Here is a 57,671-nt window from a genome sequence, read left to right as displayed (position 1 = left end):
TCCTGTCGCGTATCCTCTATGGCGCACGTATTTCGCTCACCATCGGCCTTCTCGGCGTCATGACGAGTTTCGTTCTCGGCATTGTGATCGGTGGCCTTGCCGGATACTGGGGCGGCTGGTTTGATCTCGTCGTGCAGCGGGTGATCGAGGTGCTGCAGTCCATCCCGAGCATTCCGCTCTGGCTGGCACTTGCCGCGATCCTGCCGGTCGACTGGAGCCCGCTTCTCATCTATCTCGGCATTACCTTTATCCTCGGTCTCCTCGACTGGACGGGGCTTGCGCGCGCGGTGCGCTCCAAGCTTCTGGCGCTGCGGGAAGAGGATTATGTGCTGGCAGCGCAGATGATGGGAGCGGGAAGCACGCGTGTCATCTCGCGCCACCTGATCCCCGGCTTCATGTCACATCTGATCGCCAGCGCGACGCTCACCATCCCCAGCATGATACTTGGGGAAACCACGCTGAGTTTCCTCGGGCTCGGGCTTCGCCCGCCCATTACCAGCTGGGGTGTTCTGCTCACGGAAGCGAGAACGGTCAGTGTTCTGGCGCTCTATCCGTGGCTGCTCTTTCCCGTCATCCCGGTCATTTTCGTGATCCTTGCCTTCAATTTCCTGGGCGATGGCCTTAGGGATGCTGCCGACCCATATAAATAGCAACCGAACGGATTGCGCGGGGAGGCGTTGTCCGGCAACTGAACTCGACGGAGAAGACTGAGCATGCCAAGACGCCTTGGGAACGCTCGTATCCTGATGTACAGCCACGATACGTTCGGGCTTGGCCATTTGAGACGCTGCCGCACGATTGCCCATTCACTGGTTGAGGACTATCGTGGCCTCAACGTTCTGATCATTTCCGGCGCCACGATCGCCGGCGCTTTCGATTATCGCGCCCGCGTGGATTTCGTGAAAATCCCCAGCGTCATCAAGCTGCGGAACGGCGAATACACCTCCATGGACCAGCACATCGACCTGCACGAGACCATGAAGATGCGCCAGTCGATCATCCGCCATACGGCCGAAACCTTCGAACCTGATATCTTCATCATCGACAAGGAGCCGCTTGGCCTGCGCAGTGAGGTGGAGGATACGCTCGCATATCTGAAGACCCGCGGCACGACGCTGGTGCTTGGCCTGCGCGACGTGATGGATGCACCGCATCTTCTGGAGGCCGAATGGAAACGCAATGATGTGCTGCGCAAGATCGGAAATCTCTATGATGATGTCTGGGTCTATGGCCCCCCGGATTTCTACGATCCGCTGACCGGCATCGACATTCCGCATTCGGTGCGCTCCAAGATGAATTTTGTCGGTTTCCTGCAGCGCAAGGCGTCGCTTGAGCCGAGCACCTCCCAGGCCGGCCGCGAGGATTACCTGCTGGTGACCACCGGTGGCGGCGGCGATGGCGCCGATCTGGTGCGCGACGTGATTGCCGCTTACGAGGCAGACCCGACGCTCACCCACAAGGCGGTGATCGTGCTGGGGCCTTATATGTCAGGCGAGCAGCGCTTGCGCTTCAAGGAGGCGTGTGAAGGCAACCCGCTTCTCGAAATCATCGAGTTCGATAACCGCATGGAAGACCGCATTGCCGGTGCCAAGGCCGTGATTGCCATGGGCGGTTACAATACCTATTGCGAAATCCTGTCCTTCGACAAACCGGCGCTGATCGTTCCCCGCACGCAGCCGCGCGAGGAACAGTTGATCCGCGCGACACGGGCAAGCGAACTCGGCCTGGTCAGCATGGTCTCAGGGGAAGAGTCCGTTGATCCCGTCAAGTTCGCCGCGGCCATCAAGGATGTGTTGCAGCGTGATCCGCCATCGGTCAGCGCCCCCGGCATGCATATGGAAGGCCTGCCCAATATTTCGCGCATCGTGGCGGACTGGTTCAAGCGCAAGGGCTCCTATCATCTGTCGCTCGCGCAGGGCTGAAATCACATGAAAAAGATCCTCGTCCTGCTGAAAGGCTATCCCCGCCTGTCGGAAACCTTTATCGCGCAGGAATTGCTGGGGCTGGAGCGGGCGGGATTTGACCTCGAACTGGTCGCCATGCGTCGCCCGACCGACAAGAAGCGGCACCCGGTACACGATGAGATCCGCGCAAAGGTCTGGTATCTGCCGGAATATTTGCACGAAGAACCGTGGCGCGTGCTGAAGGCCATCGCAAAGGTTGCCCGTCGGCCGGGATTTGTCCCGGCAACGCGGGCTTTCCTGAAGGATCTCGCGCGCGATGTCTCGCGCAACCGCTTTCGCCGCTTCGGACAGGCGGCCGTGCTGGTGGCGGAATGGCCTGAAGATGCCGAATGGCTGCATGTGCATTTCATCCACACGCCCGCCTCCGTCGCGCGCTATGCCAGCATGATCGGCACCATTCCCTGGACGGTCTCGGCCCATGCCAAGGATATCTGGACCTCGCCCGACTGGGAGCTTGAGGAAAAGCTCGGGGCTGCCGATTGGGCCGTTACCTGCACCCGTGTCGGTTTTGACCAGTTGACCATGCTGTCGCGCGGAAAAAACAACGTGCATCTGAGCTATCATGGCCTGGATCTCGATCGTTTTCCGCATTTTGACGCAGAGCGTCCGGCCCGCAACGGTTCCGATCCTCAAGCCCCCGTTCGTTTGTTGAGTGTTGGCCGCGCCGTGCCGAAAAAGGGCTATGACGTGCTGTTGCAGGCGCTGGCAAAGCTGCCGGCCGACCTTGCCTGGCATTTCACCCATATCGGCGGCGGCGATGAACTGGCGCGGTTGAAGCCACTGGCGGAAAACCTTGGGCTTGCCGGGCGGATCACCTGGAAGGGCGCGCTCGACCAGCGCGACGTACTGCAACATTACCGCGACAGCGACCTTTTTACGCTCGCCTGCCGGATTACCGCCGATGGCGACCGCGACGGGCTGCCCAATGTCATGGTGGAGGCGGCAAGCCAGGGCCTGGCGGTTGTATCCACCACCGTTTCAGGTATTACCGAACTCTTCGAGGATGGAGAAAACAGCCTGCTCGTTGCGCCGGATGCTCCGGATGCGCTGTCCGCAGCGCTTGCGCGGATGATCGGCGATCCGCAGCTGCGCTTTACCCTTGCGCAAAAGGCCGAGCACAAGGTGCGCACGCAGTTTGACCATCACAACAGCATCCGCGATCTGGAGCGGCTGTTTGCAGCAAGCTGGACAAGGAGCGCCTGACGTGACGGAAGCAATCATCGAGACGGTAAAAGCGCCCCGGAAAATTTTCTTCTACGTCCAGCACTTGCTGGGCATCGGCCATCTGGTGCGCGCCAGCCGCATTGCCGAGGCGCTTCATGCGGCCGGCATGGATGTGACGCTGGTGACGGGCGGCAATGCCATCGAAGGGTTTCCGGGCCAGAATGTCCGCCATGTGCAACTGCCCGCCGTTCTCTCCTCCAGCACCGGCTTTTCCGGCCTGATCGATGAAAACGGCCGTCGCGTCGATGACCGGTTCGAGGCACGGCGCACAGCACTCCTTATCGAAGCCTTCCATGAGGCAGCCCCCAATGCCGTGCTGATCGAGGCTTTTCCTTTTGGCCGTCGCCAGATGCGGTTTGAGCTTCTGCCCCTGCTGGAGGCGATCCGGCAGGTCTCTCCGCGCCCGCTTCTTTATAGTTCGGTACGCGATATCCTGCAGGAAAACCGTAAGGCCGGCCGCGACCGCGAAACCGCCGATCTGGTGGCAAACCATTTCGACGGCGTGCTGATGCATGGCGATCCGCAATTCGTCCGGCTGGAAGACACGTTTCCGCTGGCGAGCGACATTGCCGGAAAGGTGCATTACACCGGCCTCGTGGCGCCAGTCACGCCAGCGCCCTCTGCGGATCGTTTCGACGTGGTTGTGTCTGCGGGCGGCGGTGCAGTGGGGGCAGCGCTTGTCGAGGCAGCGCTTGATGCCCGCGATATCCTTGCCGATGACAAAAGCTGGTGCCTGATTGCCGGCCCCAATATGCCGGCCGAACAGTTCGATCGCCTCTCGGCGCGGGCGGGCGAAAACGTGGCGCTGGTGCGTTTCCGCACCGATTTCCCGAGCCTTCTCATGAATGCCGAACTGTCGATTTCACAGGCTGGTTACAATACGGTCTGCGATCTCTTACGAGCCCCTTGTGCCTGCGTACTCGTGCCCTTTGCCTCCGGCGGCGAAACCGAACAGACAGTGCGCGCGCAAAAGCTTGCCGACCGCGGTTTTGCCGAGGTGGTCGGGGAAACGCAACTGTCTGGAGAAACGCTGGCGGCCGCCATCGACAAGGTTCGCCAACGCCCGTTGCGGCCGCAAATGTCGATCCTGATGAACGGCGCGCAAACCACCGCTGCCATCATCGAGCGGGAGCTGGAAGAACGCGAGCCGGCGCGCGCCTGATCCGCCGGTCATTCGGATGGCTTGGACAAACGCAAGGAACTGTCAGAAAAATCCCTGACAGCTGTTTCATTTTGCTCCAAACTGGCTGACACTCCAACGGATTCGTTCTATCAACTGACCGCAAGATGCTTTGCGAGGGCGCCCGATGAACAAGAACAGCAGCGCTGATGTCTTTAATCTTGCGCCCATTGCTATGTGGATCGAAGATTTCAGCGGCGTCGCGGCGCAGTTCGACGTGTGGCGGGGCCAAGGCGTAACGGATATCCGCAGCTATCTGCGTGAAGACCTGTCGCGGGTGGCGCTGTGTGCCTCGAAGATCCGCGTTCTCGAGGTCAACCGCAAGACGCTGGACCTGTTCGAGGCGGACAGCCAGGCGCATCTGGTCGCCAATATCGATCGCGTCTTCCGGGACGACATGCTGGAAAGCCATATCAACGAGCTTTCCGCCCTGTTTGACGGCCGTACGGAATTTCTGGGCAGCGCCGTCAATTATACGCTCTCCGGCCGGCGGCTGGACATTCAGCTGCGTGGCACTGTCATGCCGGGCCACGAGCATAACCTCGACCGGATTCTCCTGACAACGGAGGATGTCACCGAGCGCGAAGATGCCCGCCGACGCGAGCTTTCGAACCGACAGTATGCGGAAGGGATCTTCCAGCATTCGCCGGTGTCCCTCTGGGTGGAGGATTTCAGCCGCATCCGGGTGATGCTTTCGGATCTGCGCGAGCAGGGGATTGTCGATTTCCGCGTGTTTACCGACGTACATCCGGAATTCGTCCGTCAGTGCATGAGCGAAATCCGCGTCATCGATGTCAATCAGGCAACGCTGGACCTGTTCTGCGCCCCGGACCGCCAGACGCTTTTGCAGCGTCTGGGCGATATTTTCCGCGACGAGATGGAAAAGCATTTTCGCGAACAGCTGGTGGAATTGTGGAACAACCACCTTTTTCATCAACGCGAAGTGGTCAACTATTCGCTCGACGGGTCCGAACGTTACGTTCTGATGCAGTTTTCCGTGCTGCCGGGCCACGAGAACGACTGGTCTCTGGTTCAGGTGGCGCTCACCGACATCACGGCGCGCAAGAAGGCGGAAGCCTATCTGGAATATCTCGGAAAATACGACGTATTGACCAAGCTGCACAATCGCGCCTTTTATGTCGATGAACTGAACCGCATGGAGCGCAAGCCGCTGCGGCCGGTGTCTGTCCTCGTCGTTGATCTCAACGGCTTGAAGGAAACCAATGACACGCTGGGCCATGACGCGGGTGATGCCCTGCTGCGGCGGATCGGTGAGGTGCTGAACGGTGCCGTCACGCGGCCGAACCACGCCGCCCGCATCGGCGGCGACGAGTTTGCAATCCTGATGCCGGGCGCCGACCGGATTGCGGCAACCGCCATGGCCGACACCATCCAGGAACTGTTGAAGATCAACAACCAGTTCTACTCGAACGCGCCGCTCAGCATTGCGCTTGGTATCGCAACCAGCGAGCAGGGCGAAAAGATCGAGTCAGTGGTGCGGCGGGCAGATGCCGTGATGTACCAGCAGAAGCGTACGTTCCAGTCCGCAAGGCAGCGGCGCGCGACAGACGAGATGGACAGCGATCATCATCCGGGCGAGCGGGTCTCTACGCTTCGCCAGCCGGCCGCCGAATAAGTCGCATCCCGCTGCAGCGATGGGAACATCAAGGGTGCTGCCGCTGTTACGCGCTGCATGACCACCCTTGCCGATGAATTTGCCCATCAAACCTATCTGCCGCTCAGCGTGATTGCGCTGCGCCTGACCATCGCGCTTGTCTGCGGCGCAATCGTCGGGTTTGAGCGGGAGTGGCATCAGCATGCGGCGGGCCTGCGCACGCATATCCTGATATGCCTGTCATCGGCGACCGTTGCCATTGCCGCAATCGAGATGACGCATCTGCCGATATTTAACTCCGACCATACGCGTCTTGACCCCCTTCGCCTGATCGAAAGCCTGACGAGCGGCGTTGCCTTTCTTGCCGCCGGCAGCATCGTTTTTGCCCGCGGCGCGGTGCGCGGGTTGACGACGGGCGCCGGCATGTGGCTTGCCGGCGCAATCGGCCTTGCCGCTGGCCTCGGCTTCTGGCAGCTGGCGGGCATCACCACGGGTTTTGCCATGCTCGTGCTCTGGCTGCTGCACAGCCTTTCGACATGGTTGAGCAGGCGTGACACACGAACATCCGGCAGCGACGGCGATCCGCGCTGAGCTGCGCCAGCAGTGCCAGCGTTTGGCCGAAAGCCCATGAATGATGCACGCGCAGGCATCCGAACATGGCAGGGAGGGGGCGCCTTGCGCTGCGTGCATAGGTGACGTGAGGCATTGCGACTGTTCGTTGGCCGCGGCCGGGTCTATATAGAGGACATCAAACGACGCCGGAGCCAAATACGGTTGCTGACGTCAAACGGAACCTCAGGAAAGGGGATCATCATGAACGTAGCACGCTCTTTCAACAATTGGCGCAAGTATCGTCAGACGGTTACTGAACTCGGCCGCATGAGCAATCGCGAGCTGAACGACCTGGGCATTGCCCGCGGCGAAATCCGCGATGTGGCCCGCTCTTCGGTCGGCTTCTAAGCCCGTCACGTGCCTTCGATTGTCGATCAGACGCCCGCCATTGCCGCGGGCGTTTTTGCGTTTGGGGCCCGGATGCCGTGCCTCGAAATGTAGGGTTACAAGCATCCCGTTTTTTGCATAGCTGCACTGCAACATAATGCCTATGAAATCCGCGAATTGGGCGTATGATCATTTTCATCGAAGCAATGCACCTCCTCCCGCAGAGCTTCGTGTGTCAGACGACCCACTCCTCCTCCCAAGGGGCGTCTGCAGAGCGGCGGCACTCCTCCTCCCGGTCGCCGTTCAGTTCTTTTCGAAAAGCCTGCCGCACCTCCTCCCGCGGCAGGCTTTTTGTTTTTCAGCCGGTCACACCGGCGATGCCGGCATCGCGCCTGCGCTTATCCTTTCATCCCAGCAAAACATCCGCAATCGAGGCAGGCCAGCGGGTCGAGGCTGCGTGCAACCGCCGCAATCGCGCAATAGGCCGATGCCACGGCGCCTTCCTGCCATCCGGGCCAGTAGCTCCAGGTATCGCCGGCGCAGAAAAAGCGGCCTGACCGTTCGAATGTGGTGATCTGCCGGTAGATATTGGGCGATGTCGTTGCCGTATCCGAGGCCCAGCCGCCCACCTGGTTCGGCATATATTGCCAGGCAATCGACAAGCCCCGGTAAACCTCGTCTTTCGCGTTCGGATGCAGCAGGCCAAGGCCGTTGCGCGCCGAGGTGATACGATCAACATTGTTCTGTCGCGCATAATTCACCGCCGGCGTGCCGCGATTGTAGGCGCCGGTCAAAATGCCGGTATGCGCGGTAAAGTCCTCCGACGGATACCAGATCTGGCCGATAATGTCGGTGGTCCAGGAAATGCCGCCGTAGATCTCGTCTTCGGTTTCCCAGAAGCGGGTCTTGCCCTGCCATCCGACCTTGATCGCCGGGGTCCAGAGGTTGGGCGTCGGATCGTCGTCGCCCCATTCACCCTTGACGGAAAATGCATCGAGCCCGTTGAGGAAGGCCTGCGGCAGACCTTCCTTGATCAGCAGGCGGTTGAGAAGAGACGGCGCTGCCGTGGAGATGCAGAAATCGAACTCGTGTCGCTGGATGCCGGCCTCGCCTGCGGCGTTGGCCGGGTTGACGCGCAGCGTCACGCCGCCGCTGCCGGGACGAATGCTGATGACAGGTGTGTTCAGCAGAACGAGGTTGCCGACCTTGGGGCTGGTGCCGGCGGCGGTCTGCAGGCTTTCGTTCCAGATTGCCGTGGCCGGCACATCCTGCAGCAGCAATTGCTGCCAGATCCGGTCCATGCCCCCGATCGGCTGCATCAGCGACGGCTGCCAGTCGATGTTGAAGCCGTTGAACAGAAATGATCCCGGCGACAGTTCCGGATTGGCGTCTGCATCGCCGATGAAGCCGGAGGCCAGGATCTTGTCGAGCGGCACGCTGTCACGCAATGTGCCGCCATCCCGCCAGCCCCCGGGCAGATGTGTATAACCCAGCCGCGAATTCGGCTGAATGGCGCCGCTGGCGTCGAGATTGCCGAACAGCCGGTACAGGTTGTCCAGCGCCTTTGCCTCGTCAGTGCCGGTGCTGCCCTTGAGCTTGATGCCCTCGCGGGCCACCTGGAACATCATCTCAGCCATTTCAGCATAAAGACTATAGGTCACCTGCGCAAAGGTGATGGGTGCCCCGTTTTCAAAGGTCTGGCTTTGGATGAGGTTGGACATGGACTGGAAGAAATACGGCTCCAGCGCCACGCCGATCTCCTGGCAGAGCGCAATGAGATTGACGTGGTTGGAGGGGATGCGCCCCGGTCCGGCATTCAAGAACAGCTCGACCGGATCCCGATCCGTATCGGGCTTCCAGTCGTCATCCATGAACTCGCAGATCTGAAGATCGGGGGCAGGGCTTGTCGCCACCTCCTGGTAACGATCGGCATACATCGCCGGAAACTGCTCGGTGCCGAGGTATTTCTTGAACCACCATTTTCGATAGTCCTGGTTGGAGGGGCGTGCGGTGAGGCTGCGTCCGCCATAACGGCTGTCGGCCTCGAACACCACGACCTTGAAGCCGGCATTGGCAAGCCGGTAAGCCGAGGTAAGGCCCGCCACGCCGGCGCCAACGATGGCGACGCTTTTTCCCCGGCCGAAATCGGCGGGAAGATCCGGCTGCGTGGTTCTGTAGGCGGCCTGCGCCTGGCCGAGATTGGAGAGAAGCGGTGGCGCAAACGCGGCGCCGGCAAGGGCTGTCATGCCGCGCAATATGGTGCGGCGTGTCCATGTAGATCTCATCCCAGTTTTCCTCCCGAGGCATGGTGAAAGATCGTGAAGCGGAACAATGCGGCTTTATGGCCCGGCTGATGCAGGGATAGGTCTTTGCAAATAAAGCAGGCAGATGCGGTGCAGCACAGTGGCCCACGGGCTGCGTGGGCAATGGTGGGCGGGCCAGACGAGACGTCATTTTATGCTGACGCTGTTCTTCTTTTAGCTGTGTCGTCGCTGACAAATATACTTAAGGTTGCTTTCTGTGCGTTGTCAACCTCAGATATTGTGATCACGCCTATCCGGCGCTTGCTTACGCTTCGGCCTGAAAACCCCGCACCCTGTGCGGCAGGACCACGGCAGCCTTATCGACCGGCGGGCGGCCGATGCACTGGTAACCCCGTCGCCTTCGGCTATAGGCGAAATGCGTTTGTCCGGCGGCATGGGTGGTGGCCAGAACACGGTAACCGTTGATGAATTCGTCTGTCACCAGCAGATCCTCGCCCCACACCCAGCCGCCATAGGCGGTGCCCTTGTCGGAGCGCAGCACCAGTTCGAAAAAATGCCCGCCGCCACTTTCGCCCATACGAAACACAAGGTCGAAATTGTCCTGATCCGCATCCTCGAACTGCCCTTGCGCAAGTCTGGCATAAGCAACCTTTGCTTCAGTCAAGGCACCGATTGCGTAAAATGGATAACCTTTGAACCACATGAACTCGGTGATCACGTAACCGACGTCATCCGCCCGTTGGTAGGGCTCTGTATATGAAGAAAATTGCAAGTAAGAAGAATTGAATGTCATGCGGTTCATCATTTCTATTTGACCGGCAGAATGGTATCCGGACGGGTTCCTCTGCTATTTAACTTCAAGAGAATCATGCACAAACAGCGTCACACCAGCGTCAAACGTTTGGCATCCTGTCTTGTGATGCCGCGTTCAGCGACGGATACTGGCAAAGAGGTGGGATCGTGAGCGGCGACCAAGGGAAACCATCCATCCGGCTGTTTGGCGCCCCCCGATGGGAAGGGGACGGCCCGGCATTTTTCCCGGCCAAGGGGTTCGTTCTCGTGGCCGCCCTTCTGCTTTCGCCCAACCAGTTTCTCACCCGTCAGGCGGCGGCCTCCCTTCTGTGGGAGGATGCCGACCAGAAGCGGGCGCTGGGAAACCTGCGGCAACTGCTGTCGCGGCTGCAACCGCTCGCAACGGAAGAGGGCGCCTTCGTCAACGCCACGGCTGCCGGTCTTGGTGCCGGTGCGCTGGCGCAAAGGTCTGATCTGGCCGTGTTCCTCTCTGCGCTGACATTGGAGGATGCCGGCCAGCGCCTGCAGACGCTTTTGAGCGTGGGCGGAGACCTGCTGGCAGGGCTTGAGGAAAACCAGGAGCAGTTTTACCTCTGGCTGATCTCCGAGCGGCAACGGTTAAAAGACCTTTTCTTTTCCGCCTTCGGCCAGACCCTTGAAGATCTCACGCGCTTTGCGATGACGAAGACCACTGAGATCGCAGCGCTTGCCGATGTGGCGCTGAGGCTGGAGCCGGAGCGGGAGGAGACGTATCGCGCCCTGATGGCCGCTTATGCGCGTGCCGGCGATATCGCCGCAAGCGACCGGATGTTCGAGACGCTCACCCGGCAATTGCTGCTGGACGGGCGAACTCCCGATCCGGCAACCCTTGCGCTGCACAGACGCAACAGAAGTTATGCCGCACCCGCTCGCGACGAGCCGCCGGCATCCGAGCCGGCCGAGGTGGCCAAGGCAGCAAAAAAACCGCGCGTCGCCTTCCTGCCGCCGGTCATCCTGGCACCGGGTGGCCTGTCCGTTCCCATCGCCTCGGCCTTTGTCGAGGATGTCGCAAACAGCCTGGTGCGCTACCGCACGTTTACCGTGCTTGCGCCGCACAGCAGCTTTGCCTCGGCAGGTGATGCGTCGGGCAAGCTTTACCAGTCCCTGCGCGCCGATTACCGCGTGCGTTCCACCCTCATCGAGCCGACGCGCCTGTCCTTTGCGCTGGTGGAGGAGGAAACAGCCGAGGTGGTATGGGCGCTGGAAGTGGCGCTGGATGCCGAGCAGGTGCATGCGGCCTTCCGGCTGCTGTCGAAACAGATTGCCGCAGCACTTGCCGAACAGATCGAAAGGCTGCAGATCGAAACCTTCCGCGCGCAAGATCCCACCGCCTATCAGCGCCTTCTGGCCGGCCAGCACCTTTTGCGCGGCAAATGCGACCTGCCGTCCTTGAGACGGGCACGGGCAGAATTCCGCAAGGCGCTGGAACTCGACCGCAAAATGGCAGCAGCGCGCGCCCGCATTGCCCAGACGCTGCAGCTGGAATGGCTGATGCTCGGCGGCGGCGATCCGCATCTTCTGCACCGGGCAAAGGCCGAGGCCGAGGCGTCGCTCGACATCGACCCGGCGTCCGGCATGGGCCACTGGATGTGCGCCGTGGTTGCGCTTTACCGGCGCGATTTCGACACGTCCGCCCAGCGCTTTTTCGAGGCCGAGGCGCTCGCCCCCAATTCCGCCGACCTGCTTTTGCAGCACGCTGATGCGCTCGCCCATTTCGGCCAGCCGGATGCCGCCTGGACCCGTTTCCAGCAGGCCATAGACCTCAACCCGCTCGCCCCCGACATCTACTGGTGGGCGGGTGCTTGCATCGCATTTAAAAGGGAGGATTACACAACTTCAGTGGAACTTTGCAGTCACATGGCAAATGATGAGCCCGCATTGCGTGTGCTGACCGCAAGCCATGCGCTTAGCGGCAATATCAATGCTGCGAGAACATATGGGCGACGCCTTCAGGAAATGTACCCGGGCCAGACAGCCAGAGACATTAGCGGCGTTTCTCCAGACAAGAACTCTCAGGACAACACGATTTTATACAACGCCCTGCGCTTGGCAGGCATCAATTAGGAGATACCATGAATAATTCTCAGCTTTACATCATCGGAAAAAAGGGTGCGGGCGTCTTGTTTGTAAGGACGTTTCCACTGCGTGTCGCTCAGGTATCGCACGAGACAATCGTCGCTTATGAAGCAGAGCATCCCGGTGTCGACGGATACGCAAAAGTGGCAGCTTCGGCTAAGGCAATGCTGATTGGACAGGATGGCCAGCCTGAAACCAATCTGGACCAGCCACAGATCCAAGGTATTGAGACCTTGATTGCGGGCGGCGCGGTTGTCTCTGAAGCAGATTTCACTTTCGTCGGCGATATCACGGACGCCGGTTGGGATTGCAATCGTTTCGTTCTGATGCCAATCGAAAGCGCACTCACGGCAGTTGGCCCGAGCGGTGCAACCACTGGCGACCTGTTCGACGCCATCCTGTCCGACACGCCAAACACCACGCCGTGAACAATGCAGCATGAGCGGACCAATCCCGCAGGCCTTTCCACCCCCTGCGGCGCGTCCGATCCGGCTGACAGGCTTTTGGACGATCCCGAACTGCTGAGGCGGTTCGGGATTACCCGCGTCGGGGATGTGACGGATCTGGATGTGATCGGGGTGCCGGTGTGGTTTGCCGTCCGGCCGAATTCCCGTGGCCTTTCGGTGGCGCAGGGCAAGGGCTTGAGCGTGCGCCAAGCCAAACTATCGGCGGTGATGGAGGCGATCGAAGGGGCGGTGGGCGAGGAAACCGGGCGGCATGTGCGCGAGCAGGGAACGCCCGATGCGCTTGTCGCGCGCGGCCTTTGCCCGGTGCCGCTGGAGCGCATGGCCCGCGTCAATCCCGATCATTTCGATGCGAACCGTGAACGCGCCTGGGTCAAGGGATTTTCTGCACGCGATAATCGGGCAGTCTATGCGCCCTATGAACTGGTCGGCATGGATTTTCGCGCCGATTTTCCTTGGGACCGCAAGGCATTCCAGATGACCTCGCAGGGCATGGCGGCCGGCTTTGATGAAGACCGCGTGGTGCTGCATGCGTTGCTGGAACTGGTCGAGCACGATGCCTGCGTGCTGATCGATACGTTCGAGACCCGTGCGCTTGGCCTGCGCGCCATTACCATTGCGCCGGGGCGGCTGCCGGAACTGGATGCGCTTCTGGCGCGCCTTGCAGCCTTGGGCCTTCCGGTGCGCTTCTTCGACCTGACCGGCGCAACCGGCGTGCCGGTCATTCTGGCCGGCATCGAGCGGCCGCTGATGTCTGACACTGGGCCCGGCCACCGCCACGCCGCCGGCATTGCCTGCCGGCTCGATCCGCTGGAGGCCGCGCTTTCGGCACTTCTCGAAGCCATCCAGTCGCGCCTCACCGATATCAGCGGCGCCCGCGACGATCTTTCGCCGGATCGCTACCGGCCGGATTTTTCCACCCGCTCCGGTGCTCCGGCGGTTCCCGGCGACGTCCCGCAAGCGCTTGATCTTGCGGCAAGCGGCGGGGCCACAGACGGCCATGGGCCGGTGTGGCGGCAGCTGGCGCAGCACCTGTTTCAGGTCGGAGTGCGCGATATCTATGTCTTTCCGCTGGGAACCGGCGTGCCCGGCATTTTTGTGGCAAGGGTGCTCGCAGATGGTCTTTCGACCGGCAATCCCGGCCTCAACCAGCTTTCCCTCAACACGCTGAGCGGGTTCTTGAAATCGTGACGCCAGATAGCCCCCCAGACAGCCCAACAGACTGCTCCACGGTGATATTTGCCGGGCCATCGGTGCATGGGCTCGATCTCTCCGGTTTGACAGGCATCACCTTCAAAGGCCCTGCTGCCTGCGGCGAACTTCTGGCGGCCGTTCAAGGTGGTGCGCAGGTGATCGGCCTGATCGACGGCCTCTACGGCGATTGCGCCGCCGTCTGGCACAAGGAAATCCTGTTTGCCCTCTCCAAAGGCGTGGCCGTTATCGGGGCAGCCAGCATGGGAGCCTTGCGCGCTGCCGAATGCGAAGCCTTCGGCATGGTGGGGATGGGCCAAGTGTTTGCCGATTATCGCGATGGCCGGCGTGTCAGCGATGCCGATGTGGCGCTGTCCCATGCGCCCGCCGATCTCGCCTACCGGCCGCTGACGCTCGCACTTGTTGATGCCGAGGCAACCATCGATGATCTCAAGGAAAACCTTGGCAAGCACGAGCATGCGCGGCTGCTAGCCGCCGCCCGCCGCCTGCATTTTTCGAGACGCACATGGCGGGCCATCGCGCGCGAAGGCGGCTTTGAGGGTGCGATGGCAGATCGTCTGGCCGCTGGCGTTCGCTCCGTCAAACAGGCGGATGCCCGTATCCTCATCAAAACCCTTCAGGCAGGATCGGTCGCTGCCCCCTCCGCCGGCGCCTGGCGGTTTCAGGATACGCTGTTCTTCCGCAGCCTTCTTTCACGCCAAAACGCCCGGAGCCGTGCCTGATGCAAAACGCACAGCCGGCCCGCCTTGTTGCCGATTGCGGCGGGCTGATTAAAAAAGTCGCGCTCTCCATCCCCTCGGCCTTTTTCAGCGAAGAGACATTTGATCGCTGGAGCCGGCCGCTGCTGCCGATCGGAAACCTTGTCTGCGCGCTGCCGGCCGAAATTGCAATTTTCATGCTGGTGGATCGCACACGGATCGCGGACGCGGAGGGATGGCTCTCCACACTTTCCCCGGCATCTCCCGTCACGCTGGTGACGCTCGACGTGCCCGAAGGCGCGCGGCAAAGTCCCTGGATTCAGGACCTTTTTCATATACGCGAAGGCGAGGGGAGCGTACAGCGGGGATCGGAAATCCTCAGCCGCCCCAATGCTGCCATCGGCCCGGCGCTGGCCAGGTGTCTCGGCTGGCAGGCGCAGACGGCGATGGCCGATCTCGATGGAGGCAACCAGCTGGTAGGGGCCGATTTCCGGTTGGTCGGCGCCTCCAGCCTCGCGCGAAACCGTTTTTCGAACCCGACGCCGGACAGTAATGCGCCGGCGGGATTTGGCCTTCTGGAGACGCTGGACGACCGACCGGTCCACGTCTTTGGCTACCGCGCGCCCGGTGGCGAGCGGCTGCACCAGCATGGTTTTCACGTCGATCAGTTCGTCTCCGTCACGGGGCTTTATCGCAACGGGTGCCCGCTTTTGCTGGTGGCGGAGCCTTGCCTGACCGATGGCCTCGAAAGCCGGCTGGTCGATCAGGCCCGCCAGCAGCTTGATGCCTCCGTCGCGTTCCTGGAGAGCCAGGGGTTTTCCGTGATCCGCAATCCGGTTCCCTTCGTCGTCACGCCCGATAGCGGCAAGAGGCTGGCGCGGCTTTACAACAATGTCGTTCTGGAAAACGCCGTGCGGCCGGGCCGGACAAAACCGCTCGTCTGGCTTGCGCAGTTTGGCGATGTGGAGGATGTTACCGGCTTCGACGCGGCCAACTGCCTGATCTGGCAGAACCTCGGTTTCGAGGTCATCGGTGTTCCCGGCTGGAGCCACCTTGCCAGCCGCAACGGTGCCTTGCGCTGCGCGTCAAAAGTTCTGCAACGGCGCTGAAACGCCCCATCATCGCCCTTCTGCGGCCACCACGCCTACGGTGTGACGCCCGCGTGACGCGGACCATGTTCATCTCTTCTCGAAGCAGCGGATCACGCCTCCAGGATCTGCGGCTTCAAAGGGGTGGCACCGCCCCCATGTTCGCCCTGCCGGAAGCCACAGGCTTGCCCGTCAGGCGCCACGGGAGCGGCAGGTCGGGGAAGGGCATGGCGGAAGTGATTGAGTCTAGGGATCTACAGGCAGAACCAAATCGCCGGGAACTTCGCACGGTTCTCGATGCGGCGCCGGTTGCCCTGTTCTGGGCCTCGCTGAAGGATTTTAACGTCCGTTCCGCCAATCATGCCTTTACCGACAGGTTCGGAACCCTGGATGGCTGCTTCACCTCTGTGGAGCAATGGCTGGACGCAGCCTGCTGCCATCCGGAACAACGCCATCGTGCGCGGATCCTCTGGCAAAACCTGCGTAACGGTAACAGCCTTGGCAATGCGGCAAGCTCCGGCATCGAGCTTGATCTGCGCTGCGCCGATGGCACGATCGTCACCACGCTCCACCGTGGCACGGTCGACCGTTACGAGGGCATCGCGATTGCCACGTTCGAGGACATCTCCCAGTGCAAGGCTGTGGAGCATGCGCTTCGACGTATCGCGCTGGAGGATCCGCTGACCGAACTTTCAAACCGCCGGGCGTTGACCGACCGTTGGCAATTCGAACTGCGCTGGCACGAAAGCCATCCGTCCGCCTCGATGGCGGTGCTGATCATCGATCTCGACCGCTTCAAGTCGGTCAACGACGAGTTCGGCCATGATGCCGGCGACGCGGTGCTGAAGACGGTTGCTGCGCGCCTGCGGGCGGCGGTTCCGCCAACCGGAACGATCTGTCGGCTCGGCGGGGATGAGTTTGCGGTGCTGTTGCCGGGTCTTTCCGCGCCTGAAGAGGCAGAGCAGGTCTCGCGCCGGATCTGTGCTGCGCTCTCGCGGCCGTTCATGTGGGAGGCGAAGGAACTGTCGGTGGGCGCAAGTCTCGGTATCAGCTGCTATCCGCAGGATGCTGCCGATCTGCAGACGCTGATGCGTTATGCCGATCAGGCGCTTTACCGGCGCAAGAAAACCGGCCATGGCGGCTGGGCCAGGTTCTGCCACGCCTTTGCCGCCGAAGATGGACAGGCCTGAGGCAAAACGCACTCCGGCCCCGTGGCCGCAAATGTCAGGCGCTTTTCGACTGCGGCAGCATGACAAGGCTTGGGCTTGGCCGTCCGAAGAGGTAACCCTGCAGGTACTCGATGCCAAGCTCTTCCAGCTGAGCTGCCTGCCGGCTTGTCTCGACACCTTCCGCCACGATGGCAATGCCGAGCTTGCGGGCGATGAGTGCCGTGCCCTCGATGATCGCCCGTCCATGACTGTCGAGCGCCTGGACGAAGGACCTGTCGATCTTCAGCGCCTGCACCGGCATCTCATGCAAGCGTGACAGGGAGGAATAACCGGTGCCGAAATCGTCGATATGGATCTCCACGCCATAAAGATGCAGTTCCTGCAGCACCGCCCTGATAAGCGGCTGGCTGCGCGTATCGAAAATGGATTCCGTCACCTCCAGCACAAGATCTGCCGGATGCGCCTGGTGACGCTCCAGACTGGAGCGCACGATGTCGAAGAAGCCGGGTGCGATCAACTGGCGCAGCGACACGTTGACCGCCAGCCGTGAATGACCACCGGGACCGCTGCTGCGCATGATTTCCCGCAGCGCCGCATCCAGCACAAAGGCGCCGATTGCAACGATTTCCCCGGTATCCTCGGCAATCGGAATGAACTCGTCGGGGCCAACAGGGCCGAAATCCGGGCTGTTCCAGCGCAACAGAGCCTCATGGCAATGCACGGCGTGCGATCCGGCCAGCACCACCGGCTGGAACACCACCGACAGTTCGCCCTTGGCCACAGCGTGCTTCAGCGCCTGAACGAGGGCGAGGTTGCGTTCCTGCTCGGCCAGCAGCTTTTCGCGATAGACCTCGGTGATTCCGCGCCCCTTGCGCTTGGCATCGCCGGCGGCAAGGTCGGCGCGGTGGATCGCGCCCTTGACGCTCAGGCGGTCATTGCAGGTGACGGCAATGCCGGCGCTGAAGCCCACCTGCAGCGGACGCCCTGCAACGGCAATGGGTTCCTCCACGGCAAAGCGCATGCGGTTTGCGAGTGCCGCGGACCAGTTTGCCGCGCCCTCAGACGGCGTGGGAACGATGGCGACAAATTCGTCTCCGCCCCACCTGCCGAGCGCGCCGTGTTTGCCGAGGGCGGCGCTCAGCCGTCTTGCCACCTCTACCAGCACGATATCGCCCACCGTATGGCCAAGGCCGTCATTGATCTGCTTGAAGCGGTCGAGATCAATGAAGATGGCGGCAAAACCGGTGGTCGAGGTCACCAGTTCCTCTTGTTCGGCGCACCATTGCATCAGGCCGCTGCGGTTAAGAACCCGCGTCAGGGGATCCTGAGCTGCCTGCTCCCTCAGCTGCACCGTGCGCTGGCGCACGCGCGCTTCCAGCGTCGCGTTCAGGTTTTCCAGCAGGTTGCGCTCGGCCTCCAGCTTCGTGACGAGGTCGTTGTTGCGATATTGCAGCTCATAACTCTGGCGCAGCACCTGATGGTTGTTGCGATGGGCAATCAGCATCACGATGGTGAAAACGACGCCAAGCCCGGCCATCAGGTATTGTGGCGGGTCTGTAAGAACAAGCGCCACCGACCCCTGCAGCAGCATCACCGAGATATAGAGGCGTCCGATCACCAGTTGCGGGGCAAGAATGCCGGTCGCCCCCGCCGCCAGCGCCGAAATGATCACCAGCGCCGCGTGCCGGCCCTCGCCATCGCCATCCAGCACGGCCGTTACCGTCATGATGCCCCAGAGGGTGGCAGCCAGCAGCAAGCCGGTCGCGTAAAGGACGACGTGGGGCCGCAACCGTTCCTGCGTGATGTCGGGCTCGGCCCGCAGGCGCCGCATGACCCAGACCGAATGAGCAAGCCGCGCAAGCGACAGCACCAGAAGCGTCGCAAGCCAGGTGACCAGAAACCCGTTGTTTCCATAGCCGGACGACCAGATGATCAGGACGAAACCGAAGCCGGCAGCGAAGTTGACGCTGATATTGGCAAAGTTGTTGCGGAAAGCCAGACGTACAAGGCTAACATAGAGCCATCTCTTGAGAGATCTGGCATCTTCGGCCTTGTCCAACTGCTGGGTTTTCGCAAACTGTATGCTCATTGCGTTCGCTTTTCTCTCTGTCCCCTCAAGTCCCTGCCTTCATAGATCATCGATGACACGATACTTTTCCACGCGTTGCGCTGTGCGCAATCGCAATGCAGTATCCTGTCTATCTATATAAGCAAAATACGAAATAGAGAGTAAGCGGATAAAATCACATTTGCATCATATTCTAAAGTTCATCCTCGTCTTGTTTCAAACGGCGGGCAAGGCGCGGCCTCCATCACGAGGTGCCACGCGCAAGCGGCAACCCGGAGGACGTGACACATCCGGCTTTCGCCCGGCGGTGAGCCTGCCTTGATTGACGGATGCGGATAAGCGCTGCGGGGTTAGCGGATGCGGATGCCGCTTGCGTCGAAAAACAGGAGGTCCTGGCTGCTAAAGGCCAGCTGGAGTTTTTCGCCATCAGGCACGGAGACGGCATGCGCAAGTTTTGCGGTGACAAGCTCGCCGCTGCCGCGGGCGTGAACCAGAGTCTCACCGCCAAGATATTCAATCATCTCGATGTCGAGAGACAGCGTGCAGTCGCCACCCGTGCGGAACGCTTCCGGGCGAAGGCCGACGGTGACGGGCGTTCCCGGGGGCGGCGCGGTCTCCAGCCCTGTCATCGGCAGGATCGCGTTGAAATCATCAAGCCGCACTGCCGGCTGCCCCTCACCGGAGACTGTCACAGCGGGCAAGAAGTTCATTTTCGGCGAGCCGATGAAGCCGGCCACGAAACGGTTCTGCGGATCGCTGTAAAGCTCTCTCGGCGTTCCCACCTGTTCCACGATGCCGGCGCGCAGCACGACGATCTTGTCGGCAAGCGTCATCGCCTCCACCTGGTCATGCGTCACGTAGATCATCGTGGTGCCAAGCTTCTTGTGCAGCTTGGCGATTTCCATGCGCATGTGAACGCGCAGTTCCGCATCGAGATTGGAGAGCGGTTCATCGAACAGGAACACTTTGGGATGACGCACGATGGCCCGGCCGATGGCAACGCGCTGGCGCTGGCCGCCTGAGAGTTGCCCGGGTTTGCGATCCAGAAGCGGTTCCAGTTCAAGAATCCGCGCCGCTTCCATGACCTGCTTTTCGATATCGGCTTTGGCGACGCCTGCAAAACGCAGCGCAAAGCCCATGTTCTGGCGCACTGTCAGGTGCGGGTAAAGCGCGTAGGATTGAAACACCATGGCGATGCCGCGCCTTGATGGATCGGTATCGTTCATCCGCTCGTCACCGATGATCAGATCGCCGCCGCTGATATCTTCCAGCCCGGCGATCATGCGCAGAAGCGTCGATTTTCCGCACCCGGAAGGGCCGACGAAGACCGTGAACTCGCCCGGTTGGATGTCGAGATCGACACCCTTGATGACCTCCAGCGACCCGTAGGATTTGCGGATGCCCTGCAGCGATAGCGCGCTCATGCGGTCTTCCTCTTTTTCACACGGCTGATAGCGCAAGGGTGCGCGTCTCGAACCGCGCCGATGACACGGTGACTTCGATCGGCCCGACCTCTCCGGTCGATTCCAGCCAGAAGCCGGTGGCACCACCCGTCAGGACCGGATTGGACGGGCCGAGCAGCTTTGCCGGTCCGGTCACCGTCACGGTTACCGGCTCATCGAGGAAGGGAAGCAGATTGCCGGTCTGGTCGAGCGCCCGCACGATCACCCGCACCTGATCCTTGGTGGCGGCCGGCAGGGTGTCGTCATCGGCAACCACTTGGAGGTGTGTCGGCAGCGGCCCGCCGGACAATTTCACTCTCGCGACGGGTTCGCCGTTGCGATAGCCGATCACTTCGCCATCCAGCCATGCCATGCCCCAGCTGCCCAGTTCCTCGGCTGAAAAATGCCGGCGGTCGATGACGACGGGTGGATGCGGCAGGTGCGGATAGCTTTCACGATCCGGCCCGACGCGCTTGCGCAGGTGGCTGCCATAAACGAACTCCACCTCGTCGCAATTGGTGAGCACGATCAGCGGCATGATGCCGCCGATATTGCGCTCGCCGCGCGCCCAGAACGTCACCGGCTTCAGGATGATCTCTTCTTCCGGTTCGCACTGGCTGGCATAGGCGTAGGCGGCAAACTTCGGCTCGCGGAACATGTCCATCACGCCATGGTGGCAGATGCGGTCGCCGGAGCCAAAATCCTTGTGGGTGTTGTAGTCGAAGGCGCACCAGCCGATGGCACCCGAGATGGACGCGTCGCCATACATGGCGTTCAGCACCTGCAGGTGGCGCGTCACGTGTTCGGCCTGGCGGGCCTCCTGGTCATGGCGCTTGGTCGGATACATGTGGCCGTTGAACTCGGTCACCATGTAGGGAACCTTGGTCGGCAGGCCGGTGCAGGTCTGCTGGTCGCGCAGCGGGGTGCGGGCATGATTGGCGCCCGGCATTTCCTCGCTGCCGAGGTAGAAGTCGTTCATCGTATAGACGTCTTCGAGGAACTCGCTTTCGGTGATGAAGCGCACGCCGCCGGTCTGGCGGGTCGGGTCAGTCTCACGCGCCACGCGGTTCGTCTCGGCGTAGAAATCGTGATTGTCCTGGGATTCGTTGATGCGCACGCCCCAGAGAATGATCGAGGGATGGTTCCAGTCGCGGGTGATCATGCGCTCGACATTGCGCACGGATTCCGCCTGCCATTCCTTGTCGCCGATATGCTGCCAGCCGGGGATTTCCTCAAACACCAGAAGGCCGATGCGGTCGCAATGATCGAGGAACCAGGGCGACTGCGGGTAGTGCGAGGTGCGCACCAGATTGCACTTCAGGTCGTTCTTGACGATTTCCGCATCGCGCTCCTGCGCCCGCTTGCCCATGGCATAACCGGTATAGGGAAAGGCCTGATGGCGGTTGAGGCCGCGGATCTTCAAAACCTTGCCGTTGAGCTTGAACCCTTCGACGGTGAATTCGGCGGTGCGGAAACCGAAGGTCGCGGTCTGGCTGTCGCTGCCGGCGCCGCTCTCCAGCGTCACCTCCGCCCGGTAAAGGGCCGGATGATCCGGCTCCCAGAGCGACAGGCCGTCAAGGCCGGCAAAGGTGAAGGTGTGGCGATGATCTGCCACATCCGCCGTCTGGGTGGCGATCACCCGGTCACCGTCCTTCAGCGCCACCTTGAGCTGGCCACCGAGCGCGACTTCTGCCGGATTGGCGAGATCGACGCGCACGGTGACGCCCTTCTTGTCTGAAAGCGTGTCCTGCGTCTCCACTTTGATAGAACCGACCGAGACCGGCGTCGTCACCTTTAGCCAGGCATCGCGGTAGATGCCGGCATAGGTGAGGTAATCGATGCGCCCGCCGAAGGGCGGAATGCCGGGGTTTTCGCTGCCATCGATGCGCACGGTGATCAGGTTGTCGCCGGCCTTCAGGCGGCCGGTCAGCCGGGCCTCAAAGGGTGTGTAACCATCCTTGTGGGCAATCACGGCTTCGCCGTTCAGAAAAACCTCAGCGTCTGCCATGGCGCCATCAAAGACGATGGAGACTTCGCGGCCCTCGAACTCCGGCTGGAAGGCAAGGATCTTCTGGTAGGTGAACGGACGCTGGTAACTGGTCTCATCAAAATAGTTGAACGGCAGGTCGAGCGCATTGTGCGGCAGGCGAACCGTCTCGCCCTTGGCAGACACGGTCTTCGAGGCCTCCTCGAAACCTTGGCTGAAAATCCAGTTATCGTTGAAAAGATGGGTCATGCGCATCGAAACAATCCTATTTGACGGAACCAAGCATGCCCTGGACGAACTGGCGCTGCATGGCAAAAAACACGAAAAGGGTGGGGAGCGTGGCGAGGACGGTGCCGACCATCACGACGCCGTAATCGGGGTAGTAGGCGGAGGCGAGGGAGGAGACGACGAGGGTAATTGTCTTCGTCCCGTTGGATTGCAGCACGATCAGCGGCCAGAGATAGTTGTTCCAGCTGGTCATGAAAACGATGACGAAGGCTGCCGCATAGGTGGAGCGCATCACCGGCACGTAGATGAAAAGAAAGATCTGCCATTCCTTCAGCCCGTCGATCTTGGCGGCATCGCGCAATTCCGTCGGAAAGGCTTTCGAGGCCTGGCGGAAATAGAAGATGATGAAGACCGAGGCGAGCGTCGGCAGCACGATGGCAAGATGCGTATCGATGAGGCCGGCCTTGGCCATCATCATGAACAGCGGGATCATGATGGCGGCAAACGGCACCATCAGCGTCAGGAGAATGACGGTATAGATCCGGTCGCGCAGTTTCGAGCGGAACATCTCGAAACCGTATCCGGCAATCGACGAGACGATAATGGTGACGGCGGTGCCGAGGATGGCGATCTTGGCCGAGTTCCAGAGCACCAGCGGCACATCCACCTGCGCCACGAAGGCGCGGATATTGTCAAAGAGCGCCGATCCGGGTGTCACCTTGCCGGTGTTGATATCGGCGGTGATGTTGGTCGCGCCAATCAGCATCCAGAAGAAGGGAAAGACGGAGAGAAAGGCGGCCAGCAACAGCAGGCCATAACGAATTGCGCTGAAAAGCCGCGCGGTGTGGCGGTCGCTGAAGACGCTTCTGCTCATCGGCGTTCCCTCACCGCATAAAATTGCAGGAAGGAGAGCAGCGCCACCAGCACCACGATCACATAGGAAATCGTTGCGGCATAACCGAAATTCGGCATGAAACGGAAGGTGAGGTTGTAGATGTAGAGCGACAGCGTCAGCGTCGCATTCGAGGGGCCGCCGGTGCCCTCCGTCAGGCTGTAGACCTCATCGAACAATTGCAGCGTGCCGATGGTGGAGGTGATGGTGGTAAACAGGATCACCGGCTTCAGCATCGGAACCGTGACGTAAAAGAACCGCCCCCAGGCGGGGACACCATCGATGCGCGCCGCCTCATCGATGGAGCGGTCGATGTTCTGCAAGGCCGCGAGATAGAAGATCATGTTGTAACCGGTCCAGCGCCAGGTGATGGCGGTGATGACCACGACCTTTGCCCAGAACGGGTCCGTCAGCCAGTTGAGCGGCTGATCCATCAGGCCAAGGCCGATCAGCGTGCGATTGACGATGCCATCGACCGAAAACATGCTCTTGAACAGGATGGAATAGGCGACCAGCGAGGAGACGCAGGGCAAAAAGATCGCCGTGCGCAGCAGGCCGGAAAATCTGAGCTTCGGATTGTTGAGCGCATTGGCGATGACAAGCGCCAGCACGATCATGATCGGCACCTGGATGATGAAGAAGGTGAAGGTGTTGGTCAGCGCCTTCCAGAAAATCGGATCATTGTAGATCCGCACCAGATTGCCGAAGCCCGCAAACTTCATCATCATGCCGCGGCCGGAATAGACCGAGAGCGTCAGCGAGCTGATGATCGGGTAAATCAGAAAAATGCCGATCAGAAGAAGCGCCGGCGCGATGAACAGCCAGCCGTTGACATCGTAATACCGCTTCAGACCGCCGCGCCTGTTCTGTGCCATGACGTTTGCCACCCGGGCCTCACACTTCCGCTCTGCCGTTCTGCCTTGCCTTCCACCTCCAGCCATGCGGCAGGTTTGCCGCACGACCGGGGAGGAGCCGGCGAATGTCGCCGGCAGGAAACGCGTTCGGGCTGGTGTTACTGGATCTGCGTCTGGGCCTGCGCCTCGATATCCTTCAGCACCTCATCTGCCGGTTTTCCGGCAATCAGCGCCTGCATGTTGGCGGTCACGGCGTTGTCGAGTTCATTGGTGAAGATGCCGTAGGTGACGGGCGGAACCTTGGCCAGCCAGTCGGAGAAACGCTGCCAGACCTGTTCACCACCGAAAAACGCATCCGCCTGCTGGTAGACCGCACCGGACCGGGCGGCGGTCAGAGAGCCGACAGCGCCGCGATCGGCGAGGATCTTCTGGTAGAACTCGATATCCTTGCCGTAGATTTCGGCCAGGAAACTGATGGCTTCATCCTTTTCCTTCGAGCTTTCGATGACATACCAGCTCGAACCGCCAAGGTTGGAGGCGTTCGTTGAACCGGCCATGTCGAGCCGCGGCGTGGGTGCCACACCCCACTTGCCGGCCTGCGCGGTCTGCGCCTTGATGGTGCCCGTGATCCACACGCCGGTGACAACAGAGGCGACGTCGCCTGAGGTGAAGGCGTTGACATAATCATTCCAGCCGGTGGCGGGCTTCACGATGCCGGCCTTCACCATCTTTGCCTGGGCTTCCAGAGCCCCTTTCAGCGCGGCGTTGCCGGTGACATCAAGCTCACCATCAGCGTTGAAATACCATTTGCCGGCCGACTGCATCATGATGCGCGTCATGCCGCCATTGTTAAGCTCCTGCGTCGTCATCTTCTTGCCGGTCTTGGCCTCCACGGACTTGCCGATCTCGATGTAGCGATCCCAGGTGATGTTCTCGAGATCGGCGGGCTTGAAACCTGCCTGCTCCAGATAATCGCGGCGATAGAAAAGCCCGGTGACGCCGCTGTCGAACGGCATGCCGTAGGTTTCCCCCTCCAGCGTCATCAGCTCCACCTTGTAGGGTGCAAAACCGGAATAATCGACCTTGCCGGTCATAGGCGCAAAGGCGCCGGGGAAGGATTGCAGAAACTTCTGCGCGCCGTAATCCTCGATCAGCACGATATCGGGCAGGGCGTTCGTGGTGCCGGAGGCAAGTCCCGTCTGCAGCTTCTGCTCCACATCGGCCTTGGCGAAATCGACGATGTTGAACGTCGTTTCCGGATGCGCCTTGGTATAACGCGCGCCGGCTTCGCGCATCACGGCAACGTTGAAATTGGGGTCCCAGCACCAGATGGTGATTTCACCGGCGAAAGCCGGCGCCGCCGCAAGCAGGGTTGCGCCCGCCAGTGCCGCGCGCAGGGCAAATGTCTTCAATGGCAATGTGTCCATGTTCTCCTCCCAGAAAACACCAAGCTACGGCGATCCTCCGCCTGCCATGGAACTAAGCGGAAAAGATTTCCGATGGCAAGGAAAGTTTTACTAAATATTTTTTGCAGGTGCGAAGGCGCGCACCTGACCGTTCCGCCGGGGATTTTTCAAAACCCGGTGCGTCGGAAAACAAAGCGATCCGTGGGGGGAGGTCAGGGGAGCGGCTTGCGGCAGCTCTCACGCCAGATCATTTCGGTCGGCAGGTTGACGTGTTTGGCATATTCCCGGCCGTGGATCCGCTCGACCAGAAGGTCGACCGCCGTTTCGCCGATCGATTCGCTCAGGATGCGAACGGTCGATAGCGGTGGGTTCAGAAACTGCGCCACTGGAATGTCGTTGTAGGAGACGACGGCAATGTCCTGCGGGATGGAAAGCCCGGCCTCCCGGATGGCCCGGTAGGCCCCGATGGCAAGGTTGTCATTGGCCGTTATCAGCGCATCCGGTGGCGCGCCGCGGGCCAGAATTTCGCTTGCCTGTTCATATCCCACCTCAAGCCGCAGGTTCTGGCCGGCGCCCTCATGCTCGCCCAGCGCCATCAACTGCTCGTCGAAGGTGCCCCGTTCGCGGTGCCAGTTGATATAGGCGCTGCAGCGCCGCTCGCCGAACCGCCGTCCGTCTGAGCTGACCGGATCCTGCGCGCCAATGAAGGCAATGCGACGATAACCGCAGGCGTGAAGCCCGTCGAGGATCTTGCGGGTGGCAATGCCAAGGTCGCTGCACACATAATCGAGATCCTCCTGCTTGGGCACGAAATCAGCAAACACCAGGTGCCGGCAGTGCTCCAGCAGCCATTCGATTTCCGCCCGTGCGTGTTTGCCGACCACGATCACGCCGGACACGCTCTGCAGGAGTGCGGCGGCTGCCACGGTTTCGGAGTGAAAAACCTTCACCGCCTCGATGCGGTATTCCCGACACCGGTTCTCGATGCCAAGCCGCACGCCGATGTAATAGGGGTCGATCAGTTCTTCTGACGGCTCGAGGAAATGCACGATGGCAAGCCGGGGAATGGCAAGAAGGCGGTTGGGCAGCTGTAGAGGCCCCGCCTGCGTGCGGTTTCGGTTGCGTGGTGTGGCATAGTTCAGCGCCTCGGCCGTCTCGATGACCGCCTGCCGCTTGGCAGCCGAGATCGAAAGAGAGGGATCGTAATTGAGGACGCGTGACACCGTGGCGGGCGAGACACCGGCAGCCTTGGCAATTTCCTTGATGGTGACCATGTCATTTTTCCGGAACCGCAGGGTGCGGCCCCGCTTTCAGGCGGTGTTTAGTAAAAGTTTCCTACCTAGCTCATAGCTCATAAACTGTCGCAACCGGAAGCCCCGGCCTGACGATTTCATCCGGGCCAGCGAGCCCGCGCGTGCAACAGCCGGCGACAAAACCCGGAGTGGAAACCGTGTGGGCGTGAAGCGATGGGCGCCCGGCGGCATGCGCTCCCGGCGCCGGATCCTGCGCAAAGGGCATTTCTTCGAATGAATGACCCTGAACTGCCGGAATTGCGCAGTGAATTTTGCTGCACTGCCACAAACGGCGCAATTTTATTTCATGATCGCCGCACATTTTTTTCAGTTTGGAAAGCCGGCAAAAAATAATACTGTTTCCCCAGCCCTTGCAGCGTAAGCAGTCTTTACAAGGTGGGGCTTATGGATATGAGGGAAGCCGTGTTGTCCAATAAGCTGCCGGCATCGCTTGCTGCTTTTATTCGAGAACATGGCTGAACAGGTCATATGGTGAGCCACCGCGTGGGAAGAATAACAAGATAAACGGGCTGCGCGATTTCAAATCCAGACAACCGGCACATGCGGCAATCCGCGTCGATGCCGATGGGAGACTTCAATGAACTTTAAATTTGGCTTTGCTGCGGCCTTGCTCGCAGCCTCCTTCCTCTCCACCGCCGCCAGCGCAAAGACGTTCGTCTATTGCTCGGAAGGCTCGCCGGAAGGTTTTGACCCCGGCCTCTACACGGCCGGCACGACCTTCGATGCCTCCGCGCATCCGGTCTACAACCGTCTGCTCGAATTCAAGCCGGGCACGACGCAGCCGGAAGCTGCTCTCGCCGAGAGCTGGGACATCTCGTCTGACGGCACGGTCTACACGTTCAAACTGCGCCCGAACGTCAAGTTCCAGACCACCGAATTCTTCACGCCGTCGCGCACGCTGAACGCTGACGACGTCGTGTTCTCCATCGCGCGCCAGATCGACGAGAAGAACGCCTGGAACAAGTACATTTCCGGCGGCACCTGGGAATATGCCGATGGCATGGGCTTCCCCAAGCTGATCAAGTCCGTCGAGAAGGTCGATGACCTCACGGTCAAGATCACGCTCAACCGTCCGGAAGCACCGTTCCTTGCCAACCTTGCCATGCCGTTCGCATCGATCCTGTCCAAGGAATATGCCGACAGCCTCGATAAGGCCGGCAAGAAGGAACAGCTGAACCAGATGCCGGTTGGCACCGGTCCGTTCACCTTCGTCGCATACCAGCAGGATGCCGTCATCCGCTTCAAGAAGAACGCCGATTACTGGGGCACCGCGCCCAAGATCGACGATCTGGTCTTTGCCATCACCACGGATGCTGCCGTTCGTTACCAGAAGCTGAAGGCCGGCGAATGCCACCTGATGCCGTTCCCGAACGCTGCCGACGTCTCCTCGATGAAGGCCGACCCGAACCTGAAGGTCATGGAGCAGGAAGGCCTCAACATCGCCTACCTCGCCTACAACACCACGCAGGCGCCGTTCGACAAGCCGGAAGTGCGCATCGCGCTGAACAAGGCGATCAACAAGAAGGCGATCGTCGAATCCGTCTTCCAGGGCATGGCAGCCCCGGCAACCAACCCGATCCCGCCGACCATGTGGTCCTATAACAAGGAAACCAAGGACGACACCTACGATCTGGACGCTGCCAAGAAGATGCTGGCAGACGCCGGCGTCAAGGATCTGTCGATGAAGATCTGGGCGATGCCGGTTTCGCGTCCCTACATGCTGAACGCGCGTCGTGCGGCCGAAATCATGCAGGACGACTTTGCCAAGATCGGCGTCAAGGTCGAGATCGTCTCCTACGAATGGGCCGAATACCTGCAGCGTTCGAAGGACAAGAACCGTGACGGTGCCGCCATCCTCGGCTGGACCGGCGACAACGGCGACCCGGACAACTTCCTCGACACGCTGCTGGGTTGCGATGCCGTTGGTGGCAACAACCGCGCGCAGTGGTGCAACAAGGAGTTCGACGAACTGGTGAAGAAGGCAAAGGTCACCTCTGACCAGGCCGAGCGCACCAAGCTCTACGAACAGGCACAGGTCGTGTTCAAGAAAGAGGCTCCCTGGGCAACCATCGACCACTCGCTCGCCGTCGTTCCGATGGCAAAGGGTGTGACCGGCTTTACCCAGAGCCCGCTCGGCGACTTCACCTTCGAAGCGGTCGATATTGCTGAATAATTCGCTTTTTGAGCGAAGAACTGGCCGCGGAGTGTTCTCACTCCGCGGCCTTTGCTCAAGGTCGGCGCTGCGGGAAAGGCGTTCGATCGGGGATGGCGTTTTGACGGTGCAAAGCTGCAAAGCGACCAGGCCCTTATATTTTCAAGAATAAGAACAGGTCCATCCATGTTTGGCTTTCTTCTGCGGCGTATCGCCGTGCTGATCCCGACCTTTGTCGGGGTTTCCATCATCGCGTTTGCCTTCATCCGCCTGCTTCCGGGCGATCCGGTGGCGCTTCTGTCAGGCGAACGGGTGATGTCGCCGGAACGGCACGCGCAGATCAGCGCGCAGCTCGGCCTCGACCGGCCGATGGTGATCCAGTATCTCGATTATTTGCACGGCGTCGTGACCGGTGATTTCGGCACTTCGATCGTCTCCAAGTCTCCCATTCTCAAGCAGTTCCTGGCGCTGTTCCCGGCGACGGTCGAGCTGTCCTTCTGCGCCATCCTGATTGCTGTCGCCCTTGGCATTCCCGCCGGCATCATCGCTGCCATCAAGCGGGGATCTGCCATCGACCAGTCGATGATGGGTGTGGCGCTTGTCGGTTATTCCATGCCGATCTTCTGGTGGGGCCTGCTGCTGATCATCCTGTTTTCCGGCATCCTGCAATGGACACCGGTCTCGGGGCGCATCTCGCTGATGTTCTATTTCCCGCCGGTGACCGGCTTCATGCTGATCGATTCGCTGCTGTCGGGCCAGAAGGGGGCGTTTTCGTCCGCCGTCAGCCACCTCATTCTGCCCTCCGTCGTGCTCGCCACCATTCCGCTGGCGGTCATTGCGCGCCAGACACGTTCCGCCATGCTGGAAGTGCTGTCGGAGGATTATATTCGCACCGCACGCGCCAAGGGCCTGTCGCCGTTTCGCGTCGTCAGCCTGCATGCGCTGCGCAATGCGATGATCCCCGTCATCACCACGATCGGTCTGCAGATCGGTGTGATGCTGGCCGGCGCCATCCTCACCGAAACCATCTTCTCGTGGCCGGGCATCGGCAAATGGATGGTCGATAGCGTGTTCCGCCGTGATTACCCGGTGATCCAGGGCGGTCTTCTTCTGATTGCCGGCATCATCATGGTGGTCAACCTGATCGTCGATCTGCTCTACGGGCTGATCAATCCGCGCATCCGCCACTAAGAAGGAGAAAATCCCATGGCAGACACTGCAAAAACCCAGCCGGTGACCAGCGCGGCGCTCCGCCGCCAGATGCTTGCCGAATTCTGGTTCTACTTTTCCGAAAACCGCGGCGCCGTCATCGGCCTCTTCGTTTTCCTCGCCCTTGTCATCGTCGCCGTCCTTGCGCCGGTCATTGCCCCGCATTCGCCCTTCCAGCAGTATCGCGAATTCGTGCTTCTGCCGCCGGCCTGGCTTTCCGGCGGCAATACCAGCTTCCTGCTCGGCACCGATCCGGTTGGACGCGACATTCTCTCGCGCCTCATCTATGGCGCACAGTATTCGCTGTTCATCGGCCTTTTCGTTACCACGCTGTCGCTGACCGGCGGCATTCTCGTCGGCCTGATCGCCGGTTATTACCGCGGCTGGGTCGATACCGTCATCATGCGCCTGATGGATATCATCCTGGCGTTTCCGTCGCTGCTTCTGGCGCTGGTTCTGGTGGCCATCCTCGGCCCCAGCCTAACGAACGGCATGATTGCCATCGCGCTGACGCTGCAGCCACATTTCGTGCGCCTGACGCGTGCCGCGGTGATGGCGGAGAAGTCACGCGATTACGTTACGGCAGCCCGTCTGGCCGGTGCCGGCCCGTTCCGCCTGATGTTTCGCACCATTCTACCGAACTGCACGGCCCCGCTCATCGTGCAGGCGACACTCTCCTTCTCCAACGCCATCCTGGATGCCGCCGCACTTGGCTTTCTCGGCATGGGCGCGCAGCCGCCGGCCCCCGAATGGGGCACGATGCTCGCCGAAGCCCGCGAATTCATCCTGCGCGCCTGGTGGGTGGTGACCTTCCCCGGTCTTGCCATCCTCATCACCGTGCTGGCGATCAACCTGATCGGCGACGGCTTGCGTGACGCGCTCGATCCCAAGATGAAGAGGTCCTGATCATGGCACTTCTCGAAATCGAAAACCTCACCGTCGAGTTTGAGACGGCAACCGGCTGGTTCAAGGCAGTCGACGGTGTATCGCTGTCGGTCGATGCTGGCGAGGTGCTTGCTATCGTCGGCGAAAGCGGCTCGGGCAAGTCCGTCTCGATGCTGGCCGTCATGGGGCTTCTGCCCTGGACGGCAAAAATTACCTCCGACAAGATGCTGTTTCAGGGGCGTGACATCCGCAATATTCCAGACACCGAACGGCGCAAGCTGATCGGCAAGGATATGGCGATGATCTTCCAGGAGCCAGTCGCAAGCCTCAATCCGTGCTTCACTGTCGGCTTCCAGATCGAGGAAGTGCTGCGCATCCACATGGGGCTTGGAGCGAAAGAACGCCGCGCCCGCGCGATGGAACTGTTCACGCTGGTCGGCCTGCCGAACCCGGCCGAGCGCCTCAACCACTTCCCGCACCAGATGTCCGGCGGCCAGTGCCAGCGCGTGATGATCGCCATGGCAATTGCCTGCAACCCGAAACTGCTGATCGCCGACGAGCCGACGACCGCACTCGACGTCACCATCCAGAAGCAGATCCTCGATCTCCTGATGGGGCTGCAGGCCGAGCATGGCATGGGCCTCATCATGATCACCCATGACATGGGCGTGGTGGCCGAGACCGCCGACCGGGTGATCGTGCAATACAAGGGCCGCAAGATGGAGGAGGCCGACGTGCTCTCGCTCTTCGAAGCGCCGAAAAATGCCTATACCCGCGCGCTTCTCTCGGCCCTGCCGGAAAACGCCACCGGCAAGCGTCTGAGCACGGTGTCCGATTTCATGGCCACCGCCGATCTTACGCAAAATGCCGGAGGAGATGCACGATGACCGCCGCCACCAATTCCGTGCCGATGCTGGAAATCCGCAACATTCGTCAGGATTACCATGTGCCGCAGGGCCTGTTCAAACCGGAGAAGGTTGTCCATGCGGTGAAGGGCGTCTCCTTCAAGCTGGACACCGGCAAGACGCTCGCCATTGTCGGCGAAAGCGGTTGCGGCAAGTCGACGCTTGCCCGCATCCTCACCTTCATCGATGAGCCGACGGCTGGTGAATTGCTGATCGAGGGCAAGACCGTCGATACGCGCCCCGGCCACCTGACGGCCGAGATGCGCCGCAAGGTGCAGATCGTCTTCCAGAACCCCTATGGCTCGCTCAACCCGCGCCAGAAGATCGGTGACGTGCTGGGCGAACCGCTCGCCATCAACACAAAGATGTCGGCGGCTGAGCGGCGCGAGCGTGCAACCGAAATGCTGGTGAAGGTGGGCCTCGCGCCTGAACACTACAATCGCTACCCGCACATGTTCTCCGGCGGCCAGCGCCAGCGCATCGCGATTGCCCGCGCGCTGATGATGAACCCGAAGCTTCTCGTGCTGGACGAGCCGGTCTCGGCGCTCGATCTTTCGGTGCAGGCGCAGGTGCTGAACCTGCTTGCCGACCTGCAGGAAGAATTCGGCCTGACCTATGTGTTCATCAGCCATGATCTGTCCGTCGTGCGCTACATCGCTGACGAGGTGATGGTGATGTATTACGGCGAAGCGGTGGAATACGGCACGCGTGATGAGGTGTTCAGCGCTCCGAGCCATGCCTATACGCGCACGCTGTTTGCCGCCACCCCGCGCGCCGACGTCGAATCCATCCGCGCCCGCGTCGAAAAGAAGCGCGCCGCCCGCTGACCCTGTCGCAACGTCACCCGGCAATCCGCAGAGAATGCCGGGTGATCTTTCGCCCCATCACGACAGGTCGTGCAGATCCTTGCCGAGCGGATCGGTGACGGAAAAATCCGAAAAGTGGACGGCAAGGCCGGCGCGCTCCGGCGTGCAGCACATCGGCCCAACGCTGTAAAACTCAGCCTCCGGAAATGGGCAGAGGCGCACCAGCGGCCAATGTTTGCCGTCCGCCGATGCCTGCAGCCGCAACGAACCCTTCTCCACGGTGATCCGCAGGTATAAATCGCTGGCATCTTCCGCGTAAGGTGCAGTTGCCCAGTCGGATTGGCCAAGTGTGAGCACGCTGCCGAGGCAGGCGACATCATCGGAAAACTCGATGCCCGCCTTCAGCCAATGCTCGTCATCGATCCGCACCATCAGGCCGGCCTGATCATAGAGATGGTCATATTTGGCGCGCACGCGGACCTGTGCCGTGAAGGCGCCGGTGCGGCGATGGCCGAAAAAATGGCCGCTGTCGCGGGTAAAGCCGTAATAGGTCTTGCGCCAGAAATCGCTGCCCTTGTCGGTCACCACATGCAGGTCGTTACCGTCGAGCGACCATTTTTCGGGTGCGTTCAGCCATTCGCTTGTTTTAAACAATGTCATTATGCTTCCTCCTAGCCGGGAAGTTTTAGACGGCAACATCCGGCTTTCCAAGCCGCGGGCAACATCTATGTGACGGAAAGCCCTCGCGGTTGTCGGCCAGCCGGTGCATAATGGCCGTCACCCCATGAAAGAAAATCCATGCCGCAGACGAAGTCCCGTATCGATCCCCTGTTTGACGCCCACGGAACCAAGAATCCGCTTGCCGTTCTGAAAGAGATCTACGGTTATCCGGCGTTTCGCGGTCGCCAGGCTGAGGTCGTCAATCGTGTGGTGTCCGGCGGCGATGCGGTGGTGCTGTTTCCGACGGGGGCCGGCAAATCGCTGTGCTTCCAGATCCCGGCGCTCTGCCGCAACGGCGTCGGCATCGTCGTCTCGCCGCTGATTGCGCTGATGCGCGATCAGGTGGAGGCGCTGAAGCATCTGGGCGTCAAGGCTGCCGCCCTCAACTCCTCGCTCACCCGCGAAGAATTTCTCGATGTGCGCCGGGCAGTGAGCGATGGCACGCTCGATCTTCTTTATGTGACGCCCGAGCGCATCGTCACGCCCGCCTTCAAGGAGATGATGGCGGGTGCAAGAATTGCACTTTTCGCCATCGATGAGGCCCACTGCGTCTCGCAATGGGGCCATGATTTTCGGCCGGAATATCGCGAGCTTGGCCAGCTGGGCACGCTTTATCCGGGCGTTCCCCGCATCGCGCTGACGGCGACCGCCGATCCCCATACCCGTGAGGACATCATCGACAGGCTGGGCCTGCGCACGGCCGAGGTGTTCACCACCTCGTTTGACCGGCCGAACATTGCCTATGAAATCGTCGAGCGCGACCAGCCGCGCCAGCAACTGTTGCGGTTTCTCTCGCGCCATACGGGATCGAGCGGCATCGTTTATTGCCTGTCGCGCGCCAAGGTGGAGGATACCGCCGCCTGGCTGAACGAGCAGGGTGTGCGCGCGCTTGCCTATCACGCCGGCATGGACCGCAGCATTCGCGACGCCAATCAGGATGCGTTCCTGAAGGAAGAAGATCTGTGCCTCGTCGCAACCGTTGCCTTCGGCATGGGCATCGACAAACCGAACGTGCGTTATGTCGCCCATCTCGATCTGCCGGGATCGGTGGAGGCCTATTATCAGGAGACGGGACGCGCCGGGCGTGATGGCCTGCCGTCAGAAGTCTGGATGGCCTATGGCATGGCCGATGTTATCCAGCGCGGACGGATGATCGACGAGGGCGGATCGAGCGACGAGATCAAGCGGGTGGAACGCGCCAAGCTGAACGCGCTTCTCGGCATCTGCGAAACGCCGGGCTGCCGTCGGCAGGCGATCCTTGCGCATTTCGGCGAGGCGCATGCGGGCCAATGCGGCAATTGCGACACCTGTCTGAAGCCGGTGGAAACCTGGGATGGCACGGAAGCCGCCATCAAGGCGTTGGCGGCGATCTATCGCACCGGCGAGCGGTTTGGCACCGGCCACCTGATCGACGTGCTCCTTGGCAACGTCAACGAAAAGACCACCCGCTTCGGGCACGCGGATATGCCCGTCTTCGGCGCCGGCAAGGATATCGCGTCCAAAACCTGGCAGTCCGTCTATCGCCAGTTGCTTGCGGCCGGGCTGATCAGCGTCGATCATGCCGCCTTTGGCGCGCTGAAGCTGGAGCCCGAGGCGCGCGCCGTCTTCAAGCGCGAACGGGACGTGCGGTTTCGCAAGGACCGCCCCACCAAGGGCAAGGCGTCGCGTACTGCCTCGCCCAGTTCGACCAATGCCCGCTCGGCGCTGGAGGGCTCGGAGATGGAACTGTTCGAGGCGCTACGCGTGGCACGACGGACGATCGCCAAGGATCTGGCCGTGCCGCCCTATCTCATCTTCCCGGATACGGCGCTGGTGGCCTTTGCCAAGGAGCGCCCGACAACCGAGGACGAGCTTCTCGCCATTTCCGGTGTCGGCCAATCCAAACTGGAACGGTATGGCGAGGCGTTTCTCGACGTCATCCGCGCCTTCGAGGGCTGAGATCGGGGGACGCGGCGTCAGAGACCGGCGTCTCTGTTGAAATTGCCGCCTACGCCACGGACGCAGGGCCTGCGCGCAAGGACTCGCCGGAAAAACGGGCCTTCCGGTCGGTCTTGGACAGGTCGCCGTCAATGCCGGCAGCAAGGGCCGTGCGCTTGACAAGCCGGGCAACCTCGCGGTCGTTCAGGCGTTCGGAGCCAACCTTCTTGCCCTCACCGGTTACGCGCCGAAACAGCGGGCCATGCGGAATGCGCGCCAGCGACAACCAGGTCTCTAGCGCAAAGACGGGGCAGGTGGCATCCGATGTGCCCCGGCCGATGTCCACTTGGCGCAAGCCGGTTTTGCCGCGTAACGTCACGAGCAGACCCTTGTCGAGGATTTCGATCCAGCCGCGCCCGTCTTCCGTCTGGTCGCGGCCAACATCAAGACCGACGATCTCGGAGCGGCGCAAGCCCCCGGAAAAACCGATCAGCAGCATCGCCCGGTCCCGCAAGCCGCGCAGCGTTCCCCGGTCAAGCGTTTCAAGCATGGCAAGAAGGTTTTCCTGCGTCACCGTTTCCTTCTGGCGCTGTGGTGCTGCGTGGCGGTTGCGGATGCCGGCAAGAACCGTTGCGATATGAGGGTCCTTCCGATCCAGCGGCGCGCCGCGATGGGTGTAGTTCCACGACAGCGACGACAAGCGCCGTCCGATGGTGGAGACGGAATTTTCTCTGGATTGCGGGTCCGCTTCACCGTTGGCGCAGGCCGTGACGTAAAGCCCGACGACCTGCGGATCGGGCGGCATCACATCGAGCCCGTTGCGGCGGCACCAGGCGGAAAAATGCTTCCAGTCAGAACTATAGGCGCGCCGCGTATTGGTGGAACTGGACGCTTCCCCTGAGATGCGCGCCCGCGTCGCGAGATCTTCCAGATGCGCCGGCATCGAGGGCTTTTGCCGCTCCGCCATCGCGCACGAGAGGTTCGCCTCTTCGGCATCGGTGTTGTCCTGGGTCTCGGCTAGACTATGAGCGGTGATTCGGTTCATGCGCCCATCATGCCCCGATCCGATGCGTTTCGCACTATTGCCGTTGGGTGACAGGCCTCAATCGACCACCAGCCGGTAACCGACGCCGGGTTCGGTGCGCACGATGGTCGGGCGGGTCGGGTCCCGCTCGATCTTCTGGCGCAGCTGGCCGATGAAGACCCTGAGGTAATGCATGTCCTCGCCATGCGCCGGCCCCCAGACGGAGGTGAGCAGCGTCTTATGGGTGACGACGCGGCCCGCGTGGCGCCCAAGCAGCGTCAGCAGGTCGTATTCTTTCGGTGTCAGCCGGATCGGTTCGCCGTTGCGCGAGACCAGCCGACGTACGGTATCGATGGTCAGGTCATCAGCCACCATCACGGTCGGGGCCGTCTCGGCCTTGCCGCGATGGCGCAATGCGCTGCGGATGCGTGCCGTCAATTCACCGATGCCGAAGGGTTTTTCCACGTAATCGTCGGCGCCGAGATCAAGCGCTGCGATCTTCTCGCTTTCCCGATCCCTTGCTGAAAGGATGACGATCGGGATCGTGGACCAGCCGCGCAGGCTTGCAATCACATCCTTGCCATCCATGTCGGGCAGGCCGAGATCGAGGATGACGAGATCAGGGGCAGCAGTTGCCACGGCCTTCAGCGCCTCGGCCCCGGTTGCAGCCTCGATCACATCATAACCTGCCGCAGAAAGCGCCGGTTTCAGAAAACGCTGGATCTGCGGCTCGTCGTCGACCACCAGAATGCGCGCTTGCGTCATGCCGGGCGCCCCGAGGCGGACGGTCCGCCGGGGGTGCGGGTGGGGGCCGTTGCCGTTGCAAACCGCATGACGATGCGCGTCCCTCTCTTTTTCACGGCCGGACTTTCGGCATGGATGCGCCCGCCCATGGCCTCGATGAAGCCACGCGCAATCGACAGTCCAAGCCCGGTTCCCGGTGCCCGGCCATCGGGCTTGCCGCGGCGATAGAATTTCTCAAACACCCGGTCTATATCGTCAGGTGGAATGCCTTTGCCAAGATCAGTCACGGAAATCAGCACGTCCTGATCGTCGCGCCGGGCATAGACGTTGATCGGCTCGTCGCCGCCGTATTTGACAGCATTGTCGAGCAGGTTGAACAGCACCTGGCCAAGCAGAACGCTGTCACCTTCGATCAGCGGCAGGTCGCTGGCAATACCGGTTTCGATGATGCGGCCGGGGAAATACTTGCGCGTACGCTCCACCGCCGTTTGCACCACGTCGGCCACATCCACCCAGTCGCGCTTTGCTTTCAGCGTGCCCGCTTCGATGCGCGTCATGTCGAGAAGATTTGCCACGAACCGGCTCATCCGGCTGCCTTCCTCCTCGATCGACTGGAGAAGATCGTCGCGGCTTTCCGGGCTCATGCGATCGCCGAGTTGCCGAAGGCTGGTGACGGAGCCGGTGATGGTGGCAAGCGGCGTGCGCAGATCGTGCGAGATGGACGACAGAAGTGCATCGCGATAGCGCTCGCCCTCCAGCCGTGCCGCTTGGGCAACGCTTGCCTCGGACAGGCGGGCGCGGTCTATGGCAAGCGCTGTCTGGTCCAGGATGGCGGCAAGGGCGCGCTCGGCATTGACGTCGAGGCGCTCGGCGATCTGCTCCACGCCGCAGACGCCGACGACGCCATGCGGGCTTGAGAGCGGGCGGAATTCGAAGCGGCTATTGGGAAGCGTACCAGTGCCGTGGCCCGCTTTTTCCTGCTTGTCCTGCGCCCACCGTGCCGCTGTCATATCCGTCACATCAAGCTCGGTATCCGGCGGCCAGGCGGCGGCGATTTTCAGGTCGGCGCCTTCAGGGGTCAGCAGCACGACATTGCGGCGAAGGCTTGCCTGCATTTGCGATACGGCGGCCCAGATTGCATCCTCGGCCTTTTCCGTACCGGCAAGCCTGCGGGAGAAATCGTAGAGCGATTGCAGGGCAGTGGCGCGTACGCGGGCCGTTTCGGCCTGTTCCTGGATGCGCGAGGCAAAACCGCCGGCAATCACTGCCACGGCAAAAAAGACGATCAGCGCAAACACCTCGTGCGGGGCAGCGATGGTGAAGGTGTAGAAAGGCGCGATAAAGAAAAAATTGTAGCAGAGGGCGGACAGGATCACGGCGATCAGTGCTGCCGCATAACCGGCCGTCACTGCCGCGCCGAGGACGGCCAGCAGAAACAGCAGCGAGATGTTGGGCAGATGCATGATCCGGTCGATGGCGACACCGGTTCCGGTTGCAAGTACCACCAATGGTACGGCAACGAGGGCGGCCCGGATGAGGCCGGCGCGTGACAGGACAGGGAGGCGCCGGACGCTTTTGGACGCACGAACCTCTTCGCGGTCCCCGGTGACGAGATGGATGCCGAGACCGGAGGCGCGGCTTGCCAGCGCATCCGGGAGCGATTGCGACCAGAGGGGCCTTTCGCCCTTGCTCCAGCTGCGGCCCCAGCCCTTGCCGCGCGGAGCGCCGATGACGATCTGGGTTGCATGTTCGCGCCGTGCGAGCTTCAGGATTTCCTCGACAAAATCCGTGCCGATGACCCGGCGGGTCTCGGCCCCCAGCTGTTCGGCAAGGCGAAAGATACGCTCGATCTGCTCGATGCCGGCGCGACCTTCCGCTTCCCGGTCGGCGCGTTCGACGGAAACGACGATCCACGGCGCGTTCAGCCCGGAGGCGAGCCGGCTTGCAACGCGCACGACCTTTTCCGACAGCGTATCGGCGCCGACGCAAACGATCATGCGCTCGCCCGATGCCCACGGGCCTTCAATGGCGTTCTGCTTGAGGTAATCGACCATCTGGTCATCGACGCGGTCGGCGGTGCGGCGCAGCGCCAGTTCGCGAAGCGCCGTCAGGTTGCCCAGCCGGAAGAAGCGATCGGCGGCCCGTCCTGCGTTTTCGGGCAGGTAGACCTTGCCCTCCTTCAACCGCTCGATCAGTTCGCTCGGCGGAAGATCGACCAGCAGAACCTCGTCGGCCCGCTTCAGCACCACATCCGGCACCCGCTCGCGCACGATCACGCCGGTGATGTCGGCGACGAGATCGCCGAGGCTTTCCAGATGCTGGATGTTGAGCGCCGTCCACACATGGATGCCGGCGCCGAGCAGTTCCTCGATATCCTGATAGCGTTTTGGATGACGGCAGGCTTCCGGATTGCTGTGGGCGAGTTCATCAACGATGACGATATGCGGCCGGCGGGCAAGCGCCGCATCGAGATCGAATTCTTCCAGCATGCGCCCGCGATGGGGCACCCGCATGCGCGGCAAGACGTCGAGCCCGTCGAGAAGGGCGGCCGTTTCGCTGCGGCCGTGGGTTTCCACAAGGCCGATCACCAGATCGACGCCATCCGCCTTCAGCCGGCGCGCCCGCGCCAGCATGGCATAGGTCTTTCCGACGCCGGGGGCGGCGCCGAGAAAGACCGTCAGCTTGCCCCGGCCATCCTTGCCGGCCAGCGCCAGAAGCGCATCCGGGTCTGGCCGGCGCTGTGTGGTGCGGTCGTCATCCGCCATGCTCGGCTTGCCTTTCTGGACGTCTCTGGACCCCTTGGGAGGGCTTCCCGTTTGCCTTACGTCTTTAATGCATCCAGCGCCATATTGAGCTTCAGCACGTTAACGCGCGGTTCGCCGATAAGCTCAAGAGCCCGCCCGTCGTTCTGTTGCTCGACAAGGCTTGCCACATCGCTTTCGGCAAGGCCACGGGCCTTTGCGACACGCGCCACCTGGGCGCGGGCAAACTCGGGAGAGATATGCGGATCAAGCCCGGAGCCGGAGGTGGTGACCGCATCACCGGGCACAGGTCCAGCGATGCCGGTGGCGTGGAGCTTCTCCACGTCGGCTTTCACCCGGTCATGCAGCTTGACCGAGGTTGTGCCGAGATTGGAGCCCGACGATGAGGCCGCATTATAGGCATCCGGCGAGGTGGCCGAAGGGCGCGACCAGAAATAGCGGTCGGAGGTAAAGGACTGGCCGATCAGAGCGGAGCCGAGCACCGTGCCGTTCTTTTCGATCAGGCTGCCGTTCGCTTCTGCCGGCATCACCGTCTGGGCGATGCCGGTGATGGCGAGCGGATAAGCGATGCCGGTGATGGCGGTCATGACCACGATCAGCGTGATGGCGGGGCGAAAATGAGAGAGCATGATTACACCAGGTGAAGTGCTGTGATGGCAAGGTCGATGATCTTGATGCCCGCAAAGGGCAGGAGAAGACCGCCGAGGCCATAGACCAGCAGGTTGCGGCGAAGGAGGGAGGCAGCACCCGACGGGCGATAGGAGACGCCGCGCAGCGCCAGCGGGATCAACGCCACGATGATCAGCGCGTTAAAGATGACCGCCGACAGGATGGCCGATTGCGGGGAGGCAAGGCCCATGACGTTGAGCGCATTCAGTGCCGGATAGGTGGCGACGAACATTGCCGGGATGATGGCGAAATATTTCGCCACGTCATTGGCAATCGAAAACGTCGTCAGCGAACCGCGCGTCATCAAAAGCTGCTTGCCGATCTCGACGATCTCGATGAGCTTTGTCGGGCTGGAATCGAGGTCCACCATGTTGGCGGCTTCGCGGGCCGCCTGCGTTCCCGTCTGCATGGCTACGCCAACATCGGCCTGGGCAAGCGCCGGGGCATCGTTTGTGCCGTCGCCGCACATGGCAATCAGGCGGCCGCCCTGCTGTTCGCGGCGGATGAAGGCAAGCTTGTCCTCCGGCGTTGCCTGGGCAAGGTAATCGTCAACGCCGGCTTCCGAGGCAATCGCGGCAGCGGTCACCGGGTTGTCGCCTGTTACCATGACGGTGCGGATGCCCATGGCGCGAAGGGCGGCAAAACGTTCCTTGATGCCGGGCTTTACCACATCCTTCAGGTGGATGGCGCCGAGCAGGCGGTCGCCATCGGCAACGGCAAGCGGGGTGCCGCCCGAGCGTGCAATGGTATCAACGGCGCGGCGAAAATCTGCCGGGGCATCGTCTTGGGTGAGGCCCGCAAACTTCAGCACCGCATCGACGGCCCCTTTACGCAGACGGCGACCGGCAAGATCGACGCCGGAGAGGCGGGTTTCGGCGGTAAAGCCGATGACGGCATCAAACTGCGCGTTCGGCATGGCTACGCCGAATTCGCCGGTGGCAAGCGCCACGACCGAGCGGCCCTCAGGCGTTTCGTCCGACAGGCTGGCGAGAAGGGCAGCTTCCGCCAGTTCCACCTGGGTTACGCCGGGAGCGGCCACAAAATCGCTCGCCATACGGTTGCCGAAGGTGATCGTGCCGGTCTTGTCGAGCAGAAGTGTGTCGACGTCGCCGGCTGCTTCCACGGCACGGCCAGAGGTGGCGATCACATTGAAGCGCACCAGCCGGTCCATGCCGGCAATGCCGATGGAGGAGAGGAGGCCGCCGATGGTGGTCGGGATCAAGGTAACGAGGAGGGCTGCCAGCACCGTGACCGAGAGGACAGTGCCCGAATAACCGGCAAGGCCCCAGATGGCGACGCAGACGAAGAGGAAGATCAGCGTCAGGCCGGACAAGAGGATCGACAGCGCGATCTCGTTCGGCGTCTTCTGGCGCTTGGCCCCTTCGATGAGCGCGATCATGCGATCAACAAAGCTGGAGCCGGGCGCGACCGTGATCTTCACCTTGATCTCATCCGACAGCACTTGCGTGCCGCCGGTGACGGCCGAGCGGTCGCCGCCGGATTCGCGGATCACAGGGGCGGATTCGCCCGTGATGGCGCTTTCGTTGACCGAGGCAACGCCTTCGATGACTTCCCCGTCGCCGGGGATCAGCTCGCCGGTCTTGACGATGACGATATCGCCGATCTTCAGGCTGGTGGAGGGCACGGTTTCGGTCTTGCCGCCGGCAATCAGACGACGAGCGACCAGTTCGGACTTGGTGCGCTTCAGGCTGTCGGCCTGGGCGCGGCCGCGCCCTTCGGCGACGGCTTCGGCAAAGGTGGCAAACAGCACCGTAAACCAGAGCCAGGCGGCGATCTGGCCGGAGAAACCGGCTTCTGCCGGATTGGAGACAAGATCGCGCAGGAAGAGCAGCGTGACGACGCCGGCGACAACCTCGGTGACAAAGATTACCGGATTGCGCAGCAGTTGCCGCGGATCGAGCTTCTTCACCGCATCGCGCATGGCCGGCAGCAGAATGGCGGGGTCCAGAAGACCGGGCGCCTTATGGTCTTTTGACATGGGATGATCCTTTAGAAGGTCTGGCCGGCAAGCATGGCGAAGTGCTCGACGATGGGGCCAAGGGCAAGGGCTGGGAAAAACTGCAGGCCGCCGAGGATGAGGATGATGCCGATCAGCAGGCCGACGAAAAGCGGTCCATCGGTCGGAAACGTGCCGGAGGAGGCGGGAACCTTGACCTTGGCGGCAAGCGAACCGGCAATGGCCATGACCGGAACCACATAGGCGAAACGACCAAGCAGCATGGCGATGCCGAGCGTAGTGTTATACCACGGCGTATTGCCCGAGAGACCGCCGAAGGCCGAACCATTGTTGCCGGCAGCCGACGTATAGGCATAGAGGATTTCCGACAGGCCGTGCGGGCCGGCGGTGCCGATGCTTGCCACCGCAATCGGCAGCATGGCGGAGATGGCGGTAAAGCCGAGGATCGCGAGCGGCAGGATGAGGATGGCGAGCATCGCAAACTTCATTTCGCGGCCCTCGATCTTCTTGCCGAGGAATTCCGGCGTGCGCCCGACCATGAGACCGGCGACGAAGACGGAGAGAAGCGCAAAGACGATAAGCCCGTAGAGCCCGGACCCGACACCACCCGGCAAGACTTCGCCAAGCTGGATAAGGAACATCGGGATGAGCCCGCCAAGGCCTGTAAACGAGCCGTGCATGCCATTGACGCCGCCATCCGAGAGGCCGGTGGTGACGGCGGCATAAAGAGCGGTCATGGCCTGTCCGAAGCGGACTTCCTTGCCTTCCATGTTGCCGAGCGCGGGATCGACGCCGAGCGCCGTCAGGATGGTATTGCCCTGCGCTTCGGCCCAGTAGGTAACGGCCACGCCTGCAATCAGCAGCACGGCAATGGCCGAGATCAGCGCCCAGCCCTGGCGGCGGTTGCCGACCATCTGGCCAAAGGTGTAGACGAGCGCCGCCGAGATCGACAGCATGGCGAAGATGTTGAGATAGTTGGAAAATGCCGTCGGATTTTCGAACGGATGCGCGGCATTGGCATTGAAGAAGCCGCCACCATTGGTGCCGATCTGCTTGATTGCCTCCTGGCTTGCGACGGGGCCGAGCGATATGATCTGGTTGACGCCTTCGAGCGTCGTGGCGCTGACGGAGGCCTGTAGCGTCTGGGGCAGGCCCATGGCCACGAAGATGATCGCCGTCACGATCGACAGCGGCAGAAGCACGAACAGCGTGGCGCGCGTCATGTCGACCCAGAAATTGCCGAGCGTGGCAATGCGTGAGCGGGTGAAGGCGCGGGTAAAGGCAATGGCGAGCGCCATGCCGGTTGCCGCCGACAGGAAGTTGTGAACGGTAAGCCCCGCCATCTGGCTGAAATGGCTCATCGTCGCTTCACCGGCATAGTTCTGCCAGTTGGTGTTGGTAACGAAGGAGACGGCCGTATTGAAGGCAAGATCGGCCGGAACGGCTGCAAACCCCTGCGGGTTGAGCGGCAGATAGGCCTGGAGCCTCAGGATCGCATAAAGCGACACGAAACCGACGAGTGAAAAGGCGAGCATGGACAGCGTATAGGCAAGCCAGCCCTGTTCCTTGCGCTCATCAATGCCGCTCATCCGGTAGATGCCACGTTCGAGAGGCACCAGAACGGTTGAGAGAAAGGTGCGTTCGCCACCGAACACCCGCGCCATATAAAGCCCGAGCGGCTTGATGACGAGTGCAACGGCGACAAAGAGGAGGCTGATCTGCAGCCACCCGATGATGGTCATGGGAGGTTCTCCTCAAGGATCAGAAGCGTTCGGGCCGCAACAGCGTCACCACGAGATAAATGCCCAGCGCGAGGGCGACGAAGAGACCGAAAAGTGGCTCAAGCATTGTCAAGCCTCCCTACAGCCGGTCGAGGGCGCGGGCATAAACGGCAAGCGCCAGAAGCGTGCCGCAGCCGAGCGCCAGAAAAATGAAATCGGACATGTCCGTTCTCCTGTTGGAACAGAAGACAGGTTACGCCCGTGTCAGGTCAGGGTTCGATTGGGAAGATGGGAGGGCGGCATAAGGAAAACATAAGGACGGGTTTTCCTTAAGCCGAGGCGGCGGGGGCTATCGCCGGAGAACCGGAGGGCGCACGCTGCGCCGTTATCCCCTCAGATCTCGTCCGGCGCTTCGTCTGCCCAGACAAGTTGCAGCAGGCGCCGCAGTTCCCGCCGCTCCTTCTGCGACAGTCGCTGGAGAATGCGAGCCTCATGGGCCTGCACGAGGCCCAGCCAATGGCGCGCCGTCTCGATGCCTGCCAGCGTTGGATAAAGTCTCTGGATCCGCTGGTCGGCGGGATCGTCGGCGCGCCGGAAAAGGCCCTTTGCCTCGAGAACCTGAAGTAGCGCCACGATATTGGCACGCTTGATGGCGAGCGTCCGGCAGATATCCGCCGACGTGCGACCCGGATGTTCAACGATGCTCAGCAGCACGCTCATGGTGATCGGCCGTGCACCTTCCGGCTCCAGTGCGGCGACGGCTCCGTTCATGTCGTAGACCGAAGCGCGGCGCAGGTGATAGCCGACGAGTTCTCCCAGCGCCTCACGGATATCGGCAAGCACAGCCGATGTGCCGCTCTTGTCAGCCTTCTTCGGGCGGGAGGTTCCATCGTTCATCGCATATCCTCTTGACGCCGCTCCAATGTCTCGACATTAATGCTATGTAGCATAGCAGTCAATCGATGCATGTGGCGTCCGGCCTGGGGAGGAGCGGTATAACACAGAGACAGCGGGCCTTCACAGGCTCGATACGGGGCCTAGCGGCACGACCGATGGCAAGCGAACGGGCGTAGACCGGCGCAAGCCGCCTGCGGCCAGGAAGATTTCAATTCAACAAGCATGTGAGAGCGCCCGCCGAACGGCTGCGGCGCAACGAAACCGATCAAGGGAGCAAGGAGCACCAAGATGGCCAATGATGTAGACACAGTATCTTATGACGTGCGGGACGGCATTGCCTGGCTGCGCTTCAACCGTCCGGACAAGCGCAATGCGATGAGCCCGACGCTGAACCGGGCGATGATGGAAGCGCTCGACGAGCTGGAATTTCGCGAAGACGTTGGCGTTCTCGTGCTGACGGGCGAGGGCAGTGCCTGGACTGCCGGCATGGACCTCAAGGAATATTTCCGCGAGTCCGAAGCCGATGGCCTGAAGGGCGTGCGCCGTGCGCAGCGCGAAAGTTATGGCTGGTGGCGCCGCCTGCGCTGGTATCAGAAGCCGACCATTGCCATGGTCAACGGCTGGTGCTTCGGCGGCGGTTATGGCCCGCTGTTTGCCTGCGATCTGGCCTTTGCGGCAGACGAATCCAAGTTCGGTCTGTCGGAAATCAACTGGGGCATCCTGCCGGGCGGCGGCGCGACCAAGGTTGCCGTCGAACTTCTGCCGTTCCGCAAGGCCATGTATCACGCGATGCTGGGCGAACCGGTCGATGGCAAGACGGCCGCCGAATGGGGTCTCGTCAACGAAAGCCTGCCGCTTGCGCAGCTGGAAGCCCGCGTCACCGAGGTTGCCAAAAAGCTTCTCGAGAAGAACCCGGTCGCCCTGAAAGCCACCAAGGACGCCGTGCGCCGCGTCGGTGTGATGACCTATGACGAGGCCGAGGATTACCTCGTGCGCGCCCAGGAGGCCGCCAATTCCTACGATGCGACCGGCCGCAAGGAAGGCATTCGCCAGTTCATCGACGAAAAGAGCTACAAGCCGGGGCTTGGCGCTTACGATAAATCCCGCAGCTAAGCCAAGTCTGGCGCCTGCACGACATTATCCGGTGACGCCCCCGACGGCGTCACCGACCAGAGCTGGACCATCACCTCTATTCTGCGCCTGCGCCCTTATCCACGCGCATTGATCTTCTTGAGATCCAAAGGCCGCGCACCGTTTGCGCAAGGCCGTGCCGCAATAGCCTCCGGCTGGCACCTGCGCTGACGCGCCTTTAAAAAAATATCATCCGGTCTGAAACTTTTCCGGCGCCACAGCGTTTTCAACGATTGGATCGGGAAACGCTTGCGATACGTGCTTTCTGGACTGCAACGGTCAATACGGCTGAACGATCATATTTAGGTACTTTATCAAGGCTTTAACATGTGAGTGAAGCCGTATATAAGTTTGACGATAGAGAGCCCCGGCCCCGGGAGCCTGTCGCGGGGCAGTGGATGAGCCAACGAGAAGATGCAGCCGACGTGGAGAAGATCACGATGACCGAGGCGTTACGGCGCGTCGGCATCAGCAAGCTTGTCCTCCACGCGTGGGAACGTCGTTACGAGCAACCCTTGGCCGAGCGCACGGAAACCGGCCGGCGATATTTTACGCCGCAGCAGGTTCAACGGCTTACTCTTCTCAAGCTGTGCAGCGACGCCGGGCATCGCATCGGCTCGATCATCCACCTGCCGGTCGACGTTTTGGCGGATATGGCCCGCGCGCATCACAAACTTCTCAACCTTGCGCCTTTGCTGGAGGCGATCAAACGGATGGATGCCGTCGCCATGAAGGCGATGTTGCAGGAGCATCTGGCAGCGGAAACGCCGATCGAGTTTGGCAAGGCAACGGTGACGCCGCTGATGCGGGAAGTGGGCCGGCAGTGGAATGAAGGCGAACTTTCAATCGCCGCCGAACATATGGTCTCGGCGGAAATTCGTGGCATTCTGGCGGCCTGCCTGGAAACTATGCCCCTCGACCCCGAGGCGAAGACAGCCATCGTCACGACGATGGAAGGTGAACATCACGAGGTCGGCGCATTGCTGACGACTATTCTGGCGCGTAAGGCTGGTCTCGGCGCGCTTTATCTTGGCCCCAACATGCCCGTGGGCGATATCGTGGCTGCAGCCCAAAGCTGCAATGCGGCTGTGATCTGCCTGAGCAGCCTGATCGGCAAGCCACGTAATCTGCGCACAAAACTTGAACAATTGCGCGCAGACCTATCCCCATCCGTCACAATCTGGACCGGCGGGCCCGGTTTCGCCGAAGCCACAACCGTGCAAGGCACCCGTTATTTTGAAGTGCTGGACGACTTCGAGCAGGCGGCGGAGGCGTTGGGAACGGCTGATAGCCAAACGATAGACAGGCCCCAGCGACTGGGTTGACGAAGGTATACAAAAATAAAAATAGCGACGCCAGGGCAGCGTATCGTCTGCAGCTTGTGCGTTTTGCGGTGCGATGGAGACAGGCTTCACCCGATAAATACGAACAATGACAATGTGTTGATGGTGGGGCAGGCGCATTTTTTGGGGTCGTCTTACGTCCCGTCTAAAACATATACGTTGCTTTGCTAAATTAGCCAATTATTCGGATTTTGTCGATATTTTCCTCCTGTGCATGGGGTCGCCCCAAGGCTCGGGCTGCAACGAGGAAAAACCGAATGTTCGAACCACTGGTGAATAAGAAGATTGCCGCAAAGCTTTCGGCGCTCGATGCCTTGCAGGCCAATGTCATGGTCGCGGATGCCAAGTTCAATATTACCTATATGAACCCGGCGGTGGTGCAGCTTCTGAAAAACGCCGAAAAGGACCTGACCAAGGAGCTGCCGCGCTTTTCGGTCGCGACCCTGATCGGCAGCAATATCGACGTGTTTCACAAGAACCCGGCGCACCAGCGCAAGATGCTGGCAGCCCTTCAGCAGCGCCATCATGCCACGATCCAGGTGGGTACGCTGAGTTTCGACCTGCTGGTGACGCCGCTGAAGCGGAACGGCGCAACCTTCGGCTTCGTGGTGGAATGGGCCGATGCGAAAGAACGCCTGCTGAACCTCGACTACGCGGCCCAGATCGCCGCGATCAGCCGCTCGCAGGCCATCATCGAATTCACCGTCAAGGGTGAGATCCTCAGCGCCAATCGCAATTTTCTCGACACGCTCGGTTATGCCTCCATTGAGGAACTGAAGGGCCGCCACCACAGCATGTTCGTGGCAAAAGAATATGCGGCAAGCCCTGAATACCAGATGTTCTGGAAAGAGCTGTCCGAAGGTCGCCATCAGGCCTCCGAATTCAACCGCGTGACGAAGGATGGCCGCCAGATCGTGATCGCCGCCTCCTACAATCCAATCCTCGACGTCAACGGCAAGGTCACGAAGGTGGTGAAGTTTGCCACCGAAGTGACCAAGCGCATCAAGACCGTTTCGGCGCTGGGCGACAGCCTGAAGCGCTTGTGCTCGGGCGATTTTGCCTTCCAGCTGAACGAGCCATTTGCCCCCGAATTCGAATTCCTTCGCGCCGATCTCAACACGTCTGTGGGGCAGTTGTGCAATACGTTCCGGCAGATTTCGACAAGCGTCGATCTCTTGAGCAATGGCACCCGCGAAATTACCGATGGCGTGGGCGATCTTTCGCGGCGCACGGAAGCCCAGGCGGCCAATCTAGAGGAAACAGCCGCGGCTCTCGATGAAATCACCTCGAATGTCACATCCTCGGCACAGCGAGCAGTCAATGCCCGCGATGTGGCAGCGCAGGCGAAACTGAGCGCCGAACAGTCTGCAGGTGTCGTGGCCCATGCCGTCGATGCCATGAGCCGCATCGAAGATTCCTCCAGCAAGATTTCCAACATCATCGGCGTGATCGACGAGATTGCCTTCCAGACCAACCTTCTGGCCTTGAATGCCGGTGTCGAAGCCGCCCGCGCGGGCGAGGCCGGTCGCGGTTTTGCGGTGGTGGCGCAGGAAGTGCGCGAACTGGCGCAGCGTTCGGCAAAAGCTGCCAAGGAAATCAAGGATCTCATCCAGAATTCCACGACGGAAGTTGCAAACGGCGTGAGACTGGTCAGCGAAACCGGTGGCGCCCTGAAAAGCATCAGCGCCTTGATCGTCGAGATCAACGATCATGTGGCGGCCATTTCCACCGCGGCGCGCGAACAGTCCACCGGGCTTGCTGAAGTCAATGGCGCGGTCAACAGCATGGACCAGTCGACGCAGCAGAACGCCGCGATGGTGGAGGAAAGCAGCGCCGCTGCCGCCACTCTGTCTTCCGAGACGCTGAAGCTGAAGCAGATGATCGGCACCTTCACCCTCGACAACCGTGACAGCCGCCACGCTGCGAGCGGACCCGCCTCTGGACGCGGCCAGACATACCGCGCTGCGTAATCCGCAGGCAGTCCCTCAAAGCGCACCGAAGGCAGGGCCGACATGCAGATCGACATCGAGACACGGATGGATATTGCCGGCGAAATCATGGAAAGGCTGATCGAGCAGAACCTGTTGCTCACCAGCCGGGTGATTGCGCTTGAAAATATCGCGGCCTATCTGATTGCGCAGCAGTTTTCCGGGCCGGAGCCGGACCGGGACGGACTGGCGCGCTTTGCCGGAGATGTCGGGGGAACAGCGCTCTGCATCGCCAACGGGATGCAGGACATGCCCGACCACCTGAAGCCGGTGGAGGTTCCGCAGGCCATGGAGCGGGTGCTGTTCATGGCAGAGGATCTGTTCCATCGGCGGACTGTTTCACCGCAGCCCGCGGCAGACCTGCTGAAAAGCCTCACGGATGGCCGTGCCGATACCGGACGCCGCGCCCCCGGCGCTGCGGTTTGAGGTTATGTGCGGCCTTCGGGTGACGGCAGCAGCATCTTTCGGGCAACGGCCACCACATGGCGTGTCAGCGCCTCGAGCGGTTGCCCGGAAAGCCGTGTCGCCTGCCAGTCAAGCGCGATATCGACGGGGGTATCCGGCAGGAGTTCCACCAGCCGGCCCGCCGCCAAGTGCTCCTTCACCAGCATGTCCGGGTTCATGCCCCAGCCGATGCCGGCGAGGGCCGCGTCGACGAAGGCATGCGTCGAGGGAAGCCAATGGCTGGGATGGACGAGATCGGCGCCGAAATTTTCGCGCAACCATTGGCCCTGCAGCCGGTCCTTCTGGTTGAAAACGAGGGCTGGCGCGTTGGCCAAAGCGTCCGCCGTCACGCCATCGGGGCAGTAGCGCGACAGAAAATCCGGGCTTGCCGTCGCCCGGTAGCGCAGGATGCCGAGCGGCGTTCGCCGGCAGCCTGAAACCGGCTTCGACAGGCCTGTTACGGCCGCCAGCACCCGCCCGCGTTGCAGCCATTCGGCGGTATGATCCTGATCGTCCACCGCGACATCCACGAGATAACCGATCTCGCGGGTGAAGCGCGCCAGTGCTTCGATGAACCAGGTGCCAAGGCTGTCGGCATTGGTTGCGATGTTGAGTGTTACCCTCTGTGGCTCGCTGCCGGCAAGGCCCGGCAACTCCTGAAACAGGGCGTCTTCCAGCATGCCGACATGCTCCATGTGGCGGCAGAGCCAGGCGCCTTTTTCGGTGGCAGTGCAGGGCGTACCGCGCACGATGAGCACGAGGCCGAGCCTGTCCTCCAGCTGCTTGACCCGCTGCGATATGGCAGATGGCGTGACGTTCAAAACACGCGCGGCTTTTTCAAAGCTGCCGGTCTGGATGATGGCGGCCACGGCACGCAGGGCAGGGTAGTCGATCATGGCATTAGCTCGGCTTCATCTAGATAAGCAACATTAATTAGCCTGAAGGGAAGGCCGGCGCTATGGCTACCGGCACACGATCAGGAAAGTGCCCCAGAGAATGATTTCCTCCGCCAGTCTCACCGGTTTTACAACCGGCCTCAGCCTCATCCTCGCCATCGGCGCGCAGAATGCTTTCGTGTTGCGCCAGGGACTGCTCGGCCGTTACGTGTTTGCGGTCTGCTTCGCCTGTGCGGCGTCGGATGCGGTGCTGATCCTCATCGGTGTGACCAGCTTCCGGCAAATCGCGGCCCTCTTGCCGTGGCTTGATCCGGTCATGCGTCTCGGAGGTGCGGCGTTTCTTCTCTGTTATGGCGCGCGCAGCCTCTATTCAGCTTTCCGTTCCAGTGGCAGCCTTTCGCCGGACGGCGGGGCGGTGGCGGGGCTGTGGCGCACGCTTGGCCTTTGCCTTGCTCTCACCTGGCTCAATCCGCATGTCTATCTGGATACGGTGGTGCTGCTCGGTACGATTTCGACGCGCTTTCCCGGTGCCGAACTCGCCTTTGCCGCCGGGGCCACGCTGGCCTCCTTCAGCTTCTTCTTTTTGCTCGGTTACGGCGCCGGCTGGCTGCGGCCGATCTTCCTGAAACCCTTGAGCTGGCGTGTGCTGGAAGCGGTGATCGGCCTTGTGATGTGGGCGATTGCGCTGAAGCTGCTGCTTGGCGCTTGAGACCGGCCTCGGCCTTCAGAGGCGCGCCCGCGTGCTGCGGGGCGTGGCGAGCAGCAGGCTGGTTTCGCTGGCGGTAATGCCCGCCACCAGCCGGATACGGCGCAGCACCGCGTCAAACTCCGTGAGGCTTGCGGCACCCACTTCGACAATCAGATCGAAGCGGCCATTGGTGGTGTGGATTTCGGAAATTTCAGGAAAACCACCGAGCGTCTGGATCACCCGGTCAGCCATGCGGCCTTCGACCTCGATCATCATGATGCCGCGCACCGGCAGTTCCACCGCATCGGCGCGTAGGATCACCGTATAGCCGATAATGTTGCCGCTGCTTTCCAGCCGTTCCATGCGGCCGCGCACGGTTGCCCTGGAGACGCCGAGGTCAATGGCGAGATCCGAGACGCTGCGGCGCGCATCGTGGCGCAGGAGCGTGATCAGCCGTAGATCCAGATCATCCATGTGAGATGCCGTTTTGATTGATGAAGCTGCCATATTGATAGGTTAAGCCATGAGAAATGGCAATTCTTGGTGTTCGGATTGCCAGGGGACTGTGGTCTTATCCAGTGAAAGGGAGACAAGGCATGTTATGCAAACTGATCGGCGTTCCGCTGCAGGATGGTGCAGCGCAACTGGGGTGCGAAATGGGACCGAGCGCCCTGCGCACGGCGGGCCTCGTCGCGGCACTGGCCGGGCTTGGCCATCAGGTGGCCGATCTCGGCAATCTGCAGCCCACGGTCGGCGAACCGGTGGCGCATCCGAATGGAGCGGTGCGCAATCTGGCAGAAATCTGCGGCTGGATCACCGTGATCGAAGAGGCGGCCTACCGCGAAAGTGCCGAGGGCATGCCGATCTTTCTCGGTGGCGATCACGCGCTTTCCGCCGGCTCGGTTGCCGGCCTTGCGCGCCGCGCACAGGAAAAGGGCCGGCCGCTTTTCGTGCTGTGGCTTGATGCCCACACCGATTTCCACACGCTCGACACCACCGGCAGCGGCAACCTGCATGGCGTGCCCGTCGCCTATTTCACCGGTCGTCCCGGCTTTGCGCCATATTTCCCTGAACTGGCCGCTCCCGTCGATCCGAAAAATGTCTGCATGATCGGCATTCGCAGCGTCGATCCGGCCGAACGGGCAGCGCTTAACGAGACGGATGTGCTTGTGCATGACATGCGCGCCATCGATGAGCATGGTGTGGCCGCACTGCTGCGCGGCTTTCTCGAAAAAGTCGCCTCCGTCAACGGCCTGTTGCATGTGAGCCTCGACGTGGATTTCCTCGATCCGTCCGTGGGGCCGGCCGTTGGCACGACGGTGCCGGGCGGTGCAACCTTCCGCGAGGCGCATCTTGTCATGGAAATGCTGCATGACAGCGGCCTCGTTTCCAGCCTCGACCTCGTGGAGCTTAATCCCTTCCTCGATGAGCGGGGCCGCACTGCAACCGTTCTGGTGGATCTGACCGCCAGCCTGATGGGCCGCACTGTGATGGACCGCCCGACACGCAGCTACTGACCGCACCCGCTTCACGCAAACGCCGGAGAACTCTCATGCCTGCACCTGGAACTCTCAATCTCGTGCCTTTTGTCAGTGTCGAGAACATGATGAACCTGGTGCTGGCAACCGGCGTCGAAACATTCCTCACCGAACTTGCCGTCTATATCGAGGAGGACTTTCGACGCTGGGAGGCGTTTGACAAGACGGCGCGTATCGCCTCCCATTCGACGGATGGCGTGATCGAACTGATGCCGACCAGTGACGGCCGGCTCTACGGGTTCAAATATGTCAACGGCCATCCGAAGAACACGCGGACGGGACGCCAGACGGTGACGGCGTTTGGCGTTCTCTCGGATGTGGAGAGCGGCTATCCGCTGCTGTTGACGGAGATGACCATTCTGACGGCCCTTCGTACGGCCGCCACCTCTGCCGTTGCGGCGCGTTATCTGGCGCCTCAGGGTGCACGCACCATGGCCTTGATCGGCAATGGCGCACAGAGCGAGTTTCAGGCCATGGCCTTCAAGGCGATCCTCGGCATCGACCGCCTACGGCTCTTCGACATCGAACCGACTGCCAGCGAACGGTGCCGGCGCAATCTGGAAGGGTTCGGCTTTGACATCGAGATCTGCCGGAGCGGCGAACAGGCCGTGGAAGGTGCTGATATCGTCACCACCGCCACCGCCGACAAGCAGAGCGCCACCATCCTCAGCGACAACATGATCGGCGCGGGCATGCACATCAACGCGGTGGGTGGTGATTGTCCCGGAAAGACGGAACTGCACCGCGACATCCTGTTGCGCTCCGACATTTTTGTGGAATTTCCGCCGCAGACCCGCATCGAAGGGGAAATCCAGCAATTACCGGCAGATCATCCGGTGACGGAGCTTTGGCAGGTGATTGCGGGCCTGAAGCCCGGCCGGCGCGCAGCGCAGCAGATCACCTTGTTCGACAGCGTCGGTTTTGCGACGGAAGATTTTTCAGCCCTGCGCTATGTGCGCGACAAGCTCGTCGACACACACCATTTCGACATGCTCGATCTTCTGGCCGATCCGGACGAGCCGCGGGACCTCTTCGGCATGCTGCTGCGCCGCAAGGCGCTGGGTCTTTCCGCTCAGTAGGAGGCGGCGGCAATTACCGGCGGTGCCTCGCCCTTGGCGCGGGCATCCTGGATGGCGCGGTATTCGCCCATGGCGGCAAGGCCGCTGTCGCGCAAAAGCGCCACGTCATAGGGGCCGGGAATGAAGCGATAACCGCGCTCCAGCAGATCATGCACATTGGCGCCGGCATTCGGCACGGTACCCATGATCTTGCCGGCGGCCAGAATATCGCGTTCGGCCTTGCGGGCGAGCGCCTGCACTTCCGGATGGCCGGTCTGGCCCAGCCGGCCGACGGAGCCTGCGAGATCATTGATGCCGATGAAGATGATGTCGGCGCCTTCGATCGCCGAGATTTCAGCGGCATGCTCGACAGCGGTGTAGGATTCCAGCTGCAGCACGATCAGCATGTTGGCATTGGCCTTTTCCAGATAATCCGGCGCCGTGCCATAGCTGGAGGCACGCACCACGCTTGCCGCATAACCGCGAATGCCCTGTGGCGGATAAAGACAGGCCTTGACGGCTTCCACGCCGGCCTCTGGCGTATCCACCTGCGGGATCATCACCGACTGCACGCCCGCATCGATGACGCGCTTCAGAAACACATGGTCGTTCCAGGGAACGCGCACCACGGCCGGCGTCGGTGTGGATTCGATGGCGCGAAGCGCATCGACGATATCGCGGGTTTCGCCGATGCCATGCTCATGGTCTGCCAGCAGGAAATCAAAGCCGAGATGGCCAAGGATTTCGCAGTTCGTCGGCGATCCGCCGCCCACCCAGCAGCCGTATGCGGCGTCTCCGGCAAGAAGGCGGGCTTTCAGGTGGTTGGGCTTGAACATGCGGATAAACCTTGGACAGAACGATGATGAGGATGGGAAGGCGCACGATGTTGAACGGGGCGATCTTAACGCTCCGGCATCGTGCCGCCTAGCCGCAATCTAAAATCTAGTGGCCGAAGGCAAGGGTGCATTTTACCGCCGAATCCCAGCCATCGAGGAGACGGCGGCGTTCGCCGGCCTGCATCGAGGGCGTGAACTGGCGCTCGCGGTGCCAATCGGCAGCAAAGCCGTCCCGGTCTGGCCAGATGCCGGCACCGTGGCCGGCAAGCCAGGCGGCCCCGAGCGCCGTCACCTCAGACGAATCGGAACGGTCGACGGGAACGCCCAGAATGTCGGCGAGCCGCTGCATGGTCCAGTCGTTGGCCGCCATGCCGCCATCAACGCGCAGCAGCGTATCGCCTTCACCCGGCCAGTCCTTGCGCATGGCGCCGAGCAGATCACGCGTCTGGAAGCAGACGGATTCAAGCGCTGCCCGGGCAAATTCGGCGGGCCCCGTATTGCGCGTCATGCCAAACATGGCGCCGCGCGCTTCCGCATCCCACCACGGTGCGCCAAGACCGGTAAAGGCCGGCACAAGATAGACGTTCTGGCCGGGATCGGCCTTTGCCGCCAGCTCCGCCGTCTCGGATGCCTTGCCGATCATCTTCAGCCCGTCGCGCAGCCATTGAACGGCAGCGCCCGCAATGAAGATCGAGCCTTCCAGCGCATAATGGGTCTCGCCATCGAGGCGATAGGCGATGGTGGTGAGCAGCCGGTTCTTCGAGGCGACCCGATCCCGGCCGGTATTCAAAAGCGCAAAGCAGCCAGTGCCATAGGTGGATTTCATCATGCCCGGCGTGAAGCAGGCCTGGCCGATGACGGCCGCCTGCTGGTCGCCGGCCACACCGCGAATGGCGATGGAACCGCCGAACAGATCCGGGTCCGTCTCGCCGAATTCATCGATATTGGAGAGGATCTCCGGCAGCATGGAGCGCGGAATGTCAAACAGCTGCAGCAGGTCGTCATCCCAGGCGGCAGTGCCGATGTTGCACAGCATGGTGCGCGAAGCGTTCGTCACGTCGATGACATGGCGTTTGCCGCCGGTCATCTTGTAGATGAGCCAGCTATCGACGGTGCCGAAGGCGAGATGCCCGGCTCTGGCGGCTTCGCGCGCACCTGAGACATTTTCGAGAATCCAGGCGATCTTGGTGGCCGAAAAATAGGGGTCGATGAGGAGGCCCGTCCGCTCGGCCACCAGATCGGAATGACCTTCCTCCCGCAGTTTTGCGCAATGGTCTGCGGTGCGCCGATCCTGCCAGACGATGGCACGGTGAATGGCCTTGCCGGTGCGCTTGTCCCAGACAAGCGCTGTTTCCCGCTGGTTGGTGATGCCGATGGCGGCAATGTCTGCGGCGGTGACGCCGGCCGTTTCCATGGCCTTGCGCGCTGTCTCAAGCGTCGTCGTCCAGAGATCCTCGGCCTCATGCTCCACCCAGCCGGACTGCGGAAAATACTGGGCAAATTCCATCTGGCCGGCGCCCCGGCTTTTGTAGGCGCGGTCGAAGATGATCGAGCGGGTGGACGTGGTGCCCTGGTCGATGGCGAGAATATAATCCTTCATGCGGCAGATCCCGTTTCCGTCATGGCGTGCAGATCATGGAGAGATCGGTGCGTCGAACCGATCCTTTAAAAAATTCTGGTTGGAAGTGCTGGTCACGGATGCACGCCGCGGCCGAGCCTTGCGGCACACCGGCATGACTGACATCAACTCCTCCGTCTCCGTCGCTCCCAACGACAGTGCTCTCTTGGTAGCATAAATGGCAGCCGGCAAAAGCCCCGTGCGCCGGCTTTTGCGCCAGCCTTCGCTCATGGCGCACCGGCCAGCACGTGAACGAGCGTCGGCATGGCAAGCGAAAGGCCCGACAGGAACAGCATCAGAAAAGCCATGCGCCGCAGGGAAAGCGGCGATAGCGGCGGCGGATGGCGCCGCGCAAGATAGGTGGCTGCCATCACGACGGGAACGGCAAGCAGTGCGGGCCAGAAGGCGGCAGAGGGCAGGCGTCCGGTTGCCGCGACCAGCCCGAGGCGGATCAGCGCATTGACCGCAAAGATCGCCACCAGCGTTTCGCGCACGGCCGCGGGCTTCAGTGGCTGGCGGTAGAAATGATAGATCAATGGCGGCCCCGCCGTGGAAAACAGGCCCCCCATGATGCCGGCCACCGCTCCGAAGCCGGCAAACGAGGCGCGTCCCGACGGCACGGCAAGCGGCGCCGGCTTCAGCGACAGCTGGATGCTGGAGGCGACGATGACAAACCCGAGCATCAGCTTCAGCCAGTCCAGCGAGGTGGCCACCATCAGGCCGAGCAGCCAGTAGCCGAGGCCGAGAAAGACGAGGCTTGCGGCAAGCGCCGGCAGGAACTGCGCCACGGCAATATCCCGCCAACCCTTTGCCAGCACCTGCGCGGCA

The 57,671-nt window shown here is 61.5% G+C and carries 48 protein-coding genes and 1 pseudogene (2 of these 49 running past the window's edge); 26 read left to right on the top strand and 23 right to left on the bottom strand.

Annotated elements, in window-relative coordinates; all coding sequences use genetic code 11:
- The 7 genes from AC4CWF_RS24320 to AC4CWF_RS24290 all read left to right on the top strand — a co-directional run.
- On the top strand, positions 1–650 hold the 3' portion of the coding sequence (locus AC4CWF_RS24320) for an ABC transporter permease (protein ID WP_491286288.1). 523 nt of this gene lie to the left of the window's left edge; only the last 650 of its 1,173 coding nucleotides appear in the window; its start codon lies beyond the left edge, outside the window; its stop codon occupies positions 648–650.
- 63 nt (positions 651–713) lie between these two features.
- The gene (locus tag AC4CWF_RS24315) at positions 714–1,922 is read left to right on the top strand and encodes a glycosyltransferase family protein (protein WP_491286286.1); all 1,209 of its coding nucleotides are present in this window, start codon (positions 714–716) and stop codon (positions 1,920–1,922) included.
- Positions 1,923–1,928: 6 nt separating this feature from the next.
- Positions 1,929–3,167: a glycosyltransferase family 4 protein gene (locus tag AC4CWF_RS24310; protein ID WP_491286284.1), complete on the top strand. Its 1,239-nt coding sequence runs from the start codon at positions 1,929–1,931 to the stop codon at positions 3,165–3,167.
- A 13-nt stretch (positions 3,168–3,180) separates the two neighbouring features.
- The gene (locus AC4CWF_RS24305) at positions 3,181–4,350 is read left to right on the top strand and encodes a glycosyltransferase family protein (protein ID WP_491287793.1); all 1,170 of its coding nucleotides are present in this window, start codon (positions 3,181–3,183) and stop codon (positions 4,348–4,350) included.
- A gap of 145 nt (positions 4,351–4,495) precedes the next feature.
- Entirely contained in the window at positions 4,496–6,004 is a 1,509-nt protein-coding gene (locus AC4CWF_RS24300) for a sensor domain-containing diguanylate cyclase (RefSeq protein ID WP_491286281.1), read from the top strand.
- Between the two features lie 57 nt (positions 6,005–6,061).
- Positions 6,062–6,574 carry an MgtC/SapB family protein gene (locus AC4CWF_RS24295; RefSeq protein ID WP_491286279.1) on the top strand — a complete coding sequence of 171 codons (513 nt, stop codon included), beginning with the start codon at positions 6,062–6,064 and terminating at the stop codon, positions 6,572–6,574.
- Between the two features lie 222 nt (positions 6,575–6,796).
- Positions 6,797–6,943 carry a DUF1127 domain-containing protein gene (locus AC4CWF_RS24290; RefSeq protein ID WP_491286277.1) on the top strand — a complete coding sequence of 49 codons (147 nt, stop codon included), beginning with the start codon at positions 6,797–6,799 and terminating at the stop codon, positions 6,941–6,943.
- A 377-nt stretch (positions 6,944–7,320) separates the two neighbouring features.
- On the opposite strand, the gene AC4CWF_RS24285 is transcribed toward AC4CWF_RS24290, so the two are convergent.
- A complete protein-coding gene (locus tag AC4CWF_RS24285; RefSeq protein ID WP_491286275.1) occupies positions 7,321–9,207 on the bottom strand; it encodes a flavin monoamine oxidase family protein in 1,887 nt (628 codons plus the stop codon).
- A gap of 283 nt (positions 9,208–9,490) precedes the next feature.
- Entirely contained in the window at positions 9,491–9,850 is a 360-nt protein-coding gene (locus tag AC4CWF_RS24280) for a hypothetical protein (RefSeq protein WP_491286273.1), read from the bottom strand.
- A gap of 296 nt (positions 9,851–10,146) precedes the next feature.
- Here AC4CWF_RS24280 and AC4CWF_RS24275 point away from each other — a divergent pair, with 296 nt between their 5' ends.
- The 6 genes from AC4CWF_RS24275 (at position 10,147) to AC4CWF_RS24250 (ending at position 16,745) form a co-directional block, all read left to right on the top strand.
- The gene (locus tag AC4CWF_RS24275; RefSeq protein ID WP_491286272.1) at positions 10,147–12,081 is read left to right on the top strand and encodes a BTAD domain-containing putative transcriptional regulator; all 1,935 of its coding nucleotides are present in this window, start codon (positions 10,147–10,149) and stop codon (positions 12,079–12,081) included.
- A gap of 8 nt (positions 12,082–12,089) precedes the next feature.
- Positions 12,090–12,521, top strand: coding sequence for a hypothetical protein (locus tag AC4CWF_RS24270; RefSeq protein WP_491286270.1), 432 nt, complete (start codon positions 12,090–12,092; stop codon positions 12,519–12,521).
- A 3-nt stretch (positions 12,522–12,524) separates the two neighbouring features.
- The gene (locus AC4CWF_RS24265) at positions 12,525–13,748 is read left to right on the top strand and encodes a YcaO-like family protein (RefSeq protein ID WP_491286268.1); all 1,224 of its coding nucleotides are present in this window, start codon (positions 12,525–12,527) and stop codon (positions 13,746–13,748) included.
- The gene (locus tag AC4CWF_RS24260; protein WP_491286266.1) at positions 13,745–14,491 is read left to right on the top strand and encodes a TfuA-like protein; all 747 of its coding nucleotides are present in this window, start codon (positions 13,745–13,747) and stop codon (positions 14,489–14,491) included. The genes AC4CWF_RS24265 and AC4CWF_RS24260 overlap by 4 nt, the downstream gene beginning before the upstream one ends.
- Positions 14,491–15,576 (top strand): hypothetical protein, encoded by a 1,086-nt coding sequence (locus AC4CWF_RS24255; protein WP_491286264.1) that lies wholly within the window; start codon positions 14,491–14,493, stop codon positions 15,574–15,576. Before AC4CWF_RS24260 ends, AC4CWF_RS24255 begins: the two co-directional genes overlap by 1 nt.
- A gap of 206 nt (positions 15,577–15,782) precedes the next feature.
- Positions 15,783–16,745, top strand: a complete 963-nt coding sequence (locus tag AC4CWF_RS24250) for a diguanylate cyclase domain-containing protein (RefSeq protein WP_491286262.1) — start codon at positions 15,783–15,785, stop codon at positions 16,743–16,745.
- Between the two features lie 34 nt (positions 16,746–16,779).
- Here AC4CWF_RS24250 and AC4CWF_RS24245 read toward each other — a convergent pair whose 3' ends face one another.
- From AC4CWF_RS24245 to AC4CWF_RS24215, 7 genes are all read right to left on the bottom strand, one after another.
- The gene (locus tag AC4CWF_RS24245) at positions 16,780–18,813 is read right to left on the bottom strand and encodes a putative bifunctional diguanylate cyclase/phosphodiesterase (RefSeq protein ID WP_491286260.1); all 2,034 of its coding nucleotides are present in this window, start codon (positions 18,811–18,813) and stop codon (positions 16,780–16,782) included.
- A 329-nt stretch (positions 18,814–19,142) separates the two neighbouring features.
- Entirely contained in the window at positions 19,143–20,216 is a 1,074-nt protein-coding gene (locus AC4CWF_RS24240; RefSeq protein WP_491286258.1) for an ABC transporter ATP-binding protein, read from the bottom strand.
- Positions 20,217–20,232: 16 nt separating this feature from the next.
- Entirely contained in the window at positions 20,233–22,476 is a 2,244-nt protein-coding gene (locus AC4CWF_RS24235) for a glycoside hydrolase family 2 protein (RefSeq protein ID WP_491286256.1), read from the bottom strand.
- 10 nt (positions 22,477–22,486) lie between these two features.
- Positions 22,487–23,323 carry a carbohydrate ABC transporter permease gene (locus AC4CWF_RS24230; protein WP_491286254.1) on the bottom strand — a complete coding sequence of 279 codons (837 nt, stop codon included), beginning with the start codon at positions 23,321–23,323 and terminating at the stop codon, positions 22,487–22,489.
- Complete coding sequence (locus tag AC4CWF_RS24225) at positions 23,320–24,216, bottom strand: carbohydrate ABC transporter permease (protein WP_491286252.1); 897 nt, start codon at positions 24,214–24,216, stop codon at positions 23,320–23,322. Before AC4CWF_RS24225 ends, AC4CWF_RS24230 begins: the two co-directional genes overlap by 4 nt.
- Before the next feature lie 137 nt (positions 24,217–24,353).
- Entirely contained in the window at positions 24,354–25,622 is a 1,269-nt protein-coding gene (locus AC4CWF_RS24220) for an ABC transporter substrate-binding protein (RefSeq protein ID WP_491286250.1), read from the bottom strand.
- Between the two features lie 191 nt (positions 25,623–25,813).
- Positions 25,814–26,875 carry a LacI family DNA-binding transcriptional regulator gene (locus AC4CWF_RS24215; RefSeq protein ID WP_491286248.1) on the bottom strand — a complete coding sequence of 354 codons (1,062 nt, stop codon included), beginning with the start codon at positions 26,873–26,875 and terminating at the stop codon, positions 25,814–25,816.
- Positions 26,876–27,491: 616 nt separating this feature from the next.
- On the opposite strand from AC4CWF_RS24215, the gene AC4CWF_RS24210 reads away from it, so the two are divergent.
- The 5 genes from AC4CWF_RS24210 (at position 27,492) to AC4CWF_RS24190 (ending at position 32,892) form a co-directional block, all read left to right on the top strand.
- The gene (locus tag AC4CWF_RS24210) at positions 27,492–29,087 is read left to right on the top strand and encodes an ABC transporter substrate-binding protein (RefSeq protein WP_491286246.1); all 1,596 of its coding nucleotides are present in this window, start codon (positions 27,492–27,494) and stop codon (positions 29,085–29,087) included.
- A gap of 165 nt (positions 29,088–29,252) precedes the next feature.
- Positions 29,253–30,257 (top strand): ABC transporter permease subunit, encoded by a 1,005-nt coding sequence (locus AC4CWF_RS24205; protein ID WP_491286244.1) that lies wholly within the window; start codon positions 29,253–29,255, stop codon positions 30,255–30,257.
- 15 nt (positions 30,258–30,272) lie between these two features.
- Positions 30,273–31,181, top strand: coding sequence for an ABC transporter permease subunit (locus tag AC4CWF_RS24200; protein WP_491286242.1), 909 nt, complete (start codon positions 30,273–30,275; stop codon positions 31,179–31,181).
- A 2-nt stretch (positions 31,182–31,183) separates the two neighbouring features.
- The gene (locus AC4CWF_RS24195; RefSeq protein ID WP_491286240.1) at positions 31,184–32,047 is read left to right on the top strand and encodes an ABC transporter ATP-binding protein; all 864 of its coding nucleotides are present in this window, start codon (positions 31,184–31,186) and stop codon (positions 32,045–32,047) included.
- Complete coding sequence (locus AC4CWF_RS24190; RefSeq protein WP_491286238.1) at positions 32,044–32,892, top strand: dipeptide ABC transporter ATP-binding protein; 849 nt, start codon at positions 32,044–32,046, stop codon at positions 32,890–32,892. The genes AC4CWF_RS24195 and AC4CWF_RS24190 overlap by 4 nt, the downstream gene beginning before the upstream one ends.
- Before the next feature lie 57 nt (positions 32,893–32,949).
- Here the strand turns inward: AC4CWF_RS24190 and AC4CWF_RS24185 are convergent, their stop codons facing one another.
- On the bottom strand, positions 32,950–33,531 hold the full coding sequence (locus AC4CWF_RS24185; RefSeq protein ID WP_491286235.1) for a DUF1349 domain-containing protein: 582 nt from the start codon (positions 33,529–33,531) through the stop codon (positions 32,950–32,952).
- A 138-nt stretch (positions 33,532–33,669) separates the two neighbouring features.
- Between AC4CWF_RS24185 and recQ the strand changes: the two genes are divergently transcribed.
- Positions 33,670–35,529 (top strand): DNA helicase RecQ, encoded by a 1,860-nt coding sequence (gene recQ / locus AC4CWF_RS24180; protein WP_491286232.1) that lies wholly within the window; start codon positions 33,670–33,672, stop codon positions 35,527–35,529.
- 52 nt (positions 35,530–35,581) lie between these two features.
- Here the strand turns inward: recQ and AC4CWF_RS24175 are convergent.
- The 8 genes and pseudogenes from AC4CWF_RS24175 to AC4CWF_RS24140 all read right to left on the bottom strand — a co-directional run.
- Positions 35,582–36,475, bottom strand: a pseudogene (locus AC4CWF_RS24175) (tyrosine-type recombinase/integrase); the annotation flags it as partial.
- Positions 36,476–36,610: 135 nt separating this feature from the next.
- Complete coding sequence (locus tag AC4CWF_RS24170; protein WP_491286230.1) at positions 36,611–37,297, bottom strand: response regulator; 687 nt, start codon at positions 37,295–37,297, stop codon at positions 36,611–36,613.
- Complete coding sequence (locus tag AC4CWF_RS24165) at positions 37,294–40,041, bottom strand: ATP-binding protein (protein ID WP_491286228.1); 2,748 nt, start codon at positions 40,039–40,041, stop codon at positions 37,294–37,296. The genes AC4CWF_RS24170 and AC4CWF_RS24165 overlap by 4 nt, the downstream gene beginning before the upstream one ends.
- 56 nt (positions 40,042–40,097) lie before the next feature.
- Positions 40,098–40,667, bottom strand: coding sequence for a potassium-transporting ATPase subunit KdpC (gene kdpC, locus AC4CWF_RS24160; RefSeq protein ID WP_491286226.1), 570 nt, complete (start codon positions 40,665–40,667; stop codon positions 40,098–40,100).
- Between the two features lie 2 nt (positions 40,668–40,669).
- Complete coding sequence (gene kdpB / locus AC4CWF_RS24155) at positions 40,670–42,706, bottom strand: potassium-transporting ATPase subunit KdpB (protein WP_491286224.1); 2,037 nt, start codon at positions 42,704–42,706, stop codon at positions 40,670–40,672.
- Between the two features lie 11 nt (positions 42,707–42,717).
- Positions 42,718–44,427, bottom strand: a complete 1,710-nt coding sequence (gene kdpA / locus AC4CWF_RS24150; RefSeq protein WP_491286222.1) for a potassium-transporting ATPase subunit KdpA — start codon at positions 44,425–44,427, stop codon at positions 42,718–42,720.
- Positions 44,428–44,446: 19 nt separating this feature from the next.
- A complete protein-coding gene (kdpF, locus tag AC4CWF_RS24145; RefSeq protein WP_491287791.1) occupies positions 44,447–44,533 on the bottom strand; it encodes a K(+)-transporting ATPase subunit F in 87 nt (28 codons plus the stop codon).
- Positions 44,534–44,799: 266 nt separating this feature from the next.
- Positions 44,800–45,303 (bottom strand): MarR family winged helix-turn-helix transcriptional regulator, encoded by a 504-nt coding sequence (locus AC4CWF_RS24140; RefSeq protein ID WP_491286220.1) that lies wholly within the window; start codon positions 45,301–45,303, stop codon positions 44,800–44,802.
- A 288-nt stretch (positions 45,304–45,591) separates the two neighbouring features.
- On the opposite strand from AC4CWF_RS24140, the gene AC4CWF_RS24135 reads away from it, so the two are divergent.
- From AC4CWF_RS24135 to AC4CWF_RS24120, 4 genes are all read left to right on the top strand, one after another.
- Positions 45,592–46,416 carry a p-hydroxycinnamoyl CoA hydratase/lyase gene (locus AC4CWF_RS24135; protein ID WP_491286218.1) on the top strand — a complete coding sequence of 275 codons (825 nt, stop codon included), beginning with the start codon at positions 45,592–45,594 and terminating at the stop codon, positions 46,414–46,416.
- A 416-nt stretch (positions 46,417–46,832) separates the two neighbouring features.
- A complete protein-coding gene (locus AC4CWF_RS24130; RefSeq protein ID WP_491286216.1) occupies positions 46,833–47,759 on the top strand; it encodes a MerR family transcriptional regulator in 927 nt (308 codons plus the stop codon).
- A gap of 275 nt (positions 47,760–48,034) precedes the next feature.
- Positions 48,035–49,747 (top strand): methyl-accepting chemotaxis protein, encoded by a 1,713-nt coding sequence (locus tag AC4CWF_RS24125; protein ID WP_491286214.1) that lies wholly within the window; start codon positions 48,035–48,037, stop codon positions 49,745–49,747.
- Positions 49,748–49,789: 42 nt separating this feature from the next.
- Positions 49,790–50,191 carry a hypothetical protein gene (locus AC4CWF_RS24120; protein ID WP_491286212.1) on the top strand — a complete coding sequence of 134 codons (402 nt, stop codon included), beginning with the start codon at positions 49,790–49,792 and terminating at the stop codon, positions 50,189–50,191.
- A gap of 2 nt (positions 50,192–50,193) precedes the next feature.
- Here the strand turns inward: AC4CWF_RS24120 and AC4CWF_RS24115 are convergent, their stop codons facing one another.
- A complete protein-coding gene (locus AC4CWF_RS24115) occupies positions 50,194–51,105 on the bottom strand; it encodes a LysR family transcriptional regulator ArgP (RefSeq protein ID WP_491286210.1) in 912 nt (303 codons plus the stop codon).
- 100 nt (positions 51,106–51,205) lie between these two features.
- Here AC4CWF_RS24115 and AC4CWF_RS24110 point away from each other — a divergent pair, with 100 nt between their 5' ends.
- Complete coding sequence (locus AC4CWF_RS24110) at positions 51,206–51,814, top strand: LysE/ArgO family amino acid transporter (RefSeq protein WP_491286208.1); 609 nt, start codon at positions 51,206–51,208, stop codon at positions 51,812–51,814.
- 15 nt (positions 51,815–51,829) lie between these two features.
- Here AC4CWF_RS24110 and AC4CWF_RS24105 read toward each other — a convergent pair whose 3' ends face one another.
- Positions 51,830–52,267 carry an Lrp/AsnC family transcriptional regulator gene (locus tag AC4CWF_RS24105; protein WP_491286206.1) on the bottom strand — a complete coding sequence of 146 codons (438 nt, stop codon included), beginning with the start codon at positions 52,265–52,267 and terminating at the stop codon, positions 51,830–51,832.
- Positions 52,268–52,389: 122 nt separating this feature from the next.
- On the opposite strand from AC4CWF_RS24105, the gene rocF reads away from it, so the two are divergent.
- Together rocF and ocd are read left to right on the top strand one after the other, a co-directional pair.
- Positions 52,390–53,310 carry an arginase gene (gene rocF / locus AC4CWF_RS24100; protein ID WP_491286203.1) on the top strand — a complete coding sequence of 307 codons (921 nt, stop codon included), beginning with the start codon at positions 52,390–52,392 and terminating at the stop codon, positions 53,308–53,310.
- A gap of 35 nt (positions 53,311–53,345) precedes the next feature.
- Positions 53,346–54,410 (top strand): ornithine cyclodeaminase, encoded by a 1,065-nt coding sequence (ocd, locus tag AC4CWF_RS24095; RefSeq protein ID WP_491286201.1) that lies wholly within the window; start codon positions 53,346–53,348, stop codon positions 54,408–54,410.
- Here ocd and AC4CWF_RS24090 read toward each other — a convergent pair.
- The 3 genes from AC4CWF_RS24090 to AC4CWF_RS24080 form a co-directional block, all read right to left on the bottom strand.
- Positions 54,404–55,225, bottom strand: coding sequence for an HpcH/HpaI aldolase family protein (locus AC4CWF_RS24090; RefSeq protein WP_491286200.1), 822 nt, complete (start codon positions 55,223–55,225; stop codon positions 54,404–54,406). The two genes, ocd and AC4CWF_RS24090, sit on opposite strands and share 7 nt — an antisense overlap.
- 106 nt (positions 55,226–55,331) lie before the next feature.
- Entirely contained in the window at positions 55,332–56,825 is a 1,494-nt protein-coding gene (glpK, locus tag AC4CWF_RS24085) for a glycerol kinase GlpK (RefSeq protein ID WP_491286199.1), read from the bottom strand.
- A gap of 245 nt (positions 56,826–57,070) precedes the next feature.
- Positions 57,071–57,671: the 3' portion of a TSUP family transporter gene (locus tag AC4CWF_RS24080; RefSeq protein ID WP_491286197.1), read on the bottom strand. 170 nt of this gene lie beyond the right edge of the window; 601 of the gene's 771 nt are visible here — the last part of the coding sequence; its start codon lies beyond the right edge, outside the window — the gene reads right to left on this strand; the stop codon is at positions 57,071–57,073.

The sequence above is a fragment of the Neorhizobium sp. PAMB6630 genome, assembly GCF_058242775.1.
This window is presented reverse-complemented; position numbering and strand designations above follow the sequence as displayed.

Coding starts and splice junctions, on each gene's coding strand:
- AC4CWF_RS24315 (WP_491286286.1), top strand. CDS start 714: ATGCCAAGACGCCTTGGGAACGCTCGTATCCTGATGTACAGCCACGAT.
- AC4CWF_RS24310 (WP_491286284.1), top strand. CDS start 1,929: ATGAAAAAGATCCTCGTCCTGCTGAAAGGCTATCCCCGCCTGTCGGAA.
- AC4CWF_RS24300 (WP_491286281.1), top strand. CDS start 4,496: ATGAACAAGAACAGCAGCGCTGATGTCTTTAATCTTGCGCCCATTGCT.
- AC4CWF_RS24295 (WP_491286279.1), top strand. CDS start 6,062: ATGACCACCCTTGCCGATGAATTTGCCCATCAAACCTATCTGCCGCTC.
- AC4CWF_RS24290 (WP_491286277.1), top strand. CDS start 6,797: ATGAACGTAGCACGCTCTTTCAACAATTGGCGCAAGTATCGTCAGACG.
- AC4CWF_RS24285 (WP_491286275.1), bottom strand. CDS start 9,207: ATGAGATCTACATGGACACGCCGCACCATATTGCGCGGCATGACAGCC.
- AC4CWF_RS24270 (WP_491286270.1), top strand. CDS start 12,090: ATGAATAATTCTCAGCTTTACATCATCGGAAAAAAGGGTGCGGGCGTC.
- AC4CWF_RS24265 (WP_491286268.1), top strand. CDS start 12,525: ATGCAGCATGAGCGGACCAATCCCGCAGGCCTTTCCACCCCCTGCGGC.
- AC4CWF_RS24255 (WP_491286264.1), top strand. CDS start 14,491: ATGCAAAACGCACAGCCGGCCCGCCTTGTTGCCGATTGCGGCGGGCTG.
- AC4CWF_RS24250 (WP_491286262.1), top strand. CDS start 15,783: ATGGCGGAAGTGATTGAGTCTAGGGATCTACAGGCAGAACCAAATCGC.
- AC4CWF_RS24245 (WP_491286260.1), bottom strand. CDS start 18,813: ATGAGCATACAGTTTGCGAAAACCCAGCAGTTGGACAAGGCCGAAGAT.
- AC4CWF_RS24240 (WP_491286258.1), bottom strand. CDS start 20,216: ATGAGCGCGCTATCGCTGCAGGGCATCCGCAAATCCTACGGGTCGCTG.
- AC4CWF_RS24235 (WP_491286256.1), bottom strand. CDS start 22,476: ATGCGCATGACCCATCTTTTCAACGATAACTGGATTTTCAGCCAAGGT.
- AC4CWF_RS24230 (WP_491286254.1), bottom strand. CDS start 23,323: ATGAGCAGAAGCGTCTTCAGCGACCGCCACACCGCGCGGCTTTTCAGC.
- AC4CWF_RS24225 (WP_491286252.1), bottom strand. CDS start 24,216: ATGGCACAGAACAGGCGCGGCGGTCTGAAGCGGTATTACGATGTCAAC.
- AC4CWF_RS24220 (WP_491286250.1), bottom strand. CDS start 25,622: ATGGACACATTGCCATTGAAGACATTTGCCCTGCGCGCGGCACTGGCG.
- AC4CWF_RS24215 (WP_491286248.1), bottom strand. CDS start 26,875: ATGGTCACCATCAAGGAAATTGCCAAGGCTGCCGGTGTCTCGCCCGCC.
- AC4CWF_RS24210 (WP_491286246.1), top strand. CDS start 27,492: ATGAACTTTAAATTTGGCTTTGCTGCGGCCTTGCTCGCAGCCTCCTTC.
- AC4CWF_RS24205 (WP_491286244.1), top strand. CDS start 29,253: ATGTTTGGCTTTCTTCTGCGGCGTATCGCCGTGCTGATCCCGACCTTT.
- AC4CWF_RS24200 (WP_491286242.1), top strand. CDS start 30,273: ATGGCAGACACTGCAAAAACCCAGCCGGTGACCAGCGCGGCGCTCCGC.
- AC4CWF_RS24195 (WP_491286240.1), top strand. CDS start 31,184: ATGGCACTTCTCGAAATCGAAAACCTCACCGTCGAGTTTGAGACGGCA.
- AC4CWF_RS24190 (WP_491286238.1), top strand. CDS start 32,044: ATGACCGCCGCCACCAATTCCGTGCCGATGCTGGAAATCCGCAACATT.
- AC4CWF_RS24185 (WP_491286235.1), bottom strand. CDS start 33,531: ATGACATTGTTTAAAACAAGCGAATGGCTGAACGCACCCGAAAAATGG.
- recQ (WP_491286232.1), top strand. CDS start 33,670: ATGCCGCAGACGAAGTCCCGTATCGATCCCCTGTTTGACGCCCACGGA.
- AC4CWF_RS24170 (WP_491286230.1), bottom strand. CDS start 37,297: ATGACGCAAGCGCGCATTCTGGTGGTCGACGACGAGCCGCAGATCCAG.
- AC4CWF_RS24165 (WP_491286228.1), bottom strand. CDS start 40,041: ATGGCGGATGACGACCGCACCACACAGCGCCGGCCAGACCCGGATGCG.
- kdpC (WP_491286226.1), bottom strand. CDS start 40,667: ATGCTCTCTCATTTTCGCCCCGCCATCACGCTGATCGTGGTCATGACC.
- kdpB (WP_491286224.1), bottom strand. CDS start 42,706: ATGTCAAAAGACCATAAGGCGCCCGGTCTTCTGGACCCCGCCATTCTG.
- kdpA (WP_491286222.1), bottom strand. CDS start 44,427: ATGACCATCATCGGGTGGCTGCAGATCAGCCTCCTCTTTGTCGCCGTT.
- kdpF (WP_491287791.1), bottom strand. CDS start 44,533: ATGCTTGAGCCACTTTTCGGTCTCTTCGTCGCCCTCGCGCTGGGCATT.
- AC4CWF_RS24140 (WP_491286220.1), bottom strand. CDS start 45,303: ATGAACGATGGAACCTCCCGCCCGAAGAAGGCTGACAAGAGCGGCACA.
- AC4CWF_RS24135 (WP_491286218.1), top strand. CDS start 45,592: ATGGCCAATGATGTAGACACAGTATCTTATGACGTGCGGGACGGCATT.
- AC4CWF_RS24130 (WP_491286216.1), top strand. CDS start 46,833: ATGAGCCAACGAGAAGATGCAGCCGACGTGGAGAAGATCACGATGACC.
- AC4CWF_RS24125 (WP_491286214.1), top strand. CDS start 48,035: ATGTTCGAACCACTGGTGAATAAGAAGATTGCCGCAAAGCTTTCGGCG.
- AC4CWF_RS24120 (WP_491286212.1), top strand. CDS start 49,790: ATGCAGATCGACATCGAGACACGGATGGATATTGCCGGCGAAATCATG.
- AC4CWF_RS24115 (WP_491286210.1), bottom strand. CDS start 51,105: ATGATCGACTACCCTGCCCTGCGTGCCGTGGCCGCCATCATCCAGACC.
- AC4CWF_RS24110 (WP_491286208.1), top strand. CDS start 51,206: ATGATTTCCTCCGCCAGTCTCACCGGTTTTACAACCGGCCTCAGCCTC.
- AC4CWF_RS24105 (WP_491286206.1), bottom strand. CDS start 52,267: ATGGATGATCTGGATCTACGGCTGATCACGCTCCTGCGCCACGATGCG.
- rocF (WP_491286203.1), top strand. CDS start 52,390: ATGTTATGCAAACTGATCGGCGTTCCGCTGCAGGATGGTGCAGCGCAA.
- ocd (WP_491286201.1), top strand. CDS start 53,346: ATGCCTGCACCTGGAACTCTCAATCTCGTGCCTTTTGTCAGTGTCGAG.
- AC4CWF_RS24090 (WP_491286200.1), bottom strand. CDS start 55,225: ATGTTCAAGCCCAACCACCTGAAAGCCCGCCTTCTTGCCGGAGACGCC.
- glpK (WP_491286199.1), bottom strand. CDS start 56,825: ATGAAGGATTATATTCTCGCCATCGACCAGGGCACCACGTCCACCCGC.